The following is a 54,528-nucleotide window of genomic DNA, read 5'->3' on the forward strand; positions in this document are numbered from 1 at the left end:
ATTAGCTCCGGTTTCCCGGGGTTATCCCGGACTTTCAGGCAGGTTGCCCACGTGTTACTCACCCGTCCGCCGCTCGTTCCACAGGTTTCACCCCGGAGGGATCTACCTGCTTCCCGCGCTCGACTTGCATGTATTAGGCACGCCGCCAGCGTTCGTCCTGAGCCAGGATCAAACTCTCCAATAAAAAAGTTTGATGCTGTGCTGCATTTCTTATCTGCATGACCGAAAAACGGTCATTTGAATTGACAGACGCTTGACTTTCATTCAATTTTCAAAGGACAATGTCAGTTTCGCCTCAAATGGCGACTTTTTTATACTAACACCGTGAATATGGGATGTCAATATATTTTTCAGCTGTTTGTGTGATTCGCTGTCTTTTGCAGCGACAAATAATAATATATCACCTGCTAAATCATAACACAACCCATAAATTAAATTTTTTCTATTGATTTTTAAATATAAGATGAAGAAAAAGCAGAGAGAGCCGCAGTTCAATCTGCAGACCCTCTGTTTTCATTACTCCTGGGACTGGCTGCGCATCAGCGGGAACAATAAAACGTCACGGATGGATGCAGAATTGGTTAAAAGCATGACGAGGCGGTCAATTCCAATTCCAAGCCCTCCGGTTGGGGGCAGTCCGTATTCCATCGCTTCGAGATAGTCGGTATCCATTCGGTGCGCTTCATCGTCGCCACCTTCGCGCTCTGCGACCTGGGCTTCAAAACGACGGCGCTGGTCAACAGGATCGTTTAACTCTGTAAAGGCATTGCCGTGTTCCCGCCCCATAATAAACAGTTCAAACCTGTCGGTGAAACGCGGATCTTCTTCGTTTTTCTTGGCAAGAGGTGAAATAGCGAGCGGATGGCCATACACAAAAACAGGCTGAATAAGTTTTTCTTCCACAAAGTGTTCGAAAAACTCATTTACGATATGGCCGAATGTCATCGTTTCTGTCACCTGCACCCCGTGTTCTTCCGCAAGGGCGTGTGCTTTTTCGTCACTCATATCCTCCCAAAAGTCGATTCCTGTTTCTTCCTTAATGGCATCCACCATATGAATTCTGCGCCAGGATGGGGAAAGATCAATTTCATGACCATCGTATACAATAGTTGTCGTGTCCAGCACTTCGCGCGCAATGTGGGCTATCAGATTCTCCGTCAGTGTCATGATATCGGTATAGTCAGAATAGGCTTCGTATAACTCTATCATCGTGAATTCCGGATTATGGCGGGTCGAAACACCTTCATTACGGAAAACACGGCCGATTTCATACACTTTTTCCATTCCGCCGACAATCAGTCGTTTTAGGTGAAGCTCAATCGCAATACGGATGTAAAGTTCCATATCCAGTGCATTGTGATGCGTAATGAATGGACGGGCGGATGCACCTCCGGGAATAGAATGAAGCATCGGGGTTTCCACTTCAAGATACCCCTGATCATCCAGATATCGACGCATCGACTGCAGAATTTTACTCCGGACCACAAACGTGTCCCGCACTTCCGGATTCACAATCAAATCGAGATAGCGCTGACGGTAACGCTGCTCCACATCTTTTAGTCCATGAAATTTATCTGGAAGGGGCCGCAGAGATTTGGATAAAAGATCAAATTCTGATGCTTTTACAGATAATTCTCCAACCTTGGTTTTGAACGCTGTCCCAGTCACACCGACAAAATCTCCAATGTCGGCACTCTGAAACAATTCATACGCTTCTTCCCCGACCTGGTCCATGCGTACATAAATCTGAATCTGGCCGGAGATATCCTGAATATGGGCAAAACCTGCCTTCCCCTTCCCGCGTTTGGTCATAACGCGGCCCGCCAGTGACACCGACGTGTCCTGTTCTTCCAGTTCTTCTTTAGAGAATTCATCAAACTGCTCCGCCATGGAAGCTGCCGTATGGGTCCGGTCAAAACGTTTGCCGAAAGGGTCCCATCCTTGCTCCTGTAAGGATTCCATTTTTTCTCTGCGGACGGCCGTTTGATCATTTTGTTCTTGTTCCTGACTCAACAACAACAACTCCTCATATTTTAAAATTTAAAACCTTGTTCTCTGCTCATATAAAGAGGACTGACCCTGATGCCTAGGGGCAGCCCCTTATGTTGAGACCACGTTTGTCCCGGTGTAAGGGTCCGTAAGCCTTCCACTTCTATTAAGTGGATGACAACGGGCCCTAACACCCCGATTCGTTCAGCTAACCCTCCTCCAGGAGAAACTCTTCCCGGAGCAGGGAAGGTTCTGTTTATACCGCCGCCGCTTTTTGTTCCAGTTGTTCGACGAACGCGTATAAAGCATCCGCTACATCATTTCTGTCATCGAGATGATTGATTTTATCCCGTACTTTGTTGTTGCCGCGCATGCCTTTGAGGTACCAGGCCGCATGTTTTCTCATTTCTTTCACAGCTATTGTCTCGCCTTTCAAAGCGATCAGACGGTCCATGTGAACCATGCATACATCTATTTTCTCCCGCGGTGACGGTTCTTCGGTGAATTCTCCTGTTTCCAGATACTGAATAGTGCGGTACAGCATCCATGGGTCACCAAGCGCTGCGCGTCCAACCATAACACCGTCCACACCGGTCTGGTCGAGCATGGATTTGGCATCCTGCGGTGTCTTGACGTCCCCATTACCGATCATCGGAACGTCTACAGCGTTTTTCACTTCTTTGAGAATATCCCAGTTGGCGACACCTTCATACATCTGCACACGGGTCCGGCCGTGCAGAGATACAGCTTTGCCTCCGGCTTCCTCGATCGCCCGGGCGTTTTCCACTGCTAAAATATGTTCGTCGTCCCAGCCCATTCTCATTTTTACCGTAACGGGCTTATCTACGGCTTCCACGGCCGCTTTTACCATTTCATAAATTTTATCAGGGTCAAGAAGCCACTTCGCTCCCGCATCACATTTGGTGATTTTAGGAACCGGGCATCCCATATTAATATCAATGATGTCGGCATTCGTCTGTTGATCGACTACCTGCGCCGCTTCTGCCATCGTATCTTTCTCGCCGCCGAAGATCTGAAGGCTGAGCGGTTTTTCCCTCTCATCCACATACAGCATTTTCATCGATTTTTCGTTTTGATTGACGATAGCCTTGTCACTAACCATTTCCGCACAGACGAGGCCGGTACCGAATTCCTTGGCAATCAGCCGGAAAGCGGGGTTGCAGACTCCCGCCATCGGTGCCAGCACCACCGGGTTTTTCAGCTCAATGTTATCGATTTTCAGCAACGCTTGCGCACCTCCTGCATTTATTCAGATTGAAGTTCTTCCATTGACACACCAAGAGCGTCTGCTGTCTTTTGTAAAAATGCCTCATCCGGGACTCTGGTACCACGTTCCACCTGCCCGAGGATGGAAACAGCGATTCCCATTTTCCCGGCAAGGCTGATCTGTGTAAAACCTTTCAGCTTTCGAAAAGCCCGTATCCTCCTTGCCCAAAGCAGTTCTTCCATAAATGAACACCTTCTTTTTCCCGGCCGGATAATGGAGCCGCAAGCTCCTGTATCGTCTGCCGATAATACGATACATAATGAGATGCAGCAATGTCACACAGGGGTGTCAGCACAAAAGCTCTTTCGTGCATTCTCGGATGTGGGATGTTTAACTCATTCATCTTAATATTTTCATCATTGAAGAGTAAAATGTCAAGGTCTATGGTGCGGGGCCCCCAGTGTTTGTCCCGGACCCGGTCGAGCTTTTGTTCTACGGACTGTGTGATCTCCAGCAGTTCAAGAGGTGTAACGTCCGTGCGGAGAGAAAGAACCATGTTCAGAAACGATGGCTGATCGGTCACCCCCACCGGAGCCGTTTCATAAACGGAGGACAGTTCTGTTACGCGAATACGTGGATGCTCCTGGAGCTCGCGGATACCTTCACGCAGATAATATTCCCGGTCGCCAATGTTTGATCCGAGAGCAATATAACTGAAATTCGTCATTCCTCCGACCTCGTCAGTTCGATGGCGACGTATTCATAGTGGCCGTTTATCGGCGGGTTCGGCTTTTTCACTTTGACCGTTGCCGTCTTCACAATGGAAAAGGCATGTAAGACTTCGCCGGCTATCTCTTCTGCAATGGTTTCCACCAGATTATAACACTTGTCTTCCACGACCGTTTTCACAGCTTGGTGTGCTTCGGCATAGTTGACACTTTTTTCAAGATTGTCCTCGGCAGCTGCATCTCTTAGATCCGCTTCCAGCACAAGATCCACCTGGAAAGGCTGCCCCAGTTTGTTTTCTTCCGGAAATACTCCGTGATATGCGTAGAATTCCATGCCTTTCAGAAAAATTTTATCCAACGGTTGTCACCTTTCCTTTTCCAAGCATTGCATCCATCATTTTGACCGTCCGGTTCATTTCCAGTACATCATGGACCCGCACAATATCAACGCCCCGTTCGATGCCGAGACTGACAGTGGCGCCGGTCCCCTCCACCCGGTCTGAAGCAGGAAGGTTCAGGGTTTTGGACACCAGGGATTTACGCGATGTGCCGAGCAGAACCGGATAATCGAGCGCCGTAAATTCCTCCAGCCTCCGCATAACTTCCAGGTTCTGATCATACGTTTTGGCAAAACCGATTCCAGGATCCAGAATGATGCGTTCTTTTTTCACCCCGGCCCTCCGGCAGATGTCGATGCTTTCCTCGATATCTTTTATCATGTCTTCCATCACGTCACTGTAATCCGTATTTTCACGGTTGTGCATTAAGATAATGGGAGCATCATAACGGGCTGCCACATCAGCCATTTCAGGATCGGCTTTGGCACCCCACACATCATTGATGATATCAGCACCTGCCTCGAGAGCCGCACGGGCTGTCCCGGCTTTATACGTGTCAATCGATACCGGGACCGTCAAATGGGCGCTCAGCTCCTCGATCACCGGAATAACACGGCGTTTTTCCTCTTCTTCTTCCACTTTCACAGCACCAGGGCGGGTGGACTCCCCGCCAACATCGATTATATCCGCTCCCTGCTCTATCATATCCAGAGCACGCTGCAACGCACTGCCGCTTTGGTTGTACCATCCTCCATCTGAAAAGGAATCCGGTGTGACATTTAATATTCCCATCACATAGGTTTTATCTTTAAAATGAAGATCCTTGTTGTTCATTACATCCTCTCTCCTTCTTCCTTTCCGGCTCTTTCATTTCTGCTGCGTTCCAAAGGCAGCCGCGGTACGCAGCATAATCCTTTCGCAGCAGACGGGCTGCTGTTTGCTGCTTTTCGTTATACCTGCAGGTGCCGACCGCTTCAAGCGGTACAATTTCCTGAATCGAGTTGGTCAAAAACGCTTCTTCCGCACGGTATACATGACCGGGCGAAAAGCGGCCCTGCCTTACATAATAGCCGTTTGCTTCTGCCAGCTTCATGACAAACGAACGGGTCACACCCCGTAAAATACCCGTTTCAACAGAAGGGGTGTACAGAGTATCACCGCGTCTCCAGAAAATATTGGAGACGACACCTTCGGCAACAGCCCCCCGTTCTGTCAGAAACAGTCCTTCCACTCCGGGGGCGGCACCTGTTTCGCGTTTTCCCGCGACATTGTTCAAGTAATGATGGGACTTCAGGCGTTCCGGTGTCTCCGGTGTATTTCGGGTAGTACGTAAAAACTCCCCCGTTTTCGATGGCTCCTGCATCTCTTCCGGAGCGGGGAGTGGTTTCATATATATGACCACAACCGGATTGTCGTAGACTTCTGCCTGCATACCGAGAGCAGCGGGACCGGCGGAGACGTTGTAACGGACATAGGCATTGTTCCATCCGTTGGCTTCCAGCAGCCTTTCAAGCTGTGAAAGTACAGTCTGCCTGTCATACGTCCAGGAAATGTTCATCTCCTTCAGCCCATTTTCCATTCTGCGAAAATGATCGTCCAAGAGGAATGGATGACCGTTGTACGTCCGGAAGGTTTCAAACAAACCCAGTCCGTACATAAAACCATGTTCAAAAACAGAAAGACGAGCAGCGCCCGCCTCTTCCACCTCTCCATTTATATACACATACATCGAATTAAACTCCCTGGGGGCTTTTATAGGATTCAATAAAATTACGAAGCAGCTGTCTGCCTTCCCCCGTCATAATCGATTCGGGGTGAAATTGGACGCCTTCCACCGCCATCGTTTTATGACGTATTCCCATAATTTCGCCCATGCCGGTCTCCGATGTTATCTCAAAACAGTCCGGCAGCGTCTCTCTTTCCACAATCAACGAGTGATAGCGGGTGGCCGTGAAGGGATCAGGCAGTCCCTTGTAGACAGACCGTCCGTCATGATGAATGTCAGACGTTTTGCCGTGCATCAGCCTGTCCGCCCGGACCACGGCACCGCCGAAGACCTGGGCAATCGATTGATGACCCAGACAGACGCCAAAGACCGGAATGCGTCCAGCAAACCGTTTCACCGCTTCCATGCTGATGCCGGCTTCATCCGGACTGCACGGGCCGGGAGACACCATGAGAAAATCAGGCGCCATTTCTTCTATTTCTGCGAGTGTAATTTTGTCATTTCGCCGCACAACCAGATCTTCGCCCATTTCTCCCAGATACTGCACCAGGTTATACGTAAACGAGTCGTAATTATCAATCATTAAAATCATATACCTGCTCCTCCTCTGCTCTACTCTTTTTTTCATGCCACTCTGCTTCGCTCTGCTCTTTAGCCTGCCACAGTGCCTGTGCTTTCCGCAGAGATTCCTCATATTCCGCTTTAGGATCTGAATCAATCACAATCCCTGCACCGGCCTGAACATAGGCTCTACCGTTTGTTACGACCATCGTGCGGATGGAAATGTTAAGTTCCAGATCATTATTAAACCCAATCCATCCGAGTGAGCCGGTATACATCCCGCGCCGTACAGGTTCCAGCTCCTCAATGATCTCCATCGTCCTGATTTTCGGGGCTCCGGTGATGGTACCACCGGGAAAAGCTGCTTTTATCATATCATAAACATCCACCTGTTCGGCAAGCTTTCCTTTCACATTGGAAACAATGTGCATCACGTGTGAATACCGCTCCACGACCATCAGTTCATCCACTTCCACACTTCCGGGGGTGCAGACTTTTCCGAGGTCATTGCGCTCCAGGTCCACAAGCATCACATGCTCGGCTCGTTCTTTATCCGTATCCATCAACTCTTTTTCATAAGCTCTATCCGCTTCAAACGAATGTCCGCGCGGTCTTGTACCGGCAATCGGGCGCGTAGAAGCTTCCGTTCCTCTTTTTTTGATGAGAAGTTCCGGCGATCCCCCGACCAGCTGCAGATCCGGCGTATGAAAATAACCCATGTAGGGAGAGGGGTTCAATTCCCTCAGTTTTTTGTAAATGTGAAGAGGCGGCGTTAACAGACTCTCCGACTGACGCACCGATAGATTGACCTGAAATACATCGCCGCGGCGGATGTATTCTTTTACTTGTTCCATCGACTCCGCGAATGCCTCTCTCGAAAAAGATGCTTCTTTCCCTGACATCGCAGCAGAGGGCTCATTCCATTCTTCATGACCCGCAGCAGGGGGTGTTTCCCACAACCGCCTCATCTCCTGCCATGTGACCGATGCAGAAGGTTCTTCTCCTTTTTCATGGTGCAGGATAATCCACAACTCTTTTGTCTGATGGTCATATATAAACACCTGCTGGAAAGCCAGGAAGTACAGGTCCGGAGTTTGAAGATCATCTGCTGCCTTCGCCGGCATCTCTTCAATATAACGGATATAGTCGTAACTGATGGAACCGGCGACTCCAGTCTGAAAATCAGGAGCTTCCGGGATGGTTTCCACCTGAAAAGGAGCCAGCCACTGCTTCATCTCATCGAGTGGTTCTCCTTTTCGGCACAGTGTTTCATGTTCCGTATGTATACGGAGGATACCGTCTTTTGCGGTAAACACCGCGAAAGGGTCAAGTGCTGCTATACTGTAACGCCCTTTTTGTCCGCTTTCGAGAAAAACATGGTACGGCTTCCCGTCACTAAGGGCCGTATACATGCGGTAAAACTGTTCTTCCGGATACTCAAACGAAAACGCCATTACCGTGTAAGACGCAGCTGGATCAGGAAGCGGAGTCAAACCAGTATTCATTGATCATCACCTTCAATACAGGAAAAGCAGAGCCGCCAGGCCCTGCTTTTCCCAACATGCGTTTTGTTTTACTCTTCTTCTTCGAATTGGTAAAGAGGAGTACTGAGATAGCGTTCACCGTTACTTGGAATAACAGCCACCACTTTTTTGCCTTTACCGAGTTTTTTCGCTTCCTCAAGCGCTGCGTATATCGCAGAGCCGGACGAAATTCCGCCGAGCACTCCTTCTTCTTTGGCAGCGCGTCTGGCGTAGTCAAATGATTGTTCGGTTGTGACTGTCATCACTTCATCATAAATATCTGTATCGAGAATTTCCGGAACAAAACCGGCGCCGATACCCTGGATTTTATGAGGACCTTTGTTTCCGCCGCTCAGAACAGGGGAATCCGCCGGTTCGAGTGCGATAACACGGAGATCCGGATAATGCTCTTTCAGAAGTCCGCCTGCCCCTGTAATCGTACCGCCTGTGCCGATACCGGATACAAAGGAATCAATCTGTCCGTCCACCTGCTTCAGAAGTTCCCGTCCGGTCGTTTCACGGTGGATGGCCGGGTTGGCTTCGTTTTCAAACTGCTGCGGCATAAAATAACCTTTCTCCTCAGCCAGCTCATTTGCTTTACTGATGGCGCCGCCCATGCCTTCCGGTCCGGGAGTTAAAACGAGCTCCGCTCCGAATGCGCGGAGAAGGTTGCGGCGCTCCATGCTCATGGTATCCGGCATAACAAGAACGGATCTATATCCTTTGGCAGCTGCCACCATCGCAAGGCCGATACCAGTGTTTCCGCTTGTCGGCTCTACAATGGTGTCGCCTTCTTTCAAGTTTCCGTCCCGTTCTGCCGCTTCAATCATGGCAAGCGCGATACGGTCTTTTACGCTGCTTCCCGGATTCATAAATTCCAGCTTCAAAAATACATCTGCATCGTTTTCGCCGGTCAGACGGTTCAATTTGACTAAGGGTGTCTCTCCAATGAGTTCGGTAATGTTGTTTGCTACTTTCATTTTCCATCCGTTCCCCCTCATAATACCCAGTAAATTTATTGGTTTTATTGTCTATATAGTACCAGCGTTTTCAGACCGTGTCAAATGAAACCGCCTTACTGCATGTTATTCTCCATATTCCATGCTTCTTCCTTCAGCTCCTCAAGATCACCTGCGGAAAATTGATAGACTTCGTTACAGAAATGACACTGCGTTTCGGCGCCGCCGTCTTTTTCAATCATATCCTGAAGTTCATCCGTACCAAGAGACATCAGTGCATTCGCCACCCGTTCCGACGAGCAGTGACAGGAAAAAGAAACCGGGGTTGTTTCCAGCACTTTCACTTCATCGCCAAGAATGACGTGGAGAATCTCTTCGGGTGTTTTTCCTTTTTCGATGAGTTTGGAAACCGGAGGCATCGCCCCAATCTGCTGTTCAATGCGCGCGGCCAGTTCTTCTTCAGCATCCGGCATAACCTGGATGATAAAACCGCCGGCTGCCATGATCGAGTTATCCGGATTCACGAGAACACCCAGTCCTACGGAAGAAGGGACTTGTTCTGATGTGGCAAAGTAATACGTGAAATCTTCGCCGACTTCACCGGAGACAATCGGCACACTGCCCGTGAAATGCTCTTTCATGCCAAGGTCTTTCACAACAGAAAGAACGCCTTCTGTTCCAACGGCCTGGGCGACATCCAGCTTACCTTTATCGTTCAGGTCAAAATGCACCTGCATGTTATGAGCATATCCCCGCGTATCACCACTCGAATCGCTGTCCACGATGATCGGCCCCATCGGTCCGTTTCCTTCCAGTTTCACGGTCAGTTTGTCGCCGCCTTTAAGCATAGCCCCCATCATGGACCCCGCACTCATTGCTCTGCCAAGCGCGGCGGATGCGGTCGGCCACGCCTGGTGGCGCCGTGCAGCTTCATTCACCATATTCGTTGTCTGCACCGCGTAAGCCCTGATTTTTCCGTTATAGGCTGTTGATTTCACCAAATAGTCTTCCATAGTGGAAAACCTCCTCTTTCTGTTCTTCGTTTTGTTTTACTATTTATAGATAAGGTTAACTGCCGGGCTGCTTTTTTACCTGGAAGGAGCGTGCCGTTCATATGGTTTTTTACCCGTAAAACCTCCCGGATTATACCGCATGCATCATATGTTTTCCAACAATATGATCTGATACACAGGTTTATCTTCCGGTAATGACGTTCGGTACGGCCGTGGAAAAAAGATTCTTTTTAAAAAGGGATGCCCCGTTAAGGCATCCCTTTTTATGACTACTGCTTATCTGCGGTCATCTTCATCGGAAGAAGGCGGGCTGTTAGTTCCCAGGTTTTCCGAGTCTGTTTTCTCTTCCACCTTTCTGCTGTCATTTGAAGAGCTTTCTGTCTGCCCTTCATCGGCGGAATCAGCCTCGCCTGTTTCCGAATCCTGCTTAGACTGAATGTTTACTTTCACATCGCTGTCGTCGGAATCAGAATTATTTTTAGCCCCGACTTCCTCGTCATTTTTATTGGAGTGATGGTCTTCCGGAAGTTTTCCATGCTCCACCAGAGACTCAATCTGTTCTGCATCGAGCGTTTCAAGTTCGAGGAGCGATGCAGCAACTGCTTCGAGTTTATCTTTGTTTTCTGTAAGAATCTGCTTGCATCGTTCATAACATTCGTTGACAATGCTCTGTACTTCTTTGTCAATTTCGTGGGCGATGGCATCACTGTAGTTCGGTTCATTCTGAATGTCCCGACCCAGGAATACCTGGCCTCCGCTTGATCCGAACTGAACCGGACCAAGCTTTTCACTCATGCCGTATTCGGTCACCATCTTGCGGGCAATTTCGGTCGTGCGCTGAAAGTCGTTATGCGCACCCGTACTGACTTCATTGAACATCACTTCTTCTGCGACGCGGCCGCCGAGAAGTCCTGTGATTTTATCAACCAGTTCCGGTCTTGTCATAAAGAAGCGGTCTTCTTTCGGGAGCATGACGGCGTAACCGCCTGCCTGTCCGCGCGGTACGATGGTTACCTTGTGGACCATATCGGCGTTTTCGAGTTTGACGCCGACAACCGTGTGACCCGCTTCGTGGTGCGCGACAATATTCTTTTCTTTTTCGGAAATAACCCGGCTCTTCTTGGCAGGACCGGCGATGACGCGGTCAATCGCTTCTTCGATGTGATTCATGCGGATTTTTTCCACATCGGATCTGGCTGCCACAAGCGCGGCTTCGTTCAACAGGTTCTCAAGATCCGCCCCTGTGAACCCAGGCGTACGCTGTGCGATGGCTTTCAGATTCACATCATCGGCAAGCGGCTTGTTGCGGGCATGGACGCCGAGTACTTCTTCCCGGCCTTTTACGTCAGGACGGCCGACCATAATCTGGCGGTCAAAACGGCCCGGACGAAGCAGTGCAGGGTCAAGAACGTCGGAACGGTTGGTAGCGGCAATGATAATGATTCCTTCATTGGCACTGAACCCATCCATTTCAACAAGCAGCTGGTTCAGCGTCTGCTCACGTTCATCATGACCGCCGCCTACACCAGCACCGCGCTGACGGCCAACAGCATCAATTTCGTCGATGAAAATGATACATGGTGCGTTTTTCTTTGCGTTTTCAAACAGGTCGCGGACACGGGATGCCCCGACACCAACGAACATTTCCACAAAGTCCGAACCGCTGATGGAGAAAAACGGTACGCCTGCTTCACCGGCTACGGCGCGGGCAATCAGTGTCTTACCAGTTCCAGGCGGTCCTACCAGAAGTACACCTTTTGGAATACGGGCGCCGATACTTGCGAATTTACGCGGATCTTTCAGGAAATCGACGACCTCGACGAGTTCCTGTTTCTCCTCTTCGGCGCCGGCAACGTCCTTGAAGCGTTCTTTTTTCTTTTCCTCCTGATAAAGCTTGGCTTTGCTCTTGCCGAAGTTCATCATCTTGCTTCCGCCGCCCTGCGCCTGGCTGAGCAGGAAGAAGAAAAGGATAAAGATAATCACAAATGGAATGATGGAAGTGAAGAAAGTAACCCAGGCACTCGGCTCTTCCGCGGGTTGTGTCTCCAGATTAAGCGAATTGCCTTGAGGGCCTTCCGCCGTCATCAGCATCTGTGTATTCTCTTCGGAAATAGGAAGGTATGTCTGGAAGCTCTCGCCTTCAGATTGACCGGCCAGCTGACCTTCGACCAGGTATACCTCCCCTTCCGGCTGTAATGTAACATTCGCTATTTGGTTATTCTGCAGCTCTGTAACGAATTCCTGTGTTGTAAGCTCTGTCGTATCGGTCTGGTCATTACTGAGAAAACTGATGATTCCTATAATGACCAGGAACAATAACAGGTAAAAAACAGTGTTTCGAAAAATTCGGTTCATTCCTGACCTCCTCCCGCGGGCATTGACAACTTAGGTAATAGTACCATATTTGTTTTCTTTCTCACAATCATGACCCCTTGTAAACGTCCGGCTTCAAAATTCCAATATAAGGGAGGTTGCGGTACTTTTCTGCATAATCCAGCCCGTATCCGACAACGAACTCATCGGGAACGGTGAATCCAGCAGTATCCGGTACCAACTCCACCTGCCTTCCCTCCGGCTTATCCAGAAGGGTGACAATCTTAAGGGAAGCGGCACCTCTATGTTGAATCATGCTGATGAGATAGCTAAGTGTCACACCGCTGTCGATAATATCTTCGAGAATGATGACATCCCGGCCTTTCACCGATGTATCCAGGTCCTTAATGATTTTCACTTCACCGGTGGAAACCGTACCGCCGCCGTAACTCGAAACGTCCATTACATCCATTTCAAGATGATCATCAAACCGCTTGGCGACATCCGACATAAAAGGAAGTGCTCCTTTCAGCACTCCGATGACAAGCGGGAAACGTCCGCTGTATTCTTCCGTTAAATCACGCCCGATTTCACGGATCTTATTCTGCAGCTGTTCTTCATCAATTAGTACCTGCTGAATATCATTATGCATTTGTTTTTATTTTACCCTCCCGAATGCTGTATACGCTCTACCTTTTCTTCACAAAAAATGTGCGCATTTCATCATATCATGAATACCGCAGCGATTTCATCCCAAACACATGGAATCCCCCTGTTCCTGCCGGGGAACCCGCCGGCATGTAAGGAAAACCGGGCGCTTTTGCGGGGGATGACCACGCCGCAGATGGTGCGCTGACTTTTTAACGAAGGGGAGCCATAAAACGATGCCCTCCGCATCCGTGACAACCGGCTGAAACGGCCGTTGGCGCAGGGGGACCTTTTCGTCTATAAGGATACGGTTCACTTTTTTGCTGCCGGTCATTCCGATTGGTATGATACGATCTCCATCCCGGCGCGGACGAATATAAAGAGGAAAGGTCGTTTCCTCCTCGTCCAGGATGAGGAAATCCTCATTACATTCAGCTCCGTCCGGCCTGCTGAAAGCCGCTTCCATCACGTAATCTCCATAGGAAACGTTACCAGGAACCGGCAGACGGACGGGACCCGGTCCTTCCCTGTTTTCCTCCTGTAAAGAAAGATCCTCCAATGTGACCTGGTTATAGCTTCGGCGCACAACCAGACTTCCGGGCCAATCAAGAACCGCGGATGGGTGTTCTCCCTGCACCAGGGCCAGAAACTGCTCGATATGTACGACCGACAATTCCGGGACGCTGTATGTGTAAAGATACTTTAATATTAGAGGAATACCTCTTCGTTGTAAAGGAAGTGGCAGCGCTTCCATCCCTTTTATGGAAATCGTCACGGAATGTTCATTCTTCGAAATAATGCGCCGACTCCATTCTTCTTCCGCCAGGCTTTCCATGTAGCTTCGTTCTTCTTCCATCCAGTCCGCGAAGCGTTGAAAATGACGGTGGACAAACGGCTCTTCTTCTTTCAGCGCGGGAAGAACGTGCCGTCTGATCCGGTTTCTTTGGTACTTATCCGATTGATTGCTCTCATCTTCCTGAAAAGGGACAACGTGCTCCCGGCAGTATGTGTAAATCTCCTCTTTCGTTACACCTAGCAGAGGGCGTATCAACGTTCCGCCGGCAAACGGGCGTGCTGCCTTAATGGCGGTTTCTCCGAGCAGCGCTCTGCCCGACGTCTGCTTCATAAGCATCGTTTCGATCTGATCATCGGCATGGTGGCCGGCAGCCAGTACAGATACTGATTCTTCCTCCATCAACCCGGCCAGATACTCATAACGGAGAATGCGCGCCTGTTCCTGCACACCCCCGCCTTCTTCGGCCATTTTCTTTTCCACCGAAACGCGGGTATGGAAAAAAGGAATGTTCTGTTGTTCACACCACTGTTTCACGAACTGTTCGTCCCTGTCTGCTGTGTCTTCTCTGAGCCCGTGATGGACATGAGCCGCCATGACAGTTAGGTTCCAGGTCTGTTCCATTGTTTTGAGAAGGTGCAGAAGCGCCATCGAGTCAGGACCTCCGGAAACGGCAGCCAGAACCTTCGAACCGGGCGGCAGCAGATACCGCTGTCTGATCCAATGTTCAACGGTCTGTTTCATAACGTTGTCCTGCTCCTTTCCTCACTGTAAAGAGAGACAGGGCAAATCCAATCCCCCCTGCGATCGCACCTGCCTGAAGCAGCGTCTCCACACTCAGACCGAGACCATTCACGTAGTTCTCTTCCACAAAGGCGAGCATGCTTTCATACGCACGCCCGCCCGGAACGAGCGGAATAATACCCGGGATCATAAACGTTGTTACCGGAACTTTTTTATATTTCGCCAGCCGGTGGGCCGTGAAGGCGGCCGTAAAGGCAGCAACCGCAGCAGCATTGACCTGGCTGAAACCAAGATCCGGAAGCGTACCGTAAATAAACCAGGTCAACATCCCGATTACCCCGCCCCACCAGACGAGACGGAGCGGGATGTTGAAAATAATACCGAAGGCCACCGTCGACATAAAACAAAATATCAGTTCAAGCCACATTCATCCTCACGCTCCCCTGAAATCAGCCATTAAAAGTAGAGAACAGACAAAGAAACAACGGTACCGGCTGCAATGGACAGCGAAGTCACCGCTGCTTCAGCTCCGCGTGCGACACCTGCCATCAAATCCCCGGACATTAAGTCGCGCACCGAGTTTGTCAGCGGAACGCCCGGAACAAGTGGAATCAGGGTGCCGATGACCACCTGATCCATGTTCTGCACCAGACCGCCCGTTTCCAGACCAACTGCTGCAAGAACTCCGGAAACAGCCGCGAGAAACTCGGCAAAAAACTTCACGTTCAGGAACTTTTGATAAAGAACAAGGGTAAGCGTCGTAATCAATCCGCCGATAAAAGCCGGGAAAATATCAATAAAACTGTCACCGATTAAATAGGAGAACGCAGCACCGCCGATTCCGGAAGCCAGATTAATAAGCCAGACCGGATAATTCATGGAGGCTTTCTTAATATCCGCAAGCTTATCCACCGCTTCTTCAATGGAGAGAATGCTGTGCGTAAATTCCCGGGATACCTGATTCACCGCCGTCACTTTACTTAAGTCCTGATACCTCTCCCGGACCCGTATCATCTGCATGAGATCCTGTTCCTCTTCTGTGCGAAACGAGAGGAAAATTCCCGTCAGCGTCACGAACGTGTTAATATTGTGCATCCCGGCAGCCTTTGCCATCCGGTACATCGTTTCTTCGACGCGGTATGTTTCGGCTCCGTAACGCAGCAGTAGTTTACCGCTTGTCAGACAGAGCGACATCGTCTTTTCCGGTATTCCCATGAAGGGTCCTCTCCCTCTCTTTTTCCTTTTACATCCATTGTCCCATAAAGTATAGAACAGATGACAGAAAGAGAAAAGAGGTTGTAAGAATTATTTCCGGACGATACGATGCCTTCTCTTTGGAAGAACCGGCAGCCCTTTGCCGGGGGCGTGTTTTTTTATGTGGCTTTCCTTTCTGTTTCGGACTCGCAGGGGGCTTTCTGCTCGTCTTTTTTTCAATGGTTTGGATCAGATCTTTTTTCATGAGCTGGGCGTTGGGGTACTCGCCTTTAAGCGCCCGCAGCAGCACATGCTGGAAAGGCGCCAGGGGCTGGGAATGCTGAATGTAGCGGCGCAGCAGGGATAGTGTTTTTTCCGGGGCGGCGCCTCCGGGTTTGTCAAACCGGCGCGGATACGCCGTTTCGATAAGTATCATGGCTGCGGCGAATAAATCGTAGGATGGTTCCGCCCTGCGGTCGCCAAGACCCCAGTACCCCCGGTCGTAAAACTCGGTGTATTCTTTGACTGCTCGTCCCTGTCTTGTTGTTCCGCCAACATCAAACCACCGGACTCTGGACGGAGGACCGGTTATAATTAAATTGTCCGGCTTCAGGTCCCCGAATATCCATCCTTCCTGATGAAGCCGGTCCAAATCCCCGAGCAGCTGTACCATGAAAACAGGAATCCATTCACTCCCCCGTTTCCGCGCGAAATCCAGCAGCGTTTCTCCTTCCAGATACTCCATACAAAAAAAGGGGTACACCTCCCCCTTCCAGATCACATCGTCCACATCCAGAAGGGAGGGACCTAGAACATTGCCCTGCACCTTCGAAAAAGCCCGCAGTACATTCACCTCCGACGTCAAAGACATCTTGTCCTCCCCGATTTTTACCGCTTTCTGTCCGGTACGGGTATCGGCCAGATAAACAACGCCATTGGCCCCTTTTCCCAGCCTTTTTATAATTTTGTACGGATTCTGGTTCCATTTGCCGGTCCAAGCTGTTCCCGGCGCGAGATCAAAAGCCTGATTCTTCGATTGGGAATTCATCTTCTCCATAACGTTTCAGACTCCTTTTTGATAAGCGCTTGTCAAAGTGCTGGAGCGCAGCCTGCAGCGCAGGGCCGGTCGGGGTGATGCCTCCCGTTGTCATCCGCTGAAAAACACCTGTCAGTGAATTCATTTCAGGGGTCCAGTCCAGCATCTTTTCTGTATCTTTTCGTTTCCCTGGAAATACAAACAAGGCAAAATGGTTTTCTCCCGTTCTCGAATGGAGGCTGATCGACAAATCGGTCAAGGCGTCCTGCACCATGGGGAGTTTCGGTTTCATACTGGCACTCGTATCAACGAGTATCAGCACGTCGAGATCGACGGTCTCTCCGAGTTCATCGACGACATCAACCACTTCTCCCCTTTTATCCGGCGGGAGGTCATCCACTTCCTGACCGCTGCCCAGTATTTGGCTGAGTTCACTTTGAACAACGCCGTGCAGGGTGTGTGTCATCGACTGTTTGGTAACCATCTGAACGGTCCGTGCGAGTTGATCCACATTGACAATTTGGCTCACTCCTCCTCCGGAAGCCGCGATATTTTCCACTTCCTGCATCCCGTGATCACGCGCCGATCCATGATCGAGCACCCCTATCACGTTGACGGTAATGCCCTTTTCCCTGGCAAAAGCTGCTACAGCGGCAGGGTCTTCTCCCTGGTTGGAACAGCCGTCGGTTAAAAGTAAAATCTGCTTTATTTTTCCGTGATTCATTTCTTTTCCCCTCCGTTTCTGGTAGTATTTACATCTTTGACGCGGGGGGAAAAATATATACCCTCCACCTCCTTCATGCTTTTTTCTTCTTAAGGGGAACTGTCCGGCCGGCCGGAATCGCCGCCCATTCCGGGATATTGCGCTGGATGGATGCTGCCATGACAGTCATATCATCCCGGATGTTTCCGCGCGAGGCTTTGATCACCTGTTCGAGCAGATAATCCGCCATATCCTGGGGATCGTCTGTTTCCTTTTGTGCAATCAGCCGCTTCATCCATATTTCCTTGTTCTCGATTTCAACGGCTGCGTCAAAGATGCCGTCACTCATCATAATCACCATGTCTCCTTCTTTCATCTGTTCCGTGACGACATCGAGTTCGGCGTGCTCCACCATCCCAATCGGCAGATTTTCTGCTTCGATTTGTTTTACTTTATCCCCTCGTTTAATAAAACCGGGCAGTGAACCGATTTTAATAAACCGGGCCCGGGCTGTCTGCAGATCCATTAAAAAGAGATCAAGCGTTGAAAACATTTCTTCCTGCGACCGCAGGCTTAACACCGAATTAATGGATCGGACCGCCGTCTTTTCATCCATCCCGGACGCAAGAATGGTTTCCAGCATCTCAAGGGCAGATCTGCTTTCCCGGCTGGCTTTACTGCCACTCCCCATCCCATCGCTGATTGCCATGACGTATTTCTTCGTACCGATGTCCATCGCCGCATGGCTGTCACCGGATACCCATCTCCCCTCTTTAGCGACGACGGCCGCCCCCGTTTCGACGATAAATGTGCGGGCAGAGATAAACGTAACGTTCATATAATCAGTGATTTCTTCATACGGCTCTTCCCGGTCCACCACGATGTGTTCATGTAAAATATCCGACAGCATTGGAGCGATGATTTTTTCCGCTTTTTCTTTTCCGGAAGGCTTTGAGACACTCATTTCCACTTCCACATTTCCTTCATCGAGCCTGTATATATCGACATGACCAATATCCAGTCCGGCTTCCTGCAAGGCTTCATAAATCTCCTCTTCCTGAAGATGATGGGCTTCTTTTTCCTTCTGGATCTCCCTCGCGAAATTGTTCATCACATGCGATACGCCCTGCAGCTGATCAGCCACCAGTCTGCGGCTTTCATTCATCTGCCGGGCAAGCACCCTTTTTGTTTCCTCCCGCTGCAGTTCTTCAGACATAACTTCTATCATCCGTTTGTCATAATGGCAGTAGTTTTTCCAATAATTTTCCATACGAGGCGAAACACGGCCGTTTTCCTCCAGTTCTTGTGACAAGGTTGTCATTCCGTCGTACGTCTCTTGGAACTGCCTGACCCAGCACCTTTCTTTCAGAAAACAGTGCTGGCATGTTTTTTCCGTTACGCGGCTCAACATATCGTCTTTCTCCCGGCTCTTTGTCCGCTCCTGGTTGTCTGTATCCGCTCCCGATTCAAAACTCGTCGATAATGTCTGAAATAAATGAGAAAATTGTTCGACCTTCATAGCCGTGACATCCCTTATTTTCCTGGTATGTTTCTGCTGCTCGCGGGCATATTCAGGTGTGCCCGGAATATACTTCTCAATAAACGCTGTCACGATACGGGGCGTGAGCAGAAATATGCCGACAGCAGCGGCTGATTCAGCCAGGGTAAGCGAAACACCGCTCAAACCGTCCCCGTACAAGGCAATCAAAGCTGTTCCAAGCAGCATGCCGATACTGACACCAATTTTTCCTCCTTCTTTCAGGAGACCACCGAGAAGTCCTGCGAATGCGAGCAGACTCATTTGATAGAGATTGGCAATGGAGGCGAGGCTCAAGACCAGTCCGGCAATCACGCCAACGGAGGCCCCAATGGCCGCTCCTCCGGTAAAAGCAAACAGCATGACCAGATAGCGGGCCAGCATATGTTCCGCCGCCATCCCGTAAATGACCCAGCCGATGGCCCCGGTCATTACCGAAGCGAGAAGAATGATAAAGCAGATAATCTCCTCGTGTTTCAACGGCTGCCTTCGTTTCTTCGTAATAAGTAAAGGAAGGCTCTGCAAAAATATCATCGTCAGCATAAAGCTGAGCGAAGCTTCCACCCCGGCCATGACAACAGCATAGGAAGTAACATGTCCCTCAGCCAGCCAGACCACGATGGTTCGTGCTCCTGCCGTGGCGGCAAATACAGTCATAGGCAGCGTCCACGCTGTTTTCCATCCAAATCGCGTGATCCACTCATACAGTGCGATAAAAAGCGGAACAGCCGCAATCGCAAACGCCGCATGCAATACAGGTCCGCTCAGTATTCCGACCATTAACCCGGCAGCTCCGACCATCGCTTTCTCCCGGCGCCACGCATACACGACAGCAAAAAACGGGACAGCAAACGGAAATAACTCAGCGAGCAGAACAGCCCTTCCCAGCAGTACACCTGTGATAAAGACGAGGGCTCCCCACTGGATAAACAATCGTTCCATACCGGCTGCCATCCTTTTTTTCCAGCGGTTCCGAACGGTCTGCATTTTCCTTCCGGCCGCTTCCAGCAGCGGCTGCACTTCTTCAGCACGACGTACTAACTCTTTTCCGGACATTTCATGCACCACCTGCTTTTTGAATGATGGGACTCATTATACGAGCAGTGATGTTCAATGTTTGTCAAAATAAGCAGCCCCGTCCAAAAAATCCTTCGACGATTTCCTGCTGCGTGCAAAACAGGGTGTGACGCCGCTTCCTAAGAGTTGAAAAACAGAATGAGGTCAAATTAAAACAATTTCTTACAGCAAACAAACAAGAATAGTGAAGGACTATGAGAAGAATTCCGGATGGAGGGGGAGAAGAAGAGAACAGCTTGAGCAACTGTTTCATTATGAAAAAAAGCCTGCCTCCCGCGCTTTATGCTGCGGAAAACAGGCTGTGGTCTTATGTATGGTAGCGGCGGAGGGGATCGAACCCCCGACCTCACGGGTATGAACCGTACGCTCTAGCCAGCTGAGCTACGCCGCCTCGTGGCAGACAACAGAGATGATTATATAATGGATGAGGGGACGGCGTCAACCTTCTATATGAAAAAAACTGCCGGAAGTGTGCACCGGCAGCTGACAGGAGAATCCAAACCCCTGATTACAAAAGGGTTCTTTCCTTATTTATCATTTCTCAGGCAGCAGGTTTATTTCCTGGAACCACCACCGCCGCGTTTAGAGTCTGTCTGTTTTCGCAGGGAAGAGAGGCGTTCTTCACTGTCTTTCATGAACTGGTTCATCTTTTCTTCGAAAGATAACGAACGCTGGCCTTTATTGCCGCCTCCGCCTTTTCCGCCTTTCCCGCCTTTGGGGCGGTCTTCTTTCGGACGGTCCACCGCTTTACGAATGGAAAGACTGATTTTACCATCGTCTTCCACCTTCATCACTTTTACCGTCACTTCATCGCCGACGCTGACATAATCATTAATATTCTCGACATACTTGTCCGCTACTTCACTGATATGGACAAGTCCTGTTTTTCCTCCCGGCAGCTCAACAAATGCTCCAAAATTGGTGATTCCCGTGACCTTCCCCTGTACCTTGCTGCCCTGTTCAATTGACATGTAAAAAATGCTCCTCCTTATTTTCGCGCTTGATCTTAACGTTGTTAAAATCACCATTATTATACCCGCCCGCTGAAAATAGTGTCAATCCGCGCTTTCCGCCGTTTTTTCCGGAACTTTATACAAAGTTTCCCCCGGCTTGGTTAAATAGTAATCCCTTCTGGCAATTTCGGCTATGTAGTCCAGATCGTTATAGTTTTTCACTTTCTGTTCCAGCTCTGCTTCTTCCGCCTTCAGGTTCTCCATTTTCTGCTCCAGCTGCGCCCGTTCCGTCTTTTTTGCCTCGAGCGTCGTCAGCTGTGATGTCAGCAGGACAGCAAACACAACAGCCATTGCCGCTCCGACAACCCCTAGAGCTGTCAGCCGGCGGACGAGACCGCGTCTATGTCTGCCGGTCTGTGCCTGCTGCCTTTTTTGTTTCTGTTCTTCCTGCCGGACGTAGGAACGGTTCATTTCGGTTACTTTTTTCTCTTTTGAAACCAAGCTCTATCCCTCCGGTCACAGTATTTGTCATTCATCTTTTCTGCGGTTCATCATGATGTCGGTCGTTTTTTTCAAAAAAGCAAGGACAGGAGCGGGCAGTACACGTTTTGCAGCAGGGCGGCCCACGTGGACCAATCCCTTCAGCGGCAGGAGAAGAATACGGAGACAAAGGAACAGAAAATTTTTAATTATCGTTAATCCCATCATAACGGAGGCAGCGGCCAGTTGCAATATGAACTTCAGCGGATGCAGCACGAGCACCGTTACCACAGCACGAAAGATACGGTACATTCCATATCCCATCCGGCAGAAAAACTCAAGGATCCGGAGAAAGGACGCTCGTCCCAAGTACCGGTATACGAAAAATCCCACTGCAAGACCAGGAAAAATATAGAAACGAAGCTCGCCGCTGTTCATTTGAAAAAGGACATAAAATACAAGCAGAGCCTGCAGAAACCAAAACATCATATCACCGCCGGCTCTAATCCAGGAACTGCGTATGATACGGACAAACAGACGTTCATATACATCAAGACAGACGCCTGCGCCCATTCCCATGACAAGCATTGCCGCCATCGTCTGAAACTGCACCGCCAGCGTCACTTAAATAACTTCCCCAGGAACCCTTTGGACTTCTCCCCGGCTGCATCTACATAGACGAGATCGTCCACTTTTCCCTCGATGGAAATAACGCCTTCATGAACATCCAGGTTCTTGATATGAAGCTGATTTCCCCTGATAGACAAAAAGCCCATCGACGTTTCCAGTAAAAATTCTTCGTTATCAAAGCTTTCGACTTCTTTTACACCGGTTATTTCCAGGCTTTCCCGGCTTTTCATGACTACTTCATGCGGCATTTGGGGCTGCCTGAATACTGGTTCTTCAGAAAAGGACATAACAGATGCTCCCTTCACGGATATAGCTTGTATTTCATCTATATGTCCTTTGAGTGGAAGTTAGTCCTGAATTTTTTTTACGAAAGCGGTTCTTCTTTCAGCAGCGTGTACATCGATTCGGCGGCTTCCTTTTTCGTCGAGTCCTGGATGTCATCCACGCGCACCGTGATCACTTTCGTGCCGAACTGAATAGTAATTTCGTCACCGGCTGCGACTTCCGTTCCTGCTTTCGCCTTATTGCCATTCACCGATATTCTACCCTGCGATGCTACTTCTTTGGCAAGGGTCCGTCTTTTCACCAGCCGGGACACTTTTAAAAACTTATCGATTCTCATGACGTCACTCTCCCTTGTTCTTTGTTTTGGCCTCTTCCCAGAAACCGTCCATCTCCTCAAGCGTGGCGTCTTCCGGGCAGCGGCCCTGCTGTTTCAGTGCTTCTTCCACATAGTCAAAGCGCTGTCTGAACTTGCGATTGGTCATATAAAGGGCTTCTTCCGGGTAAAGTTTGTAAAATCGGCCGAGGTTTACAATCACAAACAGGACATCGCCGTATTCTTTTTTCCTGGATTCTACAGAGCCGTGTTTCATTTCATACAGCCATTCCGCCAGTTCTTCCTGCAGTTTTTTCCACATCGGCGCATCATCATCCCAGTCAAAGCCGGCTTTCCCTGCTTTTTTCTGCAGTTCATAGGCCTGCATCAGCGCCGGCATGGAACCTGGAATGTCGTCAAAGCGCTCGGCAGGTGGCTGATCTGCTTTTTCTTTCTCCTTCAATGCTTCCCAGCTGGCATTCACCTGTTCTTCGGTATCCGCGGTTTCCCCGCCAAACACATGGGGGTGGCGGCGGATCATCTTTTCCGTTAACGTCCCGATGACGTCATCGATCGTAAAGAATCCGTCTTCTTCGCCGATGCGGGCATGCAAAAGTACCTGCAGCAGCACATCCCCCAGTTCCTCCTCCAGATGATCATCGTTTTGTTCATCGATGGCATCCAATACTTCGTAAGCTTCCTCAAGCATATATTTTTTCAGGGATTCGTGGGTTTGTTTTCTATCCCACGGGCAGCCGTCCGGCGCACGCAGCGCATCAATCACCCTGCGCAGCGTGGAAAAGTCCCGGTACATAAGCTGCTCCTTTGCCGGGGGAACGTAAAGAGCCGTCAGGTTATCCACTTCCACCATCCGGTCCAGTTCATACAGCGGCAGGCGCCGCAGCGTTTCTGAATCCATGCCGGCGGCGGTGACGAGGGTAACCCCGTAGTCATCCGGATACTTTTCCATCAACGTCAGCTTCACTTCCGAAGCAGTCAACTGATCATAAACCTGGCTGATGATAATATGCTGGTTCATCCGGATATCATCCAGATTCAGCGCTGTTGCATCCAGCAGCTGAAACCCGTCATTAGGATCCACCTGCAGGGCGGTGAACATAGGATCCAGAAAACTCTGTCCGCCGCTTATCGTCACGTGGATACGTCCTGCTCTCTTTTCTTCCAGCAGCTGCTGCACCGTATCCTCCGCCGTCATCGGATGACCGGGAACGGCGTAATAAATACGGCGGTACTGCCCGGCCGCCTCCAGCAGCTCACCAGTAATGGCAGCATACACCGCTTCAAACGTGTCGTGCTGTTCATACCTTTCATCAAAACTGTGAAACGAAATCCCTTCCAGTTTCAGTTCCTTGGCTGAAGGATGTTCTTCTGTCCGCAGGTACAGCCGCTCTGCTTTCGTCAGTGTCTTGTATGTGCCAAGCGCAAGTCCCGATAAGTCACCGGGTCCGAGTCCGATGATATGTATCACAGGGACATTGGTATAAGTATCTTGTTTTGTCGTCACACTTTTTCTCCTTTCCGTTTCAAAAGGCTGTCCAAGTGATGAAAAACAGGGAGATGCATCCGTTCTTCTTTTGTGAACAAGTCCCATTTTTTCACCAGGACCGCCTGCAGTACAACCCCCGCCGCCGCGGAGGTTAGTGCCTGACATGCAGCATAAAGGCGGGAGTTTCCGTCATAAAGCTGGTCAAAACCGGCGTCTGTAATGACGAGCATGGTCACCATGAGCGCAAGGGACGCAGCAAGCTTCCCTATCCACGCACGAGACGGCAGCCGGACTGCCTGATGGCGAAACACTTCGATGCTGCTGCATCCTGCCGTTACCGCCATACCAAGTACCGTGGCCGCCGCTGCTCCCCGGATGCCGAAAACCGGGACAAGCACCAGGTTACCGAATGTTTTCACAGCCGCCCCCAGACCGAGAAACAGCACGGGACGAAGGAAATGATAGTGGCCCTGCATGACCGCCGATGTGATCATAATGATTCCGCTGAACAGAAGGGCCGCCGCGAGAATACGGAGAGCTCCAGTCCCTGCCTGATTTTCAAACAGCATGATGTTGACCGGCTCTGCTATCATGATCAACCCCGCTGCCGCCGCACTCCCGCTAAACAGTGTAAGTCGCAGCGCGAATCCGGCATAGGACGCGGATTGATCTTCATTTCCAGTATTTTTTTCTTTCTGAATGAGCGGAACGACTGTCATCGCAAACGATGTGGCAAGCACAGTCCCGAACTGCAGCAGCGGCTGTCCCCGGTCAAACATGCCTTTCAGGGCTTTTGCCTGTTCGGAGCCTGCCGCCTTCTCCATTAACAGACGCACGACAGTAAAAGCATCGACCCATTGATACAGCAGAAAAATCATCGCCCCTGATGCCGCAAGAAGTCCACGCAGCAGAAACGTCCGCCGGATATCTTTCATCCGCTGGATGACGTTGGAAACAAGGACACCCCGGCGATGGTCTCTTCGTCTCCAGACGACAAAAAGATATCCGGCGCACGCTGCCGCACCAAGCACAGACGCGGCTGCGGCGGCTCTTCCGGCGGCATAAGGACCAAGTCCCCGGCATACAACCAGGGCCGTAAAGCCTATAATGGCGGCAGACCGTATGACCTGCTCCACAAGGTGTGAAACAGCGGCGGGCTGCATCTGTCCAATCCCCTGATAATAACCGCGCACCATCGATATAAACGGAACGAATAGCAGCACCAGACCTGCCAGGCGCAAAATATTCGTAAGATCCGGATCCCCCATCCAGGAAGCAATGAACGGCGATGTGAAGGCAAGCGCCCCGAAAAGGAACCCGTGAACGAGAAGGAGCAGCACAAACGCGGCACGGGCCGTCTCTTCGGCTTCTTTTGGTTTTTGATCGGCTCCCCGCTCCATCATCATACCGGAAAGAGCGACCGGAAAGCCATACATCGCTGTAATCATCGCCGTTCCAAGCAGTGGATAGACCTGCTGATAGACATACAGCCCCTGGTCTCCCGCCATGTTTTGATAAGGCACCCGGTACAGAGCACTCAGTACTTTCCCGGTGAAGGCAGCCGCCGTCACATACATCGCGCCTTTCCACCATCTGCTATTGTTTCTGCCCGCACCGCTCATAACCATCTCTTCCTTCCTCTAATCCCCAAGTATACCATATGAAAAGCGCAAGCGCCCCAAACAGCGGACATTCAGCTGAGAGCGCCACATCCTGTGAGCCTCCGAGCGGTTGGGCACTGGAGCTGGATCTTAAAACCCCAACTTTTTCACTTGCCTGGCAGCTATGATAAACAAAAAAAGGAACCCCGACTGTTACAGGTTCCTTCTTTTTCATGTTCATGTGAGACGATGGCTGGTCTTTTCTTTGTTACTGTTCCATCTGTCTGGCCAGAAATCCGGAGGCGGTCTCGAGGAGTTTGCCCGAGATAGCTTCATCCACCTTGTCGTCCTTGGCTATCATCACAACCGCTCCGATTGGATCGCCATTTGCAATAATCGGAGCGACCGCGTATCCTTTCATCGCTTCTTCATGATCGCTGACCATATTATAATCGCCCTTCACAGATGTCACTTTCGTTTTTCGTTCCGAGATGGCATCTTCCACCACCCGGCCGATACTTTTATTGGCATAGTCTTTTTTAGCCCCGCCCGATACTGCTATATAGGTGTCACGGTCTGCGACAAGGATAGGGTGATGCAGGGTGTCATACAATGCTTCCGCGTACTCTTTGGCAAAATCCCCAAGCTCGGAGATCGGAGAATACTTCTTCAGAATCACTTCACCGTCCCGATCAACAAAAATTTCCAGAGGGTCCCCTTCCCGGATACGGAGGGTGCGGCGGATTTCCTTTGGAATGACCACCCTTCCTAAATCATCAATACGTCGTACAATACCAGTTGCTTTCATCACGTTGAGCTGCCTCCCTTTCTGCTGTTCGTTTTCCTAAGATGGATAAGAGACTAAAATAAAGGCTGTTTTTCGAATGCTCTACTCTGACAAACAAGAGACGAAAAAACTGTGTGCCTGATTCCTGTATTGTCTTTATTATCCACGAGCAGAAAAGAACTATTCATCCGTTTTCAAAAAAAGGCAGGCACTCTCCGCAACTCGGATCAGGAGGAAGCCGTCTCTTCGACTTCTTTCTTCGTTTCCGGAAGTTTCATCATCAGCGCCTCCATAACGTCGAGGAACTGCCGGCTCGACATTTTACGTTGATGCACCGCCAGCTTAATCCGCTGTTCTTCGGCGCCGATGCCCACTTCTCTTCCGAATTCATGCACGGCTTCAAAAAGAGCCGCACCATCTGTCGCCTGACTGGCCCGTTCAGAAAGCAGGATCGTCGTCTGATCCGCCTGCTGGGTGATAGACTGCACGCCGTTCTGTTTTGCCAGCAGTTTGATTTTTGACACCGCAAAAAGGTCCGCCGTTTCCTGGGGATATTCGCCGAAACGGTCGATCATTTCGTCCTGAAGATCCTGCAGGTCTTCAAGCGTTTCCAATCCCTTGAACCGTTTGTACATCTCAATCTTCTGCTTGGAATCATCGATATAGGATGCCGGGATATAAGCATCCAGCCGCACGTCCATTTCCATTTCCGGTTCCGTTTCTTTCGGTGCTTCACCTTTCTGCTCCTCAATGGCTTCTTTGAGCATCTCGGAATACAAATCAAAACCGACGGATTCAATAAATCCATGCTGCTCTGCGCCGAGCAGGTTCCCGGTTCCGCGGATGGACAGATCCCGCATCGCAATTTTAAAGCCGGACCCAAGCTCGGTGAATTCTTTGATCGCCTGCAGCCGTTTTTCCGAGATCTCAGTCAATATCTTATCCCGCTGGTACGTGAAATACGCATAGGCGACACGGTTGGAACGCCCCACTCTCCCCCTGATTTGGTAAAGCTGGGACAATCCCATGTTATCAGCATTATAAATGATCAGCGTATTCACATTCGGGATGTCGACGCCGGTCTCAATGATGGTCGTCGTGACGAGCACGTCTTTGTTTCCTTCGAGAAAATCGATCATGACCGACTCCAGTTCCTGCTCATTCATTCTGCCGTGGGCATAAGCTACTTCAGCATCCGGGACAAGCATCGAGACCTGATCGGCCATTCTGCTGATGTCATCCACCCGGTTGTACAGAAGATACACCTGCCCGCCCCGGCTTATTTCCCGCTCCACTGCCTCTTTCACAAGCGACGGATTGTAGTCCATCACATATGTCTGGACAGGGAAGCGGTTTTCAGGCGGCGTTTCAATGACAGAAAGATCGCGGACGCCGAGCATCGACATGTGCAGCGTACGTGGAATCGGTGTCGCTGTCAGCGTCAGTACATCGATGTTGGCCTTCAGCTGCTTGATTTTCTCTTTGTGTGTTACCCCGAAACGCTGCTCCTCATCCACAATCAGTAGGCCCAGGTCTTTAAACGTAATATCTTTGGACAATACCCGGTGCGTGCCGACAACAATATCCAGACCGCCTGTCTTCAGGCTCTTGATCGTATCAGACTGCTGCTTTTTCGTGCGGAACCGGCTCAGCATGCCGATGTTGATCGGGTAGTCGGCAAAACGTTCGGTCAATGTGTCAAAATGCTGCTGGGCGAGAATGGTAGTCGGAACGAGCATCGCCACCTGCTTTCCGTCCAGAATTGCCTTAAAGGCCGCGCGGATGGCGACTTCTGTTTTACCATAACCGACATCCCCGCAGAGAAGGCGGTCCATCGGGCGCTCCCGTTCCATGTCTTCCTTGATCTCCTGGATCGCTTTCAGCTGATCATCTGTTTCCTGATAGGAAAACGTGGCCGCAAATTCCTGTTCCTCTTCTTCATGACTGCTGAATGCGTGACCTTTGGAAGCTTCTCTCGCCGAGTAGACTTTAATCAGGTCATCGGCAATGTCCTTCACGGAAGATTCCACTTTCCGCTTCACTTTTTTCCATTCCGATCCTCCAAGCGCGTGGACTTTCGGCTCTTTTTCCTCCGAAGCGACATATTTCTGGACGAGATCAATCTGTTCCACCGGAACATACAACTTGTCATTGCCGCGGTAGGAGATATTGAGATAATCCTGGTGCACTCCGTTGACTTCAAGTGTTTCTATACCGAGGTATTTTCCGATGCCATGATTGACGTGGACGACCAAATCCCCTGTCTTCAGTTCGGAATAACTCTTGATCCGTTCTGCATTAGAGAGTTTCTGCTGCCGCTTGGGCCGGCTTACTTTTTTCGTGAATGTCTCTTCTTCGGTGATGACGGCCGTTTTTTCCATCGGCAGTTCAAAGCCGCTGTTCAACTGGGCCTTGATGATCGACGGACGCTGCGGTGTGAAAGGGCCTCCCGTATCCGCTTTATCCGCCTCCATGCCGTAGTCATAGAGAACATTCTGCAGTTTGTTCATCCGCTCTTCATCCGCCGCGGCGAAAACGACCGTGTACCCGTCTTTCTTCCAACGCTCCATTTCATTCTGCAGCACATGCATCTGGCCGTGGAACTGCTGCATCGCTTTACACTGAATGTTGGCTACGTTTTGAGGGTGAATGGATGGAATGTTTCTGAGAAAAAGAGAAAAATAGACAATCGGATGGTCTTTTTCTTTAAACAGGTTCTCAAAGTCCTTTGACAGGGAAAGGTCTTTCGGTGCCTGTCCCTGCTCCAGCACGTCCGCCGACCACTGGGCTTCTTCCTTGTCCAGACTCTCCGCCATATCCTGAACCCTGCTGATTTCGTCCATAAACAGAACCGTCTCGTCCGGAAAGTAAGACAGCAGCGTTGCCGGTTCTTCGTAAAAATACTGCATATATTTATAAATGCCCTGAAAGCGGCTCTGCTGCTCGAGCTGTTCTTTTTCATACCCGAGATAGGACCGCAGCTTCTCTTTCACTTCATCTTCCTGTACATGCTGCAGGGTTTCTGCAAGCGAGTGTTCCAGACGTTCTGCCGCTTTTTCAAACTGTTCTGCATATAAAATGGTCTCTTCGGCAGGACCAATTATAATTTCCTGGATATGGTCGAGCGAGCGTTGGTCTTCCGCCTGGAAATAGCGCATCGAATCCACTTCTGTATCAAACAGTTCAATCCGGACCGGATGTTCTTCGGTAAGTGGGTAAATGTCAATGATACCGCCGCGCAGGCTGAATTCGCCCGGGGCCGACACCATATCCGCCCGTTGATATCCAAGCGACAACAGCAGGGGCAGCAGTGTCCCGGGATCGACGTCGTCCCCCATCTTAACCGGCACCTGTGACTCTTTCCAGAGACAAACAGGCGGAAGCAGCCTCCGCACCCCGGCTACCGGAGAAATGACAATGCCCCGAAAATCATCGGTCAACGCATCCAGTACTTCGATCCGCTGTGCTCTCATTTCCGGACTGGCCGAGGCTATTTCAGAAGCTATCAGTTCATTAACCGGGTATAAGTAAACGGGGGCATCCGTTAAATCAATGAGATCCTCATACAGCTTCTGAGCCTGCAGCAGGGTGTGGGTGATAATGAGCTGGGGCCGGTCCACTTCCGCTTTGGCAAGCGCCATGAACAGAGAGCGGGCAGAGCCGCTCAATCCTGCTGCCAATTGTTCTTTCATTCCATGTTGAATGCCTTCCAATACCGCTTTTACATGGTCATTTGTGGACAGAGCGTTCTGCAATCCCTTCATGACACTCGTTCCTCCTTCATTCCCGTACCACGGCTGCAGCGCAGCCGTGTGTTCCTGTCTCTTTCCATCCATCATCCCATGAATAAAAAAGGATGGAAAACAGTATCTTTTCTTTAATCAATAAGAAAAAGGGCTGGCCTTTTTCCCGCATCCTGTTTACGAAAGACCAGTCCCAATGTGTTTTGCGTATGCCGGAACATTACTGAATCCACCTGTCCAATTCGTGAAAGTGGGGATTCTGCCGCAGTGCTTCTTCACAATGCTCGCACGTTACTCTTACGTGTACGTGACCGTCCGACCCGTAATGAACCATCTGCTGCTGCTCCTCGATAGTCAGCTGATCCAGCCCGAGCCGGGAAGACAGCATCTGATCCTCCTCTTCCAGCGTCCCGATATCGGTACTGCAGTGCCTGCAGTAATAACGGATAGCCATACAAAAAGCTCCTTTGGAAAAATGTTTCTTTATAGTATGGCCGGCACAAATGATGGTATACAAAAAAACCGGCTAATTTTTCCTGTTATAATGATTCATTACTTCTGCGAAAGAGTGAGAAAGCCAGGATTCGGCGGCCTTTGCTGCAAGCGGCACGGATTCCTGCATTTCCTTTTTTTCCTCCGGCGGGAATGTTCCGAGAACGTGGGAGATGACATCGCCTCCGGCGTCCGGGCGTCCGACGCCGAGCCGTATGCGTTTGAACTCTTTTGTTCCCAGTTCCTGAAAAATAGATTTCAGACCGTTGTGTCCCCCGTGTCCTCCATTCAGGCGGAGACGAAGCACTCCCGGGGATAGATCCAGATCATCATAAATCACTAAAAGATTCTCCGCAGGAACCTCGTAGAAATCCATCAGAGGCTGCAGCGCCTCTCCGGACAGATTCATATACGTAAGCGGTTTAATCAGGAAAATTTTTTCGCCGTCGATGACCGTTTCGGCGGTCCATCTCTTTTTTTCTTTTTTCCAGGATAGGTTTAGGTTCCCAGCCAGATGATCTACCGCCTGAAAGCCCACATTATGCCGTGTTTTTTCGTATTTGCGGCCGGGATTGCCAAGACCTGCAATAAGCTTCATGGGCCGTCCCTCTTTTCTGCCTGCTTCGTTTTGGACAGTAAAAAGGCATAACCGTGCCACGGCTATACCTTTTCCTCTGTTCAAACGATATTAGTTGCTGTCGTTGTCTGCCTCGTCCTTGTCTTCAGCGCCGACGAGTTCAGGCTCCTCTGCGTTCTCTTCTTCTTCGGGCTCTTCCTGCTCCGGAGGCTGAACCGTTACAACCGTTTCTTCCGATTCGTTCACGAATTCATATGCCTTGCCGGCAGTAAGGTCTCCGATCTGAACAGAATCGCCGACACCCAGTTCCGAGATATCCACGGTGATTTCTTCCGGAATATCTGTCGGGAGGGCACGTACGGTGATGTTGTAAAGAAGCGGGGAAAGCACGCCGCCTTCTTTTTCACCAGGCGCACTGCCTGTCAGATTCACGGAAACATCGGCTTCCATTTCTGATTTAAGGTCGACTTCAAAGAAATCGATGTGTACGAGATAATCTTTGATCGGGTCTACCTGCATGTCGTGGACAATCACCTTATGCTTGTCGGATTCTCCGTCGACGTCCAGTTCAATAATGCCGTTACGTCCTACTTCACGAATTGTCTTGACAAACGTGATATTAGGAACGGACACCGCCGTGCTTGCTGTATCTTTACCATAAAGAACAGCCGGCACATGTCCATCGGCGCGAAGCTGTTTGGATGCGGATTTTCTTAAATCCGTTCTTGGATTGGCTTCGAGTACTGCAGCCATAATTATTCACCTCGTTCTATTATCATTTAGGGAATCTATTTTCAAACCCACCTGAGAAAGGATTATACCATTTCGCTTGACGAATATCAATATGCCGCCGGGGTTTTCCCTATGTTAATCAAACAATGTGCTTACCGACGTCTGTTCATGAACGCGTATGATGGCTTCTGCAATAAGCGGCGCCACCGAAAGCTGTGTCACTTTTTCAACCTGCTTTTCTTCCGGAAGAACAATCGTATTCGTTACAGCAAGTTCCTCAATATTGGAGTTCTCAATGCGTTCAATGGCAGGCCCGGAAAGAACAGGGTGCGTACTGCAGGCATAGACCGCTTTGGCGCCTTTTTCAAGCAGCGCGTCAGCCGCCAGTGTCATGGTGCCGGCCGTATCAATGATATCATCCACAATAATCGCGGTCCGCCCTTCCACGTCCCCGATAATATTCATGACTTCGGAGACATTTGGTTCCGGACGGCGCTTATCAATAATGGCAATCGGAGCTTTCATACGGTCCGCCATTTTTCTTGCCCTGACGACACCGCCGTGATCCGGAGAGACAATGACGGTATCTTCCATGCCTTTATCCAGGAAGTGTTTCGATAAAATCGGCTCGCCGAGAAGCTGATCGACCGGGATATCGAAAAACCCCTGAATTTGGGAGGCGTGCAGGTCTACACTGAGAACTCTTGTCGCCCCCGCTTTCTCGATAAGGTTGGCAACGAGTTTGGACGTAATTGGCTGTCTTGATTTGGCCTTGCGATCCTGACGGGCGTACCCGTAATACGGAATAACCACATTAATGGTCGCTGCCGAAGCCCGTTTCATCGCATCAATCATAATCAGAAGTTCCATCAGATGCTCGTTCGCCGGTTCGGATGTGGACTGTACAAGGAACACATCACAGCCCCGGATGCTTTCTTCGATGTTCACCTGTATTTCCCCGTCGCTGAAACGTTTAATAGAACTTTTTCCCATCTCGACTCCGATTTGGTCTGTTACTTCCCGGGTAAGTTCCGGGTTGGAGTTCAACGTGAACACCTTTAGATAAGGATCGTCGTAAATTGGCATGGATTATTCCCTCCGTAAATGTAATGTGAAAGCTTTATTCTTTGTTTTTCACGTATCCTTCTTTGTTGGTCTGCCTGCTCCGCGCAATCGACAACGAATGCTCCGGCACATCGTCGGTAATGGTGGATCCGGCAGCAACATAGGCGCCTCTTTCGATTTTCACAGGCGCAATCAGATTCGCATTACAGCCCACAAACACATCATCTTCAATGGTTGTTGTGTACTTTTGGGTTCCATCATAGTTGACTGTAATGGAACCGCATCCCATATTGACCCGTTTACCGACTGCTGCATCTCCGATATAACTCAGATGAGGTACTTTGCTTCCATTTCCGAAGGATGATTTTTTCACTTCGACAAAATTGCCGATTTTCACATCATCACCCAGTTCTGATGCAGGGCGGATGTGGGCATAAGGGCCGATTTTCACACGCTGCCCGACGCGGCTGTCGGAAACCACCGACTGCCGGACGACGGTTCCGGCGCTTACATGGCTGTCCGTAATCTCGGAAAACGGCCCGATTTCGCAGTTTCCTTCAATCTCCACCACTCCATTCAGAACCGTTCCGGGATGAAGCGTGGTATCACGACCTATAACGGCGTCCGGAGAAATATAGGTGTGATCAGGATCGGCAATCGTCACCCCTTCTTTCAGCCAATAGGTGTTGATCCGCTTTTTCATCGCCTTTTCGGCCTCAGCCAGTGCCACCCGGTCATTCACGCCGATGGCCTCTGAAAAGTCAGCAGTCTGCCAGGCCGATAACACTTCGCCCCGGCCTTTCAATATCTCAAGAACATCCGGAAGGTAATACTCTCCCTGCGCATTTTCATTTCCCACTTCGCGAAGCGCTTCAAAAAGCATCTTATTGTCAAAGCAGTACGTGCCCGTATTGATCTCGTTGACATGCTGCTCCGCTCTGTCCGCATCTTTTTCTTCCACAATTCGCAGTACGTGTCCTTCGTCGTTTCTGATAACACGCCCGTAACCGGAGGGGTCGGGCGTATGAGCGGTCAAAACGGTTGCCTTGGCTTGTGTCTGTTCGTGGTGCTCTATCAACGACTCTACCGTTTCCGCGCGTATTAATGGGGTATCCCCGCAAAGAACAACCGTCACTCCTTCTTTATCCTTCAGGTGGTCCTCTGCCTGCATCACGGCGTGGCCGGTTCCCTGCTGTTCTTCCTGAAGCACATAAGAAACACGATTACCGATATGCTCTTTCACAGCCTCGGCACCGTGTCCTATAATTGTCACAATATCATCGAGCCCCGCCTCGGCAGCCTGGTTCACAACATGCTCCACCATCGGTCTGCCGCATACAGGATGAAGTACTTTATACAGGTCGGATTTCATTCGTTTTCCCTGGCCTGCGGCCAATACAACCCCATAACGATTGTTCATTGTTTTTCCTCCAACTCACCGTTTTTTCCCTTACGAATATATCCTAAAAGCCTTCATATTTCAAGGAAAGACGCTATATTCAAAACGGCTTCCGGTAATGGAATATTTTGCAGGGTCCGCCAAAAACAAAAATCAGGCGGCTGCTCTGTAAGCGGCTTCCGCCTGATCACGTAAGTATAATAGCTGTAATTGTACCCCCCGGGCTCTATCCGGCTGTTCAGGAAGCTCCGGCTTCTTCATATTCCGGCTTTTCAAACTCTCCCTGACGCTCGTACTCACCCAGTACAGCCGTCTGTATTTTCTCCCGGGTGTGAGAGGAAATCGGATGGGCAATGTCCCGGAATTCCCCGTCCGGCGTCCGTTTGCTTGGCATAGCGACAAACAGTCCGTTATTCCCGTCAATCACCCTTATATCATGCACAACAAACTCTCCGTCCATCGTAATAGATGCGATAGCACGCATCCGGCCGTCGGTATTCACCCGGCGGAGCCTAACGTCTGTAACCTGCATTCTTTCACCACCTTTTTCCATATAAAAATAGCTCTGCCATACCCTTCAACAGATAGGCAGAGTTTTCCTTCTTTTGATAGAAAAAAATTATTTTTATTTCATGATAAGGTGCGGAGAGAATCGTTTTTTATTCCACAAGCGCGGTGACTTCTATTTCAATAAGCGCTCCTTTCGGAAGCGCCGCGACACCGACACAGGATCGGGCCGGCTGATGCGCATGAAAATATTCACCGTAAATTTCATTAATTATTGAAAAATCTTCCATTTCTGTTGTAAAGACAGACGCTTTGATAACAGTATTCAGTGAAGCCCCTGCTTCTTCGAGCACGGCCTGCACATTGGAAAATACTTGATGCGTCTGTGCACGCAGTCCGCCTTCCACCATATTACCATCCGGTGTCAGAGGGATCTGCCCGGAACTGTAAAACACACCGTTTACCTTAATCCCCTGGGAATACGGTCCTATCGCTGCGGGCGCTTTGTCTGTATGAATCGATTCCATTACGTATTCACCTCTCTTAATGTATCAAGAAAATTTCCCGGAACGGCTTTCACCTGTTTTTGCCGTTCATGGCCTTTTTCGAGCCGTGCAATCGAGACGTAATCGTCCACAAGACGTTCCTCTACATCTTCGGCCTCGACCAGAACACCAACACCGACAACGTTGGCATTAAATTCGTGCAGAAGATCCATCATACCGCGGACGGAGCCTCCTGCTTTCATGAAGTCGTCTACAATCAGCACGTTGGCACCTTCCTGAAGGCTTCTTCTCGAGAGCGACATCGTCTGAATCCGTTTGGCTGATCCGGAGACATAGTTGATGCTTACCATCGACCCCTCCGTGACACGATGGTCCCGCCGCACAATACTAACCGGCACATCGAGGTGGGAAGCAATCGAATAGGCGAGCGGAATGCCCTTCATCGCCACCGTCATGACCGCATCAATCTGCCGCTCGGCATACACCGAAGCAAACAGCCGTCCGACGTCGTTCATCAGCCGTGGATCACCGAGAACGTCCATCATGTACAAATAACCGCCTGGCAGCAGTTCTTTATCCTCAAGTTTAGTGCACAACGATTCAACCAGTTCCGTCCCTTCCTCGAGCGATACGACCGGAACATACTTGACTCCGCCGCCCGCTCCGGGAATCGTCCATAACGAACCGAACCCCTGCGACTCAAAAATTTCTTTCACAATCGTTAAGTCTTCGCTGATGGAGGACTTGGCTGATTGGTATCGTTCTGAAAAGTAGCTGAGGGATACCAGCTGATGTGGATGCTGAATCAAATAGTACGTCATATCCACTAATCGGCCGCTTCGTTTCATTTTCTGCATAGCAACCTCCATAAAAACCGAATAATGTAATGAGAATATACCATTTTTATACGGATTTTATCAAGGCTGTTTCTCTCCCAGCAGCCGCACGGCATAGACCTGGTCACAGAAGCCGCGAAGTGCATTGTATACGCGGTGTAGTTTCGCCTCTTTTTTGACAAGGCCGAAAACCGTCGGACCGCTGCCGCTCATCAAAGCGGCGTCCACTCCCGATGCCCTCATCCGTTCCTTGATCTGCCTGATTTCCGGGTACATTGGCAGCGTCACCTGTTCCAGCGCGTTATGCAGAGAGCGGCAGATAGCATTATAATTATAATCACGAACCGCAGCGCTCATGGTATCGGCAGATGTACTGCTGATATCCTCCGTTCTCATTCGTTTATAAATATCACCGGTGGAAACGCCGACGGGTGGTTTTGCGAGTACTACCCAGCACGACGGAGGTTCAGGAATTTTTTCAATGCATTCTCCCCGCCCGGTGGCAAGAGCGGTGCCGCCGTGAACACAAAATGGAACATCCGAACCAAGTTCGGCGCCAAGCTCCGCCAGTTCCGAAAGAGAAAGTCCGAGCTTCCAAAGTTCGTTCAATCCTCTCAGCGCTGCTGCCGCATCACTGCTTCCTCCGGCCAGGCCGGCAGCCACCGGAATATTTTTGTATATGTAAATGGATGCTCCCATTTTTGTGCCGCCGTGCTGTTTCAAAAGCACAGCAGCCTGATGGGCAAGGTTACGCGAGTCGGCCGGGAGAGACCCTTCCGACATTTCCACATGGATCAAACCGTCTTCCCGCGGTTCCATATCAAGCCTGTCGGATAAATCCACCTGGGTCATCACCATTTTCACTTCGTGGTAGCCATCACTGCGCTTCCCCAGCACATCCAGGCTTAAATTAATTTTGGCAGGAGCTTTTATTGATTGTTTCACCATTCACTTCCCCTTCTCTTCGCTGCCGCGCCGCATTTCCGGTTCTAACGTTTACATCTTTGTATATTTTAGTTTAAAAAAAGAAGTGTGTACAGTTTGAACTATTAGAAATGGGATATATGCCTGGCTGCAGCCACCGTAAAAAAGAGGGCTCCGGGAGAAATCCCGGAGCCCTGCTTTATGCCTGCGGGTTAGGAACGGTTGGAATCCTGCAGGTTCTCTTCCGCCATCTGTACGGCACGTTTCACCATATTACCAGCGTCGCGGGATTTAATGCCTCCCCAGCCTTCACGCTGGACTGTATCATAAAACCCTAATTCCTTTGCCACTTCATTCTTCAATTGCTCTGACATGATACCGCGTCTCCGGCTCATCTCACCCATCTCCTTCACAGCTGAATGAAAAACCCTGCAGGCATGGTTTAGTATGTCCCGAAGCAGACATAAATATAGCCTTCTGCTTGTCCGCAGAAAGCCACTTTATTTCGTTTCCAGCAGCATGTCCTTTACTCAGGCATGAAGTTCTTCTTCCCCGAGCATCGTCAATTGAATCGATTTGGTGAGTATATCGGTATAGCTGTACGAAATTCTCTCCACCGAGTGCTTGTCTTTGTCGAGTTTCACAATAAACACGGAAGGATATGTTTCTTCCAGCAGACCAGAACGTTCAATCGTTTTCTTACGGCCGCCATTTGCTGTGATCGTGATCTTTTTTCCTACATTGGCATCCAGTGATTCTTTAATTTCAATCAAAGTTTTTCCCATAGTTACAGACCCACCTCACTACTGAATAGTGTAACAACCCTTGCCCGTTTTGTCAAGTAAACGTATCATGGTATCAACTTTAAAGCTTGTTTGTCAAATGTTTTTGCCCGGAGAAATTATTTTCTCCCTTAAAGTTTATGCTCTTTTTTCCATTTTATTCTTCTAAAAGAAAAAGGCAGACTCATGGAATACGTGAGGGTGGTCTGAGAGTGCTGCATTCGAGGGCCTTCAAACGACCGGACACTGGATCCGCCGCCTTCCGATCCTGCCCGTGTTCACTTTACATCACAAAAAAAGAGCTGTACCTTTTGATACAGCCCAGTGTTTTATTTTCTCTTGTCACCGGATACGGCGCCGGCCTCTTCTTTCCAGGGTGATCCACGCCTCAGCACTCCTTTTGTTTCCAGTCCTCCCAGCCCATCCTGGCCGGTGAGGGTATGCCGGATAAGGTGCAGGGCGCTGATTCGGTCCATAAAAGGTGTCAGACTGATTTTAGCGGCGATATAAACAGGGTCCAGCGCGTGAATATTAACCCGCTCCGGAGCGCTCGCAAAGTTGGAACCGGCTTTGATCAGCCATTCAAAATAGGATTGGCAGGCGCCGGCAAAAATGATCAGCTGATCGAGCTGCGGTACCATTTTCCGTGCTTCCCGCACGGTTCTCCCAAATACTTTGGAATGTTTGTATGATTTTATATCGTTTCCCGATCCCCTCGAGGAAATAAAAGCGTCGTGACCTGTAATCACCAATATATCCGGGCGCACCATTTCGATCAGGGAAGATATCTGCTCCGGCATTTCCTTTTCCGGGATATGGACGCCGTAGACGGGAATGCCGAGTCTCTCATACAACGCGGTGCATTTGGAGAGGTAATAAGCATCCCCATCCAGATGCAGTACACGTCCGCGCATTTCAAAATACGACGTGTCTTCCTTATAGCCCTCCGATGCTTCATGTTCATTCCGCTCTTTCATCAGATGTGCTTCCTGCCGAAACAGGCGGTAGACCCGTTCTTCTTTTTCCCGGAGATTCTTTTCATGGGATCTTCGTTCTGTTTCGTCCACTTTCTTCAAATCATCAATGGGAGCATCAGCTGCCAGACGAAGCTCTTCTCCGGCCAACTCAGCATTCTTGTCGTCCATGGACGTAATCCGGAATATAATATCACCGTCGTAGGAATGCCGGGTTACAAGATCCCCTGCCTTCAATTCCTTTTCCACGTCAACTTCCCCCTTCCTCCGCCAGCCTATTCCGAAAGTCGGGAAATGTGCCCATAAAAATGTTTCCTCAAAAAGAGGAGACGGCTGCTTTCATCGTTGGTGGAGTCGGTGCTGTATGGAATCACTGAGACGGGCGAATTCCTGCATGGTTAATGTTTCACCGCGTCTGCCGGAATCGATCCCTGCTTCCTGCAGAGCAGCGCCCAGCTCTTCGCGCTGCTCCCGTCCTGTGAGATTGTGCTGCAGGTTGTTCCAAAGGGTTTTGCGGCGCTGGGCAAACGCTGACTTGATCACGCGGAAGAAAAACGCTTCGTCTTCCACCTGCACCGGCGGAGTATCCCTTATTTCAAAACGGACGACAGCAGAATCCACATTAGGTTTTGGAACAAAAACCGTTTTGGGAACGATCATGGTTTTTACCGGCTCGGCAAAGTACTGAGCGGCGATGGAAAGCGAACCATAATTTTTCGAACCCGGTTCGGCCGCGATCCGTTCCGCTACCTCTTTCTGCATCATAAACACCATCCGGGTGATAGGAAGGCGCTGCTCCAGCAGATTCATGATAATCGGGGTCGTTACATAATAAGGAAGATTCCCTGTAACAATCACTTCCTGTACATCCTGCAGGTCCTCCGACAGCACACGTCTCATATCCACATTCAAAATATCTTCATTCCATATCCTTACATTCGGATAGGGGGCCATCGTTTCCTGGAGCACCGGAAGCAGACGTCCATCGATTTCAAACGCTTCCACCTGCTTCGCGGCTTTGGCAAAGTGTTCCGTCAGCCCGCCGATACCAGGGCCGATCTCCACGACTCCGTCCTCAGACCCTGCCTTCGATGCAAGGACAATCTTCTCTAGAATATTCCGGTCAATTAAAAAATTCTGGCCCAGGCTCTTTTTAAAAGAAAATCCGTGGTGTTCAAGTATTTCTTTCGTCCGTCCCGGGGCTGCTATTTCTCTGGCCAAACGTTTCTTCCTCCTCCAGCACAGCGGCGGCAGCCCGTGCAAATTCCACACGTTGAATATGAAAGACATGCAGCCGATGCAAAAACTGTTTCGCATTGGAATAGCCGATATTCAGTTCCTCGCCCATTCTTTCGCGGCGCCGCCTTGAATCCGGACCCGCCATCATTCCTGCGTCCATTAAGTCCTGACGCGTGACCGGTTCTGTCTTTTCAGCTGTTTTTGGCATTTCATTTCGTACCATGTGCAGCGCACGGCGGATGACCTCAGGCGGGGCATGTTCGACACCGAGACTGCCGCCTCCGCCGGAGTCGGCATCTGCTTTCGTCAAAAAAGCATGTCTGCATCCGGGAACTTCCCTGCTGACAATCCGCCGGATCCGTTCACCTGGAACATCGGGGTCGGTGAATATGATAACACCGCGCCGCTCCCTGGCAAGCGCAATCCTTCTCAATACATCTTCTCCGACAGCGGCACCGTTTGTTTCAATTGTATCCGCCTCGACAGCACGCCTGATGGCCATCGTATCCGCTTTGCCTTCCACCACAATACATTCTTTGACGTTCATTTGTTATGTCAGCCTCCCGAGCTTTCAGCAAGCATTATTATACTATGATTCACAGCGAAAAAAAAGGCGGAAAGAGAAGGGACCGGATCCCTTTCTGCTTTCACGCCTGGATAAAATACATATAATATTATTCCAAAATGGTAACTTGCACATTACGTCTTCCAAAGCTCATCGCCTGCTGGTTGGTAGGCATATGAACATCAATGCGGTTGCCGTTGATGGCTCCGCCGGTGTCAGCTGCCACCGCTTCTCCGTAACCTTCCACATGCACTCTCGTTCCAAGTGGAATAACCGAAGGATCCACTGCTACGACTTTTCGGTTAGGATTGGCGTTCAGATTTACTCCTGTCGCTGTAATGCCGGAACATCCGCTGCAATCAGCTGTATAGGCTGTAGCTTCCATCGAGAGGGTGCGTCCACTGGAACTGCTGTCGGACGGACTGCTTCCACGCGACGCGATCGATGTCTGATCGGACGGGCCGACTGCTACAACTTTATCCTGACTTTCTTTCACTTTTGTCTGATCTACGAGCTCGCGGGATACTTCTCTTCCGTTTTCGAGCACCACTTCATACTTTTTTTCAACGACACCTTTGCTGCCGCTTTTTACTACTTTCTCCTGTCCGCCGGCAAGAGAGTCATCTTTGCGTGTCACGGTGGCAAAATTCTGTTTCTCCTGCACGACATCCGTTACTTTTTCCACGCGGACAACATCCAGTTCCGTTTCCTCGGAAACAGTCGTATTTTTTCCCTCTTTCAGGCGGTCATTGCTGTCCAGCTTCATCCCTGCCTGTTTCAGAATGTTTCCTGCCTGTGCTGTTGTTGTCATGACTTCTTTTGTTTTTCCATTATCCTTAATGGTAACAGGAAAGGCAGATTCGTAAGCCACCGTCATTCCGTCTTTTACCGGTGCGGTAACTTCTTTATTCAATTCGTCATGCGGACCGAGGTCAATGTTTTGATTGTTTATCACTTTACCCACTGAAGAGGCCGTTGTCCAGATGCTTGAGGCCTCGCCGTTTTTTGACACGGTTATCTTCCTTGCCGGCTTCCATTCCAGATTCATGTTGCCGGTAATGGGTTCGGTGATCGATGAGCTGAGTTCATCTTTCTTTTTTACATCCAGGTTCTGTTCTTCGATCATGCCTTTTACTGTGTCTGCGTGGGTGGCTACAGTGAATGTTTCTTCACCTTTTGTAATCGTCACCGTCGCCTTGGTCGTTTCATGCACGGCATAAAACAATCCGGCTGCAGTCAACAGAAGAAAAGCCAAAGCCAGAACCATGCCTTTTCCCGGTTTTGAAACGGAAAAATCGGCACGTTGTTTCAAACTCATCTACTAACCCTCCTTCACAAGGAACAAATTGTAGACCCTCCCTATGTCCTTGTCAACTCTTTTGTTCATACAATATATATTATTGCTTAGGAAAAACATGAAGAAAAGAAGAATCGTTCGACGATTTACCACCGGAAAAACAGGAAATAACGAGAACATTCCCGGATATTAAAAAGCGGCGCTGAACGCCGCTAGCTTTCAACAAAATACTCTGTCAGTTTATACGGAACAGTTTTTCTGCGTTTTTGGTGGTTTTTTCCGCCAGTTCGTCCAGCGGCATTTCTTTCAGTTCTGCTATTTTTTCTGCGACCAGCTTTACGTAGGCTGGTTCATTGCGTTTGCCGCGGTTTGGGTGCGGCGCGAGGAATGGGCAGTCGGTTTCCACAAGCAGCCGGTCCATTGGTATTTCTTTGGCCACATCCTTTGGCAGCTGCGCGTTTTTGAACGTCACCGGTCCGCCGAACGATATGTGAAAGTCCATATCAAGCGCCTGCCTTGCAATCTCCAGGTCACCGCCGAAGCAGTGCATAATACCGCCCGTTTCTGCGGCATTTTCTTCTTTCAGAATATCCACAATATCCTGATGAGCTTCACGGTCGTGGATAACAAGCGGCAGGTTTACCTTTTTTGCGAGCGCAATCTGTTTGCGGAAAGCTTCCTTCTGCACATCCGCCGGTGACTTATCCCAGTGATAATCAAGGCCTGTCTCCCCAATGGCGACCACTTTAGGGTGGGCCGATAGTTCTTCTATCCATTCCAGATCCTCATCGGTCATATCCACAGCATCAACCGGATGCCAGCCGATGGACGCATACAGGAAGTCGTAGGTATCAATCAGTTCCATTGCTTTTTTGATCGTCTCATGATCAAAACCAACGACATTCATTTTTTCCACACCAGCCTCTTTGGCCCGGTCTATCGTCTCCTGAAGATCATCCTGAAAATCGTCGATATTCAAATGAACATGGGTGTCAAATAACATACGATCCCCTCCTTCTGTCCTGAAAATAAAGGCTGACCCAAAAGGGATCTCCTCCTTCCGGGTCAGTGCTGCCTGCTGCCTTTGTCTTAATTGACGTCTGAACCACTTGGCATGTCTTGATCCACTGTCGCCAGGGTGAGTTCACTGCCTTGAGACGCTGCGAGTATCATACCCTGTGACAGTTCACCGCGCAGTTTCACCGGTTTCAGGTTCGTTATACAAATTACCTTTTTACCCTCAAGATCGGCCGGCACGTAATGCTCGGCAATACCGGATACAACCTGGCGCTTTTCCCCGCCGACGTCGAGCTGGATTTTAAGCAGTTTATCTGTCTTTTTCACCGGTTCCACTGAAAGAACCTCGGCGACTTTCAGTTTCACTTTAGAAAAGTCATCGATGGTGATCTCCTCTTCTTCTTCTACCTCTTCCGCTTCTACCTCTTGATCTTCAGCTGTTTTCACCGTACCTCCCATGTCTTCAATAATTCCGGCTACCTCTTCCTCGACTTCCAGACGCGGAAAGATCGGTTCCCCTTTTTCCACCACACGAGTTCCTTCCGGAAGCTGCGCGAATTCGCGCATCGTCTCCCATTCCCTGCACGACTCCGCAATGCCGAGTTGATGCCAGATGGAGTGCGGTGTTTTTGTCATAAACGGCTGGATCATGATGGAAATGTAACGCAGTGATTCAGCCAGATGATAGAGCACCGTCCCCAGTTCTTCTTTCTGCTCTTCTTCTTTCGCCAGCATCCATGGCTGGGTTTCGTCGATATATTTATTCGTGCGGCTGATAAGCTGCCAGATGGCAGTCAAAGCCACCGAAAATTCCATCTCTTCCATTGAAGATTCCACTTTTTCAACCGTCGCATAAACGAGTTCCACCAATGATTCATCGTACGGCGTGCCATCCTGCAGATACGCCGGAAGCTGACCGTCGAAGTACTTGTTAATCATGGCGACCGTGCGGTTCAGCAGATTGCCGAGGTCGTTTGCAAGATCATAGTTCAACCGTTCGATAAAGCTTTCCGGGGTGAAAACGCCGTCCGAACCAAACGGCACTTCACGGAGCAGGTAATACCGCAGCGCATCCAGTCCGTACCGGTTAATAAGCGGTACAGGATCGACCACGTTTCCTTTGGATTTCGACATTTTGCCATCTTTCATAAGCAGCCACCCGTGACCGAATACTTTTTTCGGAAGCGGCTGATCCAGCGCCATCAGCATGATCGGCCAGTAGATGGTATGAAAACGGACAATCTCTTTGCCAACCAGGTGAACATCCGCCGGCCAGTATTTTTGAAAATCCTCATCGTTTTCCGTGTCATACCCAAGAGCCGTAATATAGTTGGAAAGTGCATCAATCCAAACGTAAACGACATGTTCCGGATCACTGCTGACAGGGATTCCCCATTCAAATGCCGTTCTTGATACAGCCAGATCTTCCAGTCCCGGCTTGATAAAGTTGTTGATCATTTCATTTTTACGCGATTCCGGCTGAATGAAGTCCGGGTTGTCTTCATAAAACTGAAGCAGGCGGTCTGCATACCGGCTCATCCGGAAGAAGTATGACTCCTCCTGTACCCATTCGACTGGATTGCCGCTTTCCGGACTGTATCCGCCGACAATCTTTCCATTTTCAAAAATGGGATCTACGAGCTGACGTTCTGTAAAAAACGATTCATCCGAAACGGAATACCATCCTTCATATTTATCAAGATAAATATCACCGTTTGCTTTCAGTTTTTCAAATATGCGCTGCACTACTTTTTTATGGCGCTCTTCGGTTGTACGAATAAAATCATCATAGGAAATATCAAGCGTATCCCACAAATTTCTAATACCTGCCACGATTTCATCCACAAATGCCTGCGGTGTGACTCCTTTGTCTTCCGCTTTGCGTTCAATTTTCTGACCATGTTCGTCCGTCCCGGTCAAATACCGGACATCAAAACCGCGGAGACGTTTGTACCGTGCCATGGCATCTCCTGCTACTGTTGTGTAGGCATGGCCGATATGAAGCTTATCACTGGGATAATAAATAGGAGTCGTAATATAAAACGTATTCTTTTCTTCTGCCATTTTTCGTCCTCCCTTTCTGCCTATTAAAAAAACTCCCGCCCTTGTGTAAGGGACGAGAGTATCACTCACGCGGTACCACCCAAATTTCTTCATCTAAAAAGACGAAGCTTTGCGCACTGTCTGATTTTACTGCAATCCGTAAAACAGCACGTTCTCTATAACGCGAGACTTGCGTCCTTTCCTTACTGAAGGCAGCTCGGAAAGAAAATCCTCCCGGGACCATGTTCAGGAGTGCTTTCTGTACCGGTTTCCACCACCCCGGCTCTCTTTGACAGTTTTCCTCCCTACTCATCCCTTCATCGGACTTCTATAGGCTGTGTTGTTCGATTGTTCCATCTAAGACTATAACGAAGCGCTCTCTCCCTGTCAAGACAAGCTCGGGAGTGGCTCATCTTTGTCCAGAAGGATATTTCTTTCTTTGTTTATTTCTACAATTTTCGACAAAATTAAAATTTCGTGTCGACATTCGTTTTCTGTCTATGTTTTACATGATACAATAATTCTGTATTTACCATTTTGATTATCACTATCTCTCTATTACGCATGTTTCAGTTCTATTACAGGCATGCGGTCTTTTTAAACAGATTGAAATTTTTTCAAGGTTTCTCAGTTTTTTTATCAAAAATAATTGACGTGTTTTGGAAAGATTGGTATTCTTAGCATACGGAAAGAGAGAATTTTGTCGAACGATGACATTTTGCACACTATACTTGAGGAGGAACCAAAATGAAATCAACTGGTATTGTAAGAAAAGTAGACGAACTCGGGCGCGTGGTCATCCCTATTGAACTGCGCCGTACGCTGGATATTGCAGAAAAGGATGCTCTTGAAATTTATGTCGATCACGACCGCATCGTACTGAAAAAGTACAAGCCGAACATGACCTGTCAGGTAACCGGAGAAGTTTCCGATGACAACATTTCTCTTGCTGACGGGAAAATCATTCTTTCCCCGGAAGGTGCCGAAGAAGTTATCAAAGACCTGCAGTCTTATGTAGACAATCACAAATAAGCAAAGCGCGGGCTCTTTTCGCAGCAGATGCCCCGCTCAATCCCGCGCTTCCTAAGCGGACCGGGAGACAGAGTGTCAAAACCGGCATCTCTCAAACACCAGAGCACTTATAAAGTCTATATAAAAGAACCCGGGATATCCCGGGTTCTTTTATATAGACGTATTCATTTCTAATTTGGCAGAAATACTGCTTACAGGTGGTGATAGGCAGCATAGACTTCCTGTTTGGGCACCCCGCGGTCTTTGGCAGCGGCTTTGATGGCCTCTTTGGATGTCATACCCTGTTCCACATACACTTGAACGTGTGCACGGGGCTCCAGCGCCTCCCACCAGGTATCTCCAGCAGCGGTCTCCTCCTGCGTCCCTTCCACAATGACACAGCACTCTCCTTTGAGCGTATGTTCGTGAACGTACCGGGCGATTTCCGGCAGGGTCCCTCTCAAAATCTCTTCGTACTGCTTTGTTAGCTCTCTTGCCAGCACGGCCCGGCGGTTTCCCCATGTTTCCTCCAGATGAGACAGCATCTCTTTCAGCCGGTACGGAGATTCGTAAAAAAGAATCGGCACATTCACGCCTGAAAGGTGGTCCAGACGAGCCTGCCTGTCCTTTTTCTTCCGCGGGAGAAAACCGTAAAAGTAAAACGGACCGCCGCCCAGACCAGAAGCGGTCCATGCCGTAACGGCCGCGTTCGCCCCGGGAAGGGGGATAACAGCGATGTCCTGTTCCAACGCCTGCTGGACCAGTTCCCGTCCCGGATCGGAAACAAGCGGTGTTCCCGCATCACTGACGAGCGCTGCCGTTCTGCCTTCCTCGAGCAGCGTCAGTATGCTGCTGCCTTTTCCTTCTGCGCTGTGTTCATGGTAACTGTCAAGTGGTGTCGAAATCTCAAAGTAATGGCAAAGTTTCCGGGTGTGGCGGGTATCTTCGGCAAAAATCTTATCCACGTCCTGCAGAACCCGCACCGCCCGGTATGTCATATCTTCGAGGTTCCCGATGGGTGTAGGGACAAGATACAGCGCACCGGATGTCTTCTGCCTGAAGCTCTGCTGGTGATTCATGACATTCCTCCCTCTTTGTCTGCCAGAAACATTTCCTTCTCTTTCCGCGTCCACTGTTTGATTTCGTACTCCATCCGCATGGCGTCGGTTTTTTTATCAAACACTTCATGATAAACGACCCTGAACGGCCCCCGTCCTCTCGTATATTTTGCTCCTTTTCCCCGTTCATGCATGCGCAGCCGCTGCACAAGATCCGTCGTATATCCCGTGTAATAGGAACCGTCCCGGCATTCAAGTATGTATACATGATGTTCAGCAGCCTGCATAGTATCGTCTGAACTCCTCGGTATAAGCATCTTTTTCGTCATAAACGGTTAAGGGGGGAAGACATGTCAGTCCCGGTTTTCCATCTTTCATGCCTTCTGCCAGCAGTATATTTGCTTCTTTGCCGTGCTTTGGATAAATCATCTTCATCCGCTTTGGTTCCAATCTGTACTTCCGGAAAATTTCAAACAGCTCCGCCATCCGCTCCGGACGGAGAACCACCGACACTTTTCCTTTCTGTTTCACCACAACCGACGCTGCCCGGATGATATCATCCAACGTTCCATTCTCTTCGTGTCGGGCATTTGTGAAAAATGGATTAGTGTTTTTTTCTGTATCCTGGGGCGTCGGAAAGTAAGGGGGATTACATGTGACCAAATCAGCTTCCCCGACTGTTGTGCGAAGCTCCGGAGTACGGACATCCGCTTCCATCATCGTAATCTGTTCCTGTTTCTGATTGGCAGCCACGCTCCGCTCGGCCATATCCGAGAGAAGCGGCTGTATTTCCACACCGGTGATTGGCACACTGCTCCGTGTCGACAGGACAAGAGGAATGACTCCGTTTCCGCTGCACATATCGATAATGGTACCTCTCGTTTTCGGTACATAGGTGAAACGGGCAAGAAGCACGGCATCGATGGAAAAAGCGAATACCGAAGCACGTTGAATGATGGAAAGATCCTGTGTAATATAATCAAGCCTTTCCCCGTCCTGTAACGATGCGTTCATCCTGTTCACCTGCCTCCATTTCTTATTCTATCACGAAAAAAAGCGCCGGGATAAAAGAGGCTGCCCCTGTCGACAGGAGCAGCTTCCAGGAAGTGATTTATTTCTGGTTGAGAAAAGAAAGACAAAACAAGCAGTCTCCGTTGGTTCTAAGGCTCCCGTAATGCATATTGCAGATATGGAACCCTTCGTGGTAAAGGCGTGCCAGGTTGTCATACCCTTCGCCTACACTCTTTGTACCCCCGGAAGAAGCCTGTGTCCCGTTTTCCGGTTCTTTGGCCTCTTTTTCTTCGAGAAGCTTACGTAAATGCTGGTTTTCCAGTGCCAGCGAATGGTTCTCTTCAATGAGCATTGCCAACTGTTCTTTCAATTCTCCAAGTTCATCATGAAACGTTCCGATCCGTTCTTCCATGTGTATGACCTGCGAGAAAATTTCTTTCTTCTCCACGTTCCTTCCACCTCAATTAATCCCCTTGTCTTCAGCTCACGATATGACCTTCCTCCATTAGTTCATCGAGACTGTACTCGAGCACATTCTGCTCTTCTCTCAGTTCCACCTGGACAAGGCGCTCCAGAATGTTCAGACCGACCACTCTGCCTTCTCCCTGCGGTGTCCCGATGTGCTCTCCTATATCCGGGAGTTCTTTCTTCGCTGTCTCGTAATGGTCATTTTCATACTTCAGACAGCACATGAGCCGTCCGCACAACCCGGAAATCTTCGCGGGATTCAGCGAGAGATTCTGGTCTTTGGCCATCTTGATTGACACCGGTTCAAAATCACCAAGGAACGTCGAACAACATAGTACGCGGCCGCACGGGCCGATACCGCCGAGAAGTTTCGCTTCATCACGGACACCGATCTGACGCAGTTCAATCCGTGTACGGAACACAGATGCCAGATCTTTAACAAGATTACGGAAATCAATCCGTCCTTCCGCGGTAAAGTAAAAAAGCACCTTATTCCGGTCAAACGTGTATTCAGCATCGACTAGATTCATATCCAGCTGATGTTCTTTAATTTTGGCTTCACATACTTCGTACGCCCTGTTCGAAAATTCCCTGTTTTCTTCGATGACCGTTTTATCTTCTTCGGTGGCAAGCCGTACAACTTCTTTCAGCGGCAGAACGACGTCATCTTCGCCCACCTGCTTTTTCCCGAGAACCGCTTTTCCGAATTCCAATCCACGGGATGTTTCCACCACAACCCAGTCGTCTTTTTCTATTGTTAAGGAACCGGGAGAAAAGTAGTAAATTTTCCCCGCTTTTTTAAACCTGACTCCTATTACATCATGCAACGCTAAGATCCCTCCTGTAAACGGAGCAGTAAATGCTCCATTAAAAGCTGGGCATTCACATTGGCCCGAAGCTTCCGCTTCGCATCAAGGATCAGCTGCAATATACGGGCGATTTTTGTTTCCGGCATTTGAAGACCCTGCTTTTCCATTGTTTCCCTTTGATCCGGGTAGGCAAGATCACGCCCGTTATGTTTTACCGTCAACAAATCACGGTACCAGAAAAGCAGCAGATCGAGGCCTATGTCCAGCTCTTCTCTATCCTTGAAATGAGCAAGCCACTTTTCCTGCAGTGTCAAAAGTACCTGATGAGGTCTGGAGTGAACCTCTTCCACTAATTGTATCACTAGTGCTCTGCCCTGTACAATCCAGTCTGTGGCTTCTCCCTGGTAACTGCCGGCAGCTTCATCCGGCAGTCTCGCAAGAAGCGGCGCTGCTGTTTCAGAGGCACCTTCTTCCCTGTAGGTGCGGGCTCTCTTTTCCGGCGATGGGGGCGCAAAGGAAAGTTTCTGGGCACGGGAAAGGATGGTATCCAGCATGAAATGGACATTTTCTGTTAATAAAAGAGCCAGAATAGGACTTTCCGGCTCTTCCAGAAACTTGAGCAGGCTGTTGGCGGCTCCTGCCGTCATGCGGTCCGCATCATTGATGATATATATTTTAAAAGCCGTTTCCATTCCTTTATACGTCAATTCCTTCTGCAGTGCTTCTACCTGCGCTTTTTTAATGGAAGCACCGTCCGGCTCGACCACAATAATATCAGGATGGTTGCCGTGTTCAATTCTTCTGCATTCGCGGCATGTCCCGCACGGAGCAGCATTCTCACGATGTGGACAGAACAAACTCTGCGCGGTTAGCCACGCTGCGTCTTTTTTGCCTGCCCCGCGCATCCCCTCAAATATATAGGCATGAGCAAGCCTGTCCTTTTCCATGCTCTGTTTGAGCATCGTCATGACGAAAGGCTGGTCTTCGATCATCCGGTTCCAGTCCATAAGGATCCCTCGTTCTTAAAACTGATTAAACTGTTCGACCTGCATAATAAAGACTGTGGCGCCGCCCACCTGAACTTCGACCGGATACGGAACATAGGAATCGGCATTACCTCCCATCGGAGAAACCGGGGCTACCAGCTGATCTCTGGCCTGACAGTTGTTTTTAATAATATCAAGCACAGACTGCACCTTCTCATCATCCACCCCGATCAAAAAGGTGGTGCTGCCCGCTCGTAAAAAGCCTCCGGTACTAGCTAATTTCGTGGCGCGGAAGTCTTCTTCCACCAGTGCGTTGGATAAACGGTTGCTGTCTTTGTCCTGCACGACCGCTATGATTAATTTCATGAGAACACCCTCTTTCTGTGCTTGTAAAAATACGTGTTTATTCTATATTACTGTACCTGTTTCTAAAAAGAAAACCCTGTTTGTTCCAGTCACGGAGAAAGAACATTCAATATCCGATTCACAGCCTGCTGCTGAACCTGTTCTATAGATAATGATGCATCTACTTTATGTATGCGTTTCGGGAAACGTGCCGCCAGTGTTTCATACGCCCGGTATACCTTATAATGAAAATCGGCATGTTCCTGATCCAGTCTGTTAAATTCCCGTTTTTTGTTTTCGTGGATACGGTTCAGACCTTTCTCCGGATCGATATCAAGATAAATGGTGGCATCAGGCATGTGGTCCTCCACAGCGAACTCATTGATAGCGAGTACTTCCTCAATACCGATACCCCTGGCTGCTCCCTGATAGGCGAGACTGCTGTCAATGAAACGGTCACAGAGAACGATAGTGCCTTCCTCCAGAGCTGGAATCACTTTTTCGGTGAGATGCTGGCGCCGTGCTGCGGCATACAGCAGCGCTTCTGTACGCCGTTCCATTGCTTTATGTTCGGGATTTAGAATTAACGTCCTGATTTTTTCCGCAATATCAATGCCTCCCGGTTCCCGTGTTTTCAGAACCGGATATCCTTTTTCTTCAAGTTCATCGTGCACCCTGTCCAGCACGGTCGTTTTTCCCGCGCCGTCACAGCCTTCAAATGTAATAAAAAGCCCTCTTATTATCATCGCGCTTCCTTCCTTTTCACTGTACTGGTCAACCATTGTCCGTTTTCCGACTGCCGGACACCCTGAACACTTCCGCCTGCTTCCAGACGCTTCAGCAGAAAATCCAGCCGTTCACCGGTTAACGTCTCTCCTTTTAGAAAAAGAGGAACTCCCGGAGGATAAGGGATAATATCAACAGCAGCCTGCTTTTGTTCAGCGTCCTCAAGTGTCGTTGTTTCTGTCTCACCCCGTCCTGCCTGGTACCAGTCTGCAGGAAGTTTCTGCATACCCGAAAAGGGAAGAGACCGTGCTCCTGCGCCGGAGTAAACCGCCGGATTTTCACTCCGCAGGCGGGCTGCGCCCCGTTCAATCCGCTGCAATGTTTTTGTCGAAAGGGGCTGAAAGGAAAGAAAAAAGACGACATGCGCCTCATCTGCCAGTTCTATAAATACATGCTCCTCCTCAAGATACCGCTGCAGCGCCCAGCCGGTATGTCCCTGCGGAGCCCGGGCCACGATTTTCAGTGGATCAGCCCGCACGTGTTCAGGAGGGATTCGTTCCTCGAGCGCTCCAGCCTGCAGCACAGCCTGTTTCGTCTGCTTCAGCTGCTCCTGCAGCGCAGCATCATCTTTCTGTATCAGATCGTACAGGTATTTTCTCGCCGCGTCCAACGATGCCAGCAGCAGATAGGACGGACTGCTCGACTCTACCATGGCAGCCGCTTCCTGTACCTCTGCTGCCTTAATACGGCTGGACCGGCCGACATGAAGATATCCTGTCATCGTAAGCGCGGGCAGCGTTTTGTGGGCGGAATGCACGACAAGATCCGCTCCAAGGGAAACCGCACTGTCCGGAAACACGTCTCCCGCCGGAAAATGTGCCCCGTGCGCTTCATCAACAAGAACGAGCGCCCCGTTCTTTTTGGCTTCTCCGATAATCGCACGGAGCGGAGACGTCCATCCATAGTAACCAGGCCGGTTTACGATTAATGCTGCCGTTTCGGGGTAAGAATGAAAGGCCCTTTGTACGGAATGAATGCTTAACCCAAGCGACAGACCCGACGTTTCATCATATTCCGGCTCCAGAAACACCGGCTGCGCCTTAACAAGCCGGAGACCGTTAATTACTGATTTATGGGTATCCCGCTGTACAAACACTACATCGCCTTCCTGCAGGGCAGCGAGAATCATAATCAGATTCCCCGCGGTGGATCCTCCAATTAGAAAGAACGCCGACCGGCTCCCATAGATGTCAGCTGTCAGCTGCTGGGCCGAGGCAATCACACCACAGGGATCATGCAGATCATCAAGTCCCGGCAGTTCCGTTTGGTCATACCGGGACGCCGACAGTATCTCACGCGCGTACGCCGGCTGTACGACGCCGTTTTTATGCCCGGGTACGTGAAAAGAATCCGGTTCCGCTTCAGCATGCTGCTGCAGGGCTTCAACAATAGGAAGCGATGATTGATTCATGTATAGTCCCTCTTCTACTTTTTATATGAATATCTGTATCTAAAATTATGACGTAATCGACGTTTTCCTGCAAATATTCCTTTTTACATCAACAGTTTGGAAGCTCTGGACGAACTCAACGTTTTGACCGCCCGGTGATAGGCTGTATCTTCTGCCTCCATCTGGATCAGCTCTTTTTCACAATCCAGGCATAAAAAGATATCCAGAATATGAATGCCTCTGCTTTCTGTCCGGCCGCATAGAGTACAAGATTCCGCCTGTCTTTCTTTTTCCATACCGACGTTACCTCCTCTTTTCATCTATGAAACTTATTCTGTCCGTTTCTCCTTGTTTTTATTCCTGATCCCGCCGCCTGTTGTATCGTATGCTGCAGGAGCTTATATGTCATTGCCACCCGGCTGTTAATTTTCATACGATCGCAGAACCGCCGGCCTGCATCATTCCCCGGCTTTTAGGAAAAGGCATGGTTACCAAAAAAACTGCTCCACCCAGGTGGAACAGCTCCTTCGACGCCGTAACGTTTTCTGTCTATCAATGAAATCAGCCGGCATATGCCACGGCCCGGATTTCAATCAATTGATGATCACATGCCATAGCCGGCACACCGATGAGAGTCCCTGCCGGCCGGTGATCTCCCACATACTCCTTAAAATGAGTCATGCATGGTTCAAAGTGTTCCTCCGGGTTCGTCAAAAAGATTTCCATTTCACAAATGTCCGAACGCGTGAGATGAAAACCTTCCATAACACGATCCAAATGGTAAACGCAGCGTAGAGTCGTTGGGCGCTGCGTTTGGACAAGGGTGCAGCCGCTGCAGCAGAAATGCGGTATTTCCTGCTTTGAGCCCAAAGAATATATGGTTGACTTCACTTTAGAAAGGCCATAACGACGTTTGCAGCTGCTCCAGAGGGGGCAAACGCAACTATGAATCCACCATAGTGACGTTTCTTCCCTCTCTGATACCCGTAAACGTCACCATGAGCCCTTCTATGTTGCGTTTGTCTCTTTTTTTCCAGGATAAACGCAACTTAGTAGCTATTAGGAGTGGTTTCCGGACAAAATATGAATTCACAATATTCTTAAAATATCATTCCAGAGAGAAAGGAGTACTTGGATCAGCCGGCAGCGAAACATTTTACCTGCAAAAAAAGAACCGCCGGATAACAATCCGACCGTCCTTTTGATGCCTGGCGGCGTCCTACTTTCACAAAGGGTTGCCCCTTCATTATCATCGGCGCTGGAGAGCTTAACTTCCGTGTTCGGCATGGGAACGGGTGGG

General features: G+C 49.7%; 57 protein-coding genes, 1 tRNA gene, 2 rRNA genes and 1 other annotated feature. Of the genes, 1 reads left to right on the top strand and 59 read right to left on the bottom strand.

Going from position 1 to position 54,528, the window contains the following annotated elements:
* The 47 genes from BM124_RS14770 to metG all read right to left on the bottom strand — a co-directional run.
* Positions 1-184, bottom strand: a 16S ribosomal RNA gene (locus BM124_RS14770); the annotation flags it as partial.
* Between the two features lie 332 nt (positions 185-516).
* Positions 517-2,013, bottom strand: a complete 1,497-nt coding sequence (lysS, locus tag BM124_RS14775; protein ID WP_093338666.1) for a lysine--tRNA ligase — start codon at positions 2,011-2,013, stop codon at positions 517-519.
* Positions 2,014-2,245: 232 nt separating this feature from the next.
* Entirely contained in the window at positions 2,246-3,235 is a 990-nt protein-coding gene (gene dusB, locus BM124_RS14780; protein WP_093338667.1) for a tRNA dihydrouridine synthase DusB, read from the bottom strand.
* A 20-nt stretch (positions 3,236-3,255) separates the two neighbouring features.
* Complete coding sequence (locus BM124_RS14785; protein WP_093338669.1) at positions 3,256-3,459, bottom strand: helix-turn-helix domain-containing protein; 204 nt, start codon at positions 3,457-3,459, stop codon at positions 3,256-3,258.
* Positions 3,411-3,944, bottom strand: a complete 534-nt coding sequence (gene folK, locus BM124_RS14790; protein ID WP_093338670.1) for a 2-amino-4-hydroxy-6-hydroxymethyldihydropteridine diphosphokinase — start codon at positions 3,942-3,944, stop codon at positions 3,411-3,413. The genes BM124_RS14785 and folK overlap by 49 nt, the downstream gene beginning before the upstream one ends.
* Positions 3,941-4,303, bottom strand: a complete 363-nt coding sequence (gene folB, locus BM124_RS14795; protein WP_093338671.1) for a dihydroneopterin aldolase — start codon at positions 4,301-4,303, stop codon at positions 3,941-3,943. The genes folK and folB overlap by 4 nt, the downstream gene beginning before the upstream one ends.
* A complete protein-coding gene (folP, locus tag BM124_RS14800; protein WP_093338672.1) occupies positions 4,296-5,117 on the bottom strand; it encodes a dihydropteroate synthase in 822 nt (273 codons plus the stop codon). Before folP ends, folB begins: the two co-directional genes overlap by 8 nt.
* Positions 5,092-6,012, bottom strand: coding sequence for an aminodeoxychorismate lyase (gene pabC, locus BM124_RS14805; RefSeq protein ID WP_093338674.1), 921 nt, complete (start codon positions 6,010-6,012; stop codon positions 5,092-5,094). Before pabC ends, folP begins: the two co-directional genes overlap by 26 nt.
* 4 nt (positions 6,013-6,016) lie before the next feature.
* A complete protein-coding gene (gene pabA / locus BM124_RS14810) occupies positions 6,017-6,601 on the bottom strand; it encodes an aminodeoxychorismate/anthranilate synthase component II (RefSeq protein WP_093338675.1) in 585 nt (194 codons plus the stop codon).
* Positions 6,585-8,075 (bottom strand): anthranilate synthase component I family protein, encoded by a 1,491-nt coding sequence (locus BM124_RS14815; RefSeq protein ID WP_093338677.1) that lies wholly within the window; start codon positions 8,073-8,075, stop codon positions 6,585-6,587. Before BM124_RS14815 ends, pabA begins: the two co-directional genes overlap by 17 nt.
* 68 nt (positions 8,076-8,143) lie before the next feature.
* Positions 8,144-9,073, bottom strand: a complete 930-nt coding sequence (gene cysK / locus BM124_RS14820; protein ID WP_093338678.1) for a cysteine synthase A — start codon at positions 9,071-9,073, stop codon at positions 8,144-8,146.
* Between the two features lie 95 nt (positions 9,074-9,168).
* Positions 9,169-10,065: an Hsp33 family molecular chaperone HslO gene (hslO, locus tag BM124_RS14825; protein ID WP_093338680.1), complete on the bottom strand. Its 897-nt coding sequence runs from the start codon at positions 10,063-10,065 to the stop codon at positions 9,169-9,171.
* A 276-nt stretch (positions 10,066-10,341) separates the two neighbouring features.
* Positions 10,342-12,420, bottom strand: coding sequence for an ATP-dependent zinc metalloprotease FtsH (gene ftsH, locus BM124_RS14830; protein ID WP_093338681.1), 2,079 nt, complete (start codon positions 12,418-12,420; stop codon positions 10,342-10,344).
* A 67-nt stretch (positions 12,421-12,487) separates the two neighbouring features.
* Positions 12,488-13,030 carry a hypoxanthine phosphoribosyltransferase gene (gene hpt / locus BM124_RS14835; RefSeq protein WP_093338683.1) on the bottom strand — a complete coding sequence of 181 codons (543 nt, stop codon included), beginning with the start codon at positions 13,028-13,030 and terminating at the stop codon, positions 12,488-12,490.
* 96 nt (positions 13,031-13,126) lie between these two features.
* Entirely contained in the window at positions 13,127-14,563 is a 1,437-nt protein-coding gene (gene tilS / locus BM124_RS14840; protein ID WP_093338685.1) for a tRNA lysidine(34) synthetase TilS, read from the bottom strand.
* Positions 14,547-14,990, bottom strand: coding sequence for a threonine/serine exporter family protein (locus BM124_RS14845; RefSeq protein ID WP_093338687.1), 444 nt, complete (start codon positions 14,988-14,990; stop codon positions 14,547-14,549). The genes tilS and BM124_RS14845 overlap by 17 nt, the downstream gene beginning before the upstream one ends.
* A 29-nt stretch (positions 14,991-15,019) precedes the next feature.
* Complete coding sequence (locus tag BM124_RS14850; RefSeq protein WP_093338688.1) at positions 15,020-15,778, bottom strand: threonine/serine exporter family protein; 759 nt, start codon at positions 15,776-15,778, stop codon at positions 15,020-15,022.
* A 28-nt stretch (positions 15,779-15,806) separates the two neighbouring features.
* Positions 15,807-16,814: a serine/threonine protein kinase gene (locus tag BM124_RS14855; protein WP_093338689.1), complete on the bottom strand. Its 1,008-nt coding sequence runs from the start codon at positions 16,812-16,814 to the stop codon at positions 15,807-15,809.
* Positions 16,774-17,574, bottom strand: a complete 801-nt coding sequence (locus BM124_RS14860; RefSeq protein WP_280139750.1) for a vWA domain-containing protein — start codon at positions 17,572-17,574, stop codon at positions 16,774-16,776. Before BM124_RS14860 ends, BM124_RS14855 begins: the two co-directional genes overlap by 41 nt.
* Before the next feature lie 16 nt (positions 17,575-17,590).
* Positions 17,591-20,089: a stage II sporulation protein E gene (spoIIE, locus tag BM124_RS14865; protein ID WP_093338692.1), complete on the bottom strand. Its 2,499-nt coding sequence runs from the start codon at positions 20,087-20,089 to the stop codon at positions 17,591-17,593.
* 335 nt (positions 20,090-20,424) lie between these two features.
* Positions 20,425-20,501: transfer RNA gene (locus tag BM124_RS14870), tRNA-Met, on the bottom strand.
* 163 nt (positions 20,502-20,664) lie between these two features.
* The gene (locus tag BM124_RS14875; RefSeq protein ID WP_093338694.1) at positions 20,665-21,081 is read right to left on the bottom strand and encodes a S1 domain-containing RNA-binding protein; all 417 of its coding nucleotides are present in this window, start codon (positions 21,079-21,081) and stop codon (positions 20,665-20,667) included.
* 84 nt (positions 21,082-21,165) lie between these two features.
* Positions 21,166-21,564 carry an FtsB family cell division protein gene (locus BM124_RS14880; RefSeq protein WP_244504357.1) on the bottom strand — a complete coding sequence of 133 codons (399 nt, stop codon included), beginning with the start codon at positions 21,562-21,564 and terminating at the stop codon, positions 21,166-21,168.
* Positions 21,565-21,591: 27 nt separating this feature from the next.
* Positions 21,592-22,167: a spore cortex biosynthesis protein YabQ gene (yabQ, locus tag BM124_RS14885; RefSeq protein ID WP_093338695.1), complete on the bottom strand. Its 576-nt coding sequence runs from the start codon at positions 22,165-22,167 to the stop codon at positions 21,592-21,594.
* On the bottom strand, positions 22,164-22,421 hold the full coding sequence (gene yabP, locus BM124_RS14890) for a sporulation protein YabP (protein ID WP_425288595.1): 258 nt from the start codon (positions 22,419-22,421) through the stop codon (positions 22,164-22,166). The genes yabQ and yabP overlap by 4 nt, the downstream gene beginning before the upstream one ends.
* Positions 22,422-22,537: 116 nt before the next feature.
* On the bottom strand, positions 22,538-22,795 hold the full coding sequence (locus BM124_RS14895) for an RNA-binding S4 domain-containing protein (protein ID WP_093338698.1): 258 nt from the start codon (positions 22,793-22,795) through the stop codon (positions 22,538-22,540).
* Positions 22,796-22,799: 4 nt separating this feature from the next.
* Positions 22,800-24,296 carry a bifunctional methyltransferase/pyrophosphohydrolase YabN gene (gene yabN / locus BM124_RS14900; protein WP_244504358.1) on the bottom strand — a complete coding sequence of 499 codons (1,497 nt, stop codon included), beginning with the start codon at positions 24,294-24,296 and terminating at the stop codon, positions 22,800-22,802.
* Entirely contained in the window at positions 24,293-25,906 is a 1,614-nt protein-coding gene (locus tag BM124_RS14905; RefSeq protein WP_093338702.1) for a putative polysaccharide biosynthesis protein, read from the bottom strand. Before BM124_RS14905 ends, yabN begins: the two co-directional genes overlap by 4 nt.
* A gap of 241 nt (positions 25,907-26,147) precedes the next feature.
* On the bottom strand, positions 26,148-26,687 hold the full coding sequence (gene spoVT / locus BM124_RS14910; protein ID WP_093338749.1) for a stage V sporulation protein T: 540 nt from the start codon (positions 26,685-26,687) through the stop codon (positions 26,148-26,150).
* Between the two features lie 206 nt (positions 26,688-26,893).
* Positions 26,894-30,430: a transcription-repair coupling factor gene (mfd, locus tag BM124_RS14915; RefSeq protein WP_093338704.1), complete on the bottom strand. Its 3,537-nt coding sequence runs from the start codon at positions 30,428-30,430 to the stop codon at positions 26,894-26,896.
* A gap of 199 nt (positions 30,431-30,629) precedes the next feature.
* Entirely contained in the window at positions 30,630-30,863 is a 234-nt protein-coding gene (gene fin / locus BM124_RS14920) for an anti-sigma-F factor Fin (RefSeq protein WP_093338706.1), read from the bottom strand.
* A gap of 72 nt (positions 30,864-30,935) precedes the next feature.
* Positions 30,936-31,499, bottom strand: a complete 564-nt coding sequence (gene pth / locus BM124_RS14925) for an aminoacyl-tRNA hydrolase (RefSeq protein ID WP_093338707.1) — start codon at positions 31,497-31,499, stop codon at positions 30,936-30,938.
* A gap of 90 nt (positions 31,500-31,589) precedes the next feature.
* The gene (locus BM124_RS14930) at positions 31,590-32,231 is read right to left on the bottom strand and encodes a 50S ribosomal protein L25/general stress protein Ctc (protein WP_093338708.1); all 642 of its coding nucleotides are present in this window, start codon (positions 32,229-32,231) and stop codon (positions 31,590-31,592) included.
* A gap of 114 nt (positions 32,232-32,345) precedes the next feature.
* On the bottom strand, positions 32,346-33,296 hold the full coding sequence (locus BM124_RS14935) for a ribose-phosphate diphosphokinase (RefSeq protein WP_093338710.1): 951 nt from the start codon (positions 33,294-33,296) through the stop codon (positions 32,346-32,348).
* Positions 33,297-33,330: 34 nt separating this feature from the next.
* Positions 33,331-34,695, bottom strand: a complete 1,365-nt coding sequence (glmU, locus tag BM124_RS14940; RefSeq protein WP_093338711.1) for a bifunctional UDP-N-acetylglucosamine diphosphorylase/glucosamine-1-phosphate N-acetyltransferase GlmU — start codon at positions 34,693-34,695, stop codon at positions 33,331-33,333.
* Positions 34,696-34,912: 217 nt separating this feature from the next.
* Positions 34,913-35,206 (bottom strand): septation regulator SpoVG, encoded by a 294-nt coding sequence (gene spoVG, locus BM124_RS14945; protein WP_093338712.1) that lies wholly within the window; start codon positions 35,204-35,206, stop codon positions 34,913-34,915.
* Positions 35,207-35,333: 127 nt separating this feature from the next.
* A complete protein-coding gene (locus BM124_RS14950; protein WP_093338714.1) occupies positions 35,334-35,708 on the bottom strand; it encodes a RidA family protein in 375 nt (124 codons plus the stop codon).
* Complete coding sequence (gene purR, locus BM124_RS14955; RefSeq protein ID WP_093338715.1) at positions 35,708-36,544, bottom strand: pur operon repressor; 837 nt, start codon at positions 36,542-36,544, stop codon at positions 35,708-35,710. The genes BM124_RS14950 and purR overlap by 1 nt, the downstream gene beginning before the upstream one ends.
* A gap of 60 nt (positions 36,545-36,604) precedes the next feature.
* A complete protein-coding gene (gene ispE / locus BM124_RS14960; protein WP_093338750.1) occupies positions 36,605-37,468 on the bottom strand; it encodes a 4-(cytidine 5'-diphospho)-2-C-methyl-D-erythritol kinase in 864 nt (287 codons plus the stop codon).
* Positions 37,469-37,659: 191 nt separating this feature from the next.
* A complete protein-coding gene (locus BM124_RS14965; protein WP_093338717.1) occupies positions 37,660-37,842 on the bottom strand; it encodes a small, acid-soluble spore protein, alpha/beta type in 183 nt (60 codons plus the stop codon).
* 135 nt (positions 37,843-37,977) lie between these two features.
* On the bottom strand, positions 37,978-38,232 hold the full coding sequence (locus tag BM124_RS14970; protein WP_093338718.1) for a Veg family protein: 255 nt from the start codon (positions 38,230-38,232) through the stop codon (positions 37,978-37,980).
* A 326-nt stretch (positions 38,233-38,558) separates the two neighbouring features.
* On the bottom strand, positions 38,559-39,452 hold the full coding sequence (yabG, locus tag BM124_RS14975; protein WP_170841164.1) for a sporulation peptidase YabG: 894 nt from the start codon (positions 39,450-39,452) through the stop codon (positions 38,559-38,561).
* Positions 39,453-39,542: 90 nt separating this feature from the next.
* On the bottom strand, positions 39,543-40,424 hold the full coding sequence (gene rsmA / locus BM124_RS14980) for a 16S rRNA (adenine(1518)-N(6)/adenine(1519)-N(6))-dimethyltransferase RsmA (protein WP_093338719.1): 882 nt from the start codon (positions 40,422-40,424) through the stop codon (positions 39,543-39,545).
* Entirely contained in the window at positions 40,378-40,989 is a 612-nt protein-coding gene (gene rnmV, locus BM124_RS14985; RefSeq protein WP_093338721.1) for a ribonuclease M5, read from the bottom strand. Before rnmV ends, rsmA begins: the two co-directional genes overlap by 47 nt.
* 127 nt (positions 40,990-41,116) lie before the next feature.
* Complete coding sequence (locus BM124_RS14990) at positions 41,117-42,325, bottom strand: G5 and 3D domain-containing protein (RefSeq protein WP_093338722.1); 1,209 nt, start codon at positions 42,323-42,325, stop codon at positions 41,117-41,119.
* Positions 42,326-42,539: 214 nt separating this feature from the next.
* Positions 42,540-43,307 carry a TatD family hydrolase gene (locus BM124_RS14995; protein WP_093338724.1) on the bottom strand — a complete coding sequence of 256 codons (768 nt, stop codon included), beginning with the start codon at positions 43,305-43,307 and terminating at the stop codon, positions 42,540-42,542.
* An 86-nt stretch (positions 43,308-43,393) separates the two neighbouring features.
* A complete protein-coding gene (gene metG, locus BM124_RS15000) occupies positions 43,394-45,385 on the bottom strand; it encodes a methionine--tRNA ligase (protein ID WP_093338726.1) in 1,992 nt (663 codons plus the stop codon).
* A 45-nt stretch (positions 45,386-45,430) separates the two neighbouring features.
* Positions 45,431-45,694: a binding site (T-box leader), on the bottom strand.
* 417 nt (positions 45,695-46,111) lie between these two features.
* On the opposite strand from metG, the gene BM124_RS15010 reads away from it, so the two are divergent.
* A complete protein-coding gene (locus tag BM124_RS15010; protein WP_093338729.1) occupies positions 46,112-46,396 on the top strand; it encodes a transition state genes transcriptional regulator AbrB in 285 nt (94 codons plus the stop codon).
* 191 nt (positions 46,397-46,587) lie between these two features.
* On the opposite strand, the gene rsmI is transcribed toward BM124_RS15010, so the two are convergent.
* From rsmI to rrf, 12 genes are all read right to left on the bottom strand, one after another.
* Positions 46,588-47,454 carry a 16S rRNA (cytidine(1402)-2'-O)-methyltransferase gene (gene rsmI, locus BM124_RS15015; protein ID WP_093338730.1) on the bottom strand — a complete coding sequence of 289 codons (867 nt, stop codon included), beginning with the start codon at positions 47,452-47,454 and terminating at the stop codon, positions 46,588-46,590.
* On the bottom strand, positions 47,451-47,720 hold the full coding sequence (locus BM124_RS15020) for a GIY-YIG nuclease family protein (protein ID WP_093338732.1): 270 nt from the start codon (positions 47,718-47,720) through the stop codon (positions 47,451-47,453). Before BM124_RS15020 ends, rsmI begins: the two co-directional genes overlap by 4 nt.
* A complete protein-coding gene (locus BM124_RS15025; protein ID WP_093338733.1) occupies positions 47,707-48,447 on the bottom strand; it encodes a tRNA1(Val) (adenine(37)-N6)-methyltransferase in 741 nt (246 codons plus the stop codon). The genes BM124_RS15020 and BM124_RS15025 overlap by 14 nt, the downstream gene beginning before the upstream one ends.
* A 97-nt stretch (positions 48,448-48,544) precedes the next feature.
* Positions 48,545-48,892, bottom strand: a complete 348-nt coding sequence (gene yabA, locus BM124_RS15030; protein WP_093338735.1) for a DNA replication initiation control protein YabA — start codon at positions 48,890-48,892, stop codon at positions 48,545-48,547.
* 31 nt (positions 48,893-48,923) lie between these two features.
* Complete coding sequence (locus BM124_RS15035) at positions 48,924-49,739, bottom strand: PSP1 domain-containing protein (protein WP_093338736.1); 816 nt, start codon at positions 49,737-49,739, stop codon at positions 48,924-48,926.
* 2 nt (positions 49,740-49,741) lie between these two features.
* Positions 49,742-50,728 (bottom strand): DNA polymerase III subunit delta', encoded by a 987-nt coding sequence (gene holB, locus BM124_RS15040; protein WP_093338738.1) that lies wholly within the window; start codon positions 50,726-50,728, stop codon positions 49,742-49,744.
* 15 nt (positions 50,729-50,743) lie between these two features.
* Entirely contained in the window at positions 50,744-51,073 is a 330-nt protein-coding gene (locus tag BM124_RS15045) for a cyclic-di-AMP receptor (RefSeq protein ID WP_093338740.1), read from the bottom strand.
* A gap of 89 nt (positions 51,074-51,162) precedes the next feature.
* Positions 51,163-51,798, bottom strand: coding sequence for a dTMP kinase (tmk, locus tag BM124_RS15050; RefSeq protein WP_093338741.1), 636 nt, complete (start codon positions 51,796-51,798; stop codon positions 51,163-51,165).
* Complete coding sequence (locus BM124_RS15055; RefSeq protein WP_093338743.1) at positions 51,795-53,249, bottom strand: aminotransferase class I/II-fold pyridoxal phosphate-dependent enzyme; 1,455 nt, start codon at positions 53,247-53,249, stop codon at positions 51,795-51,797. Before BM124_RS15055 ends, tmk begins: the two co-directional genes overlap by 4 nt.
* Before the next feature lie 83 nt (positions 53,250-53,332).
* Positions 53,333-53,524 (bottom strand): sigma factor G inhibitor Gin, encoded by a 192-nt coding sequence (locus BM124_RS15060; protein WP_093338744.1) that lies wholly within the window; start codon positions 53,522-53,524, stop codon positions 53,333-53,335.
* Between the two features lie 265 nt (positions 53,525-53,789).
* Complete coding sequence (locus tag BM124_RS15065; protein WP_280139749.1) at positions 53,790-54,119, bottom strand: RidA family protein; 330 nt, start codon at positions 54,117-54,119, stop codon at positions 53,790-53,792.
* A gap of 315 nt (positions 54,120-54,434) precedes the next feature.
* Positions 54,435-54,528, bottom strand: a 5S ribosomal RNA gene (gene rrf, locus BM124_RS15070); the annotation flags it as partial.

This window comes from Salibacterium halotolerans (genome assembly GCF_900115625.1).
GTDB lineage: Bacteria > Bacillota > Bacilli > Bacillales > Marinococcaceae > Salibacterium > Salibacterium halotolerans.

Coding starts and splice junctions, on each gene's coding strand:
- pth (WP_093338707.1), bottom strand. CDS start 31,499: ATGAAGCTTATTGCAGGTCTTGGCAATCCCGGCCGCAAATACGAAAAA.
- folK (WP_093338670.1), bottom strand. CDS start 3,944: ATGACGAATTTCAGTTATATTGCTCTCGGATCAAACATTGGCGACCGG.
- pabC (WP_093338674.1), bottom strand. CDS start 6,012: ATGTATGTGTATATAAATGGAGAGGTGGAAGAGGCGGGCGCTGCTCGT.
- holB (WP_093338738.1), bottom strand. CDS start 50,728: ATGGACTGGAACCGGATGATCGAAGACCAGCCTTTCGTCATGACGATG.
- BM124_RS14995 (WP_093338724.1), bottom strand. CDS start 43,307: ATGTTATTTGACACCCATGTTCATTTGAATATCGACGATTTTCAGGAT.
- BM124_RS14845 (WP_093338687.1), bottom strand. CDS start 14,990: ATGTGGCTTGAACTGATATTTTGTTTTATGTCGACGGTGGCCTTCGGT.
- rsmI (WP_093338730.1), bottom strand. CDS start 47,454: ATGAATCACCAGCAGAGCTTCAGGCAGAAGACATCCGGTGCGCTGTAT.
- metG (WP_093338726.1), bottom strand. CDS start 45,385: ATGGCAGAAGAAAAGAATACGTTTTATATTACGACTCCTATTTATTAT.
- hslO (WP_093338680.1), bottom strand. CDS start 10,065: ATGGAAGACTATTTGGTGAAATCAACAGCCTATAACGGAAAAATCAGG.
- BM124_RS14950 (WP_093338714.1), bottom strand. CDS start 35,708: ATGGAATCGATTCATACAGACAAAGCGCCCGCAGCGATAGGACCGTAT.
- BM124_RS14990 (WP_093338722.1), bottom strand. CDS start 42,325: ATGAGTTTGAAACAACGTGCCGATTTTTCCGTTTCAAAACCGGGAAAA.
- tmk (WP_093338741.1), bottom strand. CDS start 51,798: ATGATAATAAGAGGGCTTTTTATTACATTTGAAGGCTGTGACGGCGCG.
- BM124_RS14785 (WP_093338669.1), bottom strand. CDS start 3,459: ATGGAAGAACTGCTTTGGGCAAGGAGGATACGGGCTTTTCGAAAGCTG.
- glmU (WP_093338711.1), bottom strand. CDS start 34,695: ATGAACAATCGTTATGGGGTTGTATTGGCCGCAGGCCAGGGAAAACGA.
- BM124_RS14895 (WP_093338698.1), bottom strand. CDS start 22,795: ATGAGAATCGATAAGTTTTTAAAAGTGTCCCGGCTGGTGAAAAGACGG.
- BM124_RS15055 (WP_093338743.1), bottom strand. CDS start 53,249: ATGAATCAATCATCGCTTCCTATTGTTGAAGCCCTGCAGCAGCATGCT.
- spoVT (WP_093338749.1), bottom strand. CDS start 26,687: ATGAAAGCAACTGGTATTGTACGACGTATTGATGATTTAGGAAGGGTG.
- BM124_RS14905 (WP_093338702.1), bottom strand. CDS start 25,906: ATGGTTATGAGCGGTGCGGGCAGAAACAATAGCAGATGGTGGAAAGGC.
- purR (WP_093338715.1), bottom strand. CDS start 36,544: ATGCAGAAAATGAAACGAAGCGGCCGATTAGTGGATATGACGTACTAT.
- mfd (WP_093338704.1), bottom strand. CDS start 30,430: ATGAAGGGATTGCAGAACGCTCTGTCCACAAATGACCATGTAAAAGCG.
- pabA (WP_093338675.1), bottom strand. CDS start 6,601: ATGATTTTAATGATTGATAATTACGACTCGTTTACGTATAACCTGGTG.
- BM124_RS15060 (WP_093338744.1), bottom strand. CDS start 53,524: ATGGAAAAAGAAAGACAGGCGGAATCTTGTACTCTATGCGGCCGGACA.
- BM124_RS15010 (WP_093338729.1), top strand. CDS start 46,112: ATGAAATCAACTGGTATTGTAAGAAAAGTAGACGAACTCGGGCGCGTG.
- BM124_RS14930 (WP_093338708.1), bottom strand. CDS start 32,231: ATGGCTGCAGTACTCGAAGCCAATCCAAGAACGGATTTAAGAAAATCC.
- yabP (WP_425288595.1), bottom strand. CDS start 22,421: ATGCCGCATGAAGTAGTCATGAAAAGCCGGGAAAGCCTGGAAATAACC.
- rnmV (WP_093338721.1), bottom strand. CDS start 40,989: ATGAACGTCAAAGAATGTATTGTGGTGGAAGGCAAAGCGGATACGATG.
- BM124_RS14855 (WP_093338689.1), bottom strand. CDS start 16,814: ATGGAGAAGATGAATTCCCAATCGAAGAATCAGGCTTTTGATCTCGCG.
- cysK (WP_093338678.1), bottom strand. CDS start 9,073: ATGAAAGTAGCAAACAACATTACCGAACTCATTGGAGAGACACCCTTA.
- ftsH (WP_093338681.1), bottom strand. CDS start 12,420: ATGAACCGAATTTTTCGAAACACTGTTTTTTACCTGTTATTGTTCCTG.
- BM124_RS15045 (WP_093338740.1), bottom strand. CDS start 51,073: ATGAAATTAATCATAGCGGTCGTGCAGGACAAAGACAGCAACCGTTTA.
- BM124_RS14850 (WP_093338688.1), bottom strand. CDS start 15,778: ATGGGAATACCGGAAAAGACGATGTCGCTCTGTCTGACAAGCGGTAAA.
- spoVG (WP_093338712.1), bottom strand. CDS start 35,206: ATGCAGGTTACAGACGTTAGGCTCCGCCGGGTGAATACCGACGGCCGG.
- BM124_RS14875 (WP_093338694.1), bottom strand. CDS start 21,081: ATGTCAATTGAACAGGGCAGCAAGGTACAGGGGAAGGTCACGGGAATC.
- folP (WP_093338672.1), bottom strand. CDS start 5,117: ATGAACAACAAGGATCTTCATTTTAAAGATAAAACCTATGTGATGGGA.
- BM124_RS14970 (WP_093338718.1), bottom strand. CDS start 38,232: ATGGGAAAAACTTTGATTGAAATTAAAGAATCACTGGATGCCAATGTA.
- BM124_RS15020 (WP_093338732.1), bottom strand. CDS start 47,720: ATGCAGGCTGCTGAACATCATGTATACATACTTGAATGCCGGGACGGT.
- BM124_RS15025 (WP_093338733.1), bottom strand. CDS start 48,447: ATGAACGCATCGTTACAGGACGGGGAAAGGCTTGATTATATTACACAG.
- tilS (WP_093338685.1), bottom strand. CDS start 14,563: ATGAAACAGACCGTTGAACATTGGATCAGACAGCGGTATCTGCTGCCG.
- BM124_RS14965 (WP_093338717.1), bottom strand. CDS start 37,842: ATGAGCCGGAGACGCGGTATCATGTCAGAGCAATTGAAGAATGAAGTG.
- spoIIE (WP_093338692.1), bottom strand. CDS start 20,089: ATGTCCGGAAAAGAGTTAGTACGTCGTGCTGAAGAAGTGCAGCCGCTG.
- BM124_RS14815 (WP_093338677.1), bottom strand. CDS start 8,075: ATGAATACTGGTTTGACTCCGCTTCCTGATCCAGCTGCGTCTTACACG.
- fin (WP_093338706.1), bottom strand. CDS start 30,863: ATGGCTATCCGTTATTACTGCAGGCACTGCAGTACCGATATCGGGACG.
- BM124_RS14935 (WP_093338710.1), bottom strand. CDS start 33,296: ATGCCAATTTACGACGATCCTTATCTAAAGGTGTTCACGTTGAACTCC.
- hpt (WP_093338683.1), bottom strand. CDS start 13,030: ATGCATAATGATATTCAGCAGGTACTAATTGATGAAGAACAGCTGCAG.